Annotated in this window: 54 protein-coding genes (2 of these 54 only partly in view); 24 read left to right on the plus strand and 30 right to left on the minus strand. The window is 66.8% G+C overall.

Annotated features, from left to right (window positions below; translation table 11 throughout):
- The 6 genes in view from ILT43_RS03570 to ILT43_RS03595 are tightly spaced (at most 58 nt apart) and all read left to right on the plus strand, a layout consistent with a single transcriptional unit that may run on beyond the window.
- A protein-coding gene (locus tag ILT43_RS03570; RefSeq protein WP_204194766.1) for a hypothetical protein crosses the window boundary here: on the plus strand, nucleotides 1–788 show its 3' portion. The gene continues 265 nt to the left of window position 1, outside the view; only the last 788 of its 1,053 coding nucleotides appear in the window; the start codon falls outside the window, past its left edge; the stop codon is at nucleotides 786–788.
- Nucleotides 788–1,966 carry an acyltransferase family protein gene (locus ILT43_RS03575; protein WP_204194767.1) on the plus strand — a complete coding sequence of 393 codons (1,179 nt, stop codon included), beginning with the start codon at nucleotides 788–790 and terminating at the stop codon, nucleotides 1,964–1,966. The genes ILT43_RS03570 and ILT43_RS03575 overlap by 1 nt, the downstream gene beginning before the upstream one ends.
- Entirely contained in the window at nucleotides 1,956–2,360 is a 405-nt protein-coding gene (locus ILT43_RS03580) for a VOC family protein (RefSeq protein ID WP_204194768.1), read from the plus strand. Before ILT43_RS03575 ends, ILT43_RS03580 begins: the two co-directional genes overlap by 11 nt.
- Nucleotides 2,361–2,418: 58 nt before the next feature.
- Nucleotides 2,419–3,381 (plus strand): UDP-glucuronic acid decarboxylase family protein, encoded by a 963-nt coding sequence (locus ILT43_RS03585; protein ID WP_204194769.1) that lies wholly within the window; start codon nucleotides 2,419–2,421, stop codon nucleotides 3,379–3,381.
- Between the two features lie 37 nt (nucleotides 3,382–3,418).
- Nucleotides 3,419–4,276 (plus strand): glycosyltransferase, encoded by an 858-nt coding sequence (locus ILT43_RS03590; RefSeq protein ID WP_204194770.1) that lies wholly within the window; start codon nucleotides 3,419–3,421, stop codon nucleotides 4,274–4,276.
- Nucleotides 4,277–4,280: 4 nt separating this feature from the next.
- A complete protein-coding gene (locus ILT43_RS03595; RefSeq protein WP_204194771.1) occupies nucleotides 4,281–5,204 on the plus strand; it encodes a glycosyltransferase family 2 protein in 924 nt (307 codons plus the stop codon).
- Between the two features lie 868 nt (nucleotides 5,205–6,072).
- Here the strand turns inward: ILT43_RS03595 and ILT43_RS03600 are convergent.
- From ILT43_RS03600 to ILT43_RS03630, 7 genes are all read right to left on the minus strand, one after another.
- The gene (locus ILT43_RS03600; protein WP_204194772.1) at nucleotides 6,073–6,633 is read right to left on the minus strand and encodes an FxDxF family PEP-CTERM protein; all 561 of its coding nucleotides are present in this window, start codon (nucleotides 6,631–6,633) and stop codon (nucleotides 6,073–6,075) included.
- Nucleotides 6,634–6,812: 179 nt separating this feature from the next.
- A complete protein-coding gene (locus ILT43_RS03605; protein WP_204194773.1) occupies nucleotides 6,813–8,132 on the minus strand; it encodes an AAA family ATPase in 1,320 nt (439 codons plus the stop codon).
- 48 nt (nucleotides 8,133–8,180) lie between these two features.
- Nucleotides 8,181–8,417 carry an XrtV sorting system accessory protein gene (locus tag ILT43_RS03610; protein ID WP_204194774.1) on the minus strand — a complete coding sequence of 79 codons (237 nt, stop codon included), beginning with the start codon at nucleotides 8,415–8,417 and terminating at the stop codon, nucleotides 8,181–8,183.
- A 406-nt stretch (nucleotides 8,418–8,823) separates the two neighbouring features.
- Nucleotides 8,824–9,744 (minus strand): hypothetical protein, encoded by a 921-nt coding sequence (locus ILT43_RS03615; RefSeq protein ID WP_204194775.1) that lies wholly within the window; start codon nucleotides 9,742–9,744, stop codon nucleotides 8,824–8,826.
- A gap of 39 nt (nucleotides 9,745–9,783) precedes the next feature.
- Nucleotides 9,784–10,005, minus strand: coding sequence for a hypothetical protein (locus ILT43_RS03620; RefSeq protein WP_204194776.1), 222 nt, complete (start codon nucleotides 10,003–10,005; stop codon nucleotides 9,784–9,786).
- A 177-nt stretch (nucleotides 10,006–10,182) separates the two neighbouring features.
- Entirely contained in the window at nucleotides 10,183–10,482 is a 300-nt protein-coding gene (locus ILT43_RS03625) for a hypothetical protein (protein WP_204194777.1), read from the minus strand.
- A gap of 6 nt (nucleotides 10,483–10,488) precedes the next feature.
- Entirely contained in the window at nucleotides 10,489–10,797 is a 309-nt protein-coding gene (locus tag ILT43_RS03630; protein WP_204194778.1) for a hypothetical protein, read from the minus strand.
- Nucleotides 10,798–10,932: 135 nt separating this feature from the next.
- On the opposite strand from ILT43_RS03630, the gene ILT43_RS03635 reads away from it, so the two are divergent.
- Nucleotides 10,933–12,045: an acyltransferase family protein gene (locus tag ILT43_RS03635; protein ID WP_204194779.1), complete on the plus strand. Its 1,113-nt coding sequence runs from the start codon at nucleotides 10,933–10,935 to the stop codon at nucleotides 12,043–12,045.
- Between the two features lie 19 nt (nucleotides 12,046–12,064).
- Here ILT43_RS03635 and ILT43_RS03640 read toward each other — a convergent pair whose 3' ends face one another.
- From ILT43_RS03640 to ILT43_RS03655, 4 genes are all read right to left on the minus strand, one after another.
- Nucleotides 12,065–13,009 (minus strand): right-handed parallel beta-helix repeat-containing protein, encoded by a 945-nt coding sequence (locus ILT43_RS03640; protein WP_204194780.1) that lies wholly within the window; start codon nucleotides 13,007–13,009, stop codon nucleotides 12,065–12,067.
- On the minus strand, nucleotides 13,006–14,703 hold the full coding sequence (locus ILT43_RS03645; protein ID WP_204194781.1) for an O-antigen ligase family protein: 1,698 nt from the start codon (nucleotides 14,701–14,703) through the stop codon (nucleotides 13,006–13,008). The genes ILT43_RS03640 and ILT43_RS03645 overlap by 4 nt, the downstream gene beginning before the upstream one ends.
- Nucleotides 14,700–16,157, minus strand: a complete 1,458-nt coding sequence (locus ILT43_RS03650) for an oligosaccharide flippase family protein (RefSeq protein WP_204194782.1) — start codon at nucleotides 16,155–16,157, stop codon at nucleotides 14,700–14,702. The genes ILT43_RS03645 and ILT43_RS03650 overlap by 4 nt, the downstream gene beginning before the upstream one ends.
- A gap of 109 nt (nucleotides 16,158–16,266) precedes the next feature.
- Nucleotides 16,267–16,695, minus strand: coding sequence for an acyltransferase (locus ILT43_RS03655; protein WP_204194783.1), 429 nt, complete (start codon nucleotides 16,693–16,695; stop codon nucleotides 16,267–16,269).
- Nucleotides 16,696–16,733: 38 nt separating this feature from the next.
- Here ILT43_RS03655 and ILT43_RS19675 point away from each other — a divergent pair, with 38 nt between their 5' ends.
- Entirely contained in the window at nucleotides 16,734–17,231 is a 498-nt protein-coding gene (locus ILT43_RS19675; protein ID WP_318293453.1) for an acyltransferase, read from the plus strand.
- Between the two features lie 71 nt (nucleotides 17,232–17,302).
- Nucleotides 17,303–19,048: a type I secretion system permease/ATPase gene (locus ILT43_RS03665; RefSeq protein WP_204194784.1), complete on the plus strand. Its 1,746-nt coding sequence runs from the start codon at nucleotides 17,303–17,305 to the stop codon at nucleotides 19,046–19,048.
- 117 nt (nucleotides 19,049–19,165) lie between these two features.
- Here ILT43_RS03665 and ILT43_RS03670 read toward each other — a convergent pair whose 3' ends face one another.
- The 8 genes from ILT43_RS03670 to ILT43_RS03705 all read right to left on the minus strand — a co-directional run bounded on the left by ILT43_RS03670 (nucleotide 19,166) and on the right by ILT43_RS03705 (nucleotide 28,328).
- Nucleotides 19,166–21,223, minus strand: coding sequence for a right-handed parallel beta-helix repeat-containing protein (locus ILT43_RS03670; protein WP_204194785.1), 2,058 nt, complete (start codon nucleotides 21,221–21,223; stop codon nucleotides 19,166–19,168).
- A gap of 326 nt (nucleotides 21,224–21,549) precedes the next feature.
- Nucleotides 21,550–22,257 carry an exosortase-associated protein EpsI, V-type gene (gene epsI / locus ILT43_RS03675; RefSeq protein ID WP_204194811.1) on the minus strand — a complete coding sequence of 236 codons (708 nt, stop codon included), beginning with the start codon at nucleotides 22,255–22,257 and terminating at the stop codon, nucleotides 21,550–21,552.
- On the minus strand, nucleotides 22,254–23,144 hold the full coding sequence (xrtV, locus tag ILT43_RS03680; protein ID WP_204194845.1) for an exosortase V: 891 nt from the start codon (nucleotides 23,142–23,144) through the stop codon (nucleotides 22,254–22,256). The genes epsI and xrtV overlap by 4 nt, the downstream gene beginning before the upstream one ends.
- 34 nt (nucleotides 23,145–23,178) lie before the next feature.
- Entirely contained in the window at nucleotides 23,179–23,886 is a 708-nt protein-coding gene (locus tag ILT43_RS03685) for a CpsD/CapB family tyrosine-protein kinase (protein ID WP_204194859.1), read from the minus strand.
- Nucleotides 23,883–25,211: a Wzz/FepE/Etk N-terminal domain-containing protein gene (locus tag ILT43_RS03690; RefSeq protein WP_204194867.1), complete on the minus strand. Its 1,329-nt coding sequence runs from the start codon at nucleotides 25,209–25,211 to the stop codon at nucleotides 23,883–23,885. The genes ILT43_RS03685 and ILT43_RS03690 overlap by 4 nt, the downstream gene beginning before the upstream one ends.
- 45 nt (nucleotides 25,212–25,256) lie before the next feature.
- Nucleotides 25,257–26,120, minus strand: a complete 864-nt coding sequence (locus tag ILT43_RS03695) for an SLBB domain-containing protein (RefSeq protein ID WP_204194891.1) — start codon at nucleotides 26,118–26,120, stop codon at nucleotides 25,257–25,259.
- A 30-nt stretch (nucleotides 26,121–26,150) separates the two neighbouring features.
- Nucleotides 26,151–27,335 (minus strand): outer membrane beta-barrel protein, encoded by a 1,185-nt coding sequence (locus ILT43_RS03700; protein ID WP_204194898.1) that lies wholly within the window; start codon nucleotides 27,333–27,335, stop codon nucleotides 26,151–26,153.
- Nucleotides 27,336–27,467: 132 nt separating this feature from the next.
- Nucleotides 27,468–28,328, minus strand: coding sequence for a peptidyl-prolyl cis-trans isomerase (locus ILT43_RS03705; protein ID WP_204194906.1), 861 nt, complete (start codon nucleotides 28,326–28,328; stop codon nucleotides 27,468–27,470).
- A 291-nt stretch (nucleotides 28,329–28,619) separates the two neighbouring features.
- Between ILT43_RS03705 and ILT43_RS03710 the strand changes: the two genes are divergently transcribed.
- Complete coding sequence (locus ILT43_RS03710; protein ID WP_204194926.1) at nucleotides 28,620–30,347, plus strand: ATP-binding cassette domain-containing protein; 1,728 nt, start codon at nucleotides 28,620–28,622, stop codon at nucleotides 30,345–30,347.
- A gap of 6 nt (nucleotides 30,348–30,353) precedes the next feature.
- Entirely contained in the window at nucleotides 30,354–31,697 is a 1,344-nt protein-coding gene (locus ILT43_RS03715; RefSeq protein ID WP_204194987.1) for an HlyD family type I secretion periplasmic adaptor subunit, read from the plus strand.
- A gap of 789 nt (nucleotides 31,698–32,486) precedes the next feature.
- Here ILT43_RS03715 and ILT43_RS19435 read toward each other — a convergent pair.
- The 3 genes from ILT43_RS19435 to ILT43_RS03730 all read right to left on the minus strand — a co-directional run bounded on the left by ILT43_RS19435 (nucleotide 32,487) and on the right by ILT43_RS03730 (nucleotide 35,392).
- Entirely contained in the window at nucleotides 32,487–33,821 is a 1,335-nt protein-coding gene (locus tag ILT43_RS19435; RefSeq protein ID WP_239473867.1) for a sugar transferase, read from the minus strand.
- A 243-nt stretch (nucleotides 33,822–34,064) separates the two neighbouring features.
- Complete coding sequence (locus tag ILT43_RS03725; RefSeq protein WP_204194991.1) at nucleotides 34,065–34,301, minus strand: hypothetical protein; 237 nt, start codon at nucleotides 34,299–34,301, stop codon at nucleotides 34,065–34,067.
- A gap of 131 nt (nucleotides 34,302–34,432) precedes the next feature.
- Nucleotides 34,433–35,392, minus strand: a complete 960-nt coding sequence (locus tag ILT43_RS03730; RefSeq protein WP_204195000.1) for a PEPxxWA-CTERM sorting domain-containing protein — start codon at nucleotides 35,390–35,392, stop codon at nucleotides 34,433–34,435.
- Nucleotides 35,393–35,653: 261 nt separating this feature from the next.
- Between ILT43_RS03730 and ILT43_RS03735 the strand changes: the two genes are divergently transcribed.
- The 5 genes from ILT43_RS03735 to rfbA all read left to right on the plus strand — a co-directional run bounded on the left by ILT43_RS03735 (nucleotide 35,654) and on the right by rfbA (nucleotide 39,746).
- Nucleotides 35,654–36,280: a CAP domain-containing protein gene (locus ILT43_RS03735; protein ID WP_204195001.1), complete on the plus strand. Its 627-nt coding sequence runs from the start codon at nucleotides 35,654–35,656 to the stop codon at nucleotides 36,278–36,280.
- 71 nt (nucleotides 36,281–36,351) lie between these two features.
- Nucleotides 36,352–36,915: a dTDP-4-dehydrorhamnose 3,5-epimerase gene (gene rfbC, locus ILT43_RS03740; protein ID WP_204195002.1), complete on the plus strand. Its 564-nt coding sequence runs from the start codon at nucleotides 36,352–36,354 to the stop codon at nucleotides 36,913–36,915.
- A gap of 10 nt (nucleotides 36,916–36,925) precedes the next feature.
- Nucleotides 36,926–37,981: a dTDP-glucose 4,6-dehydratase gene (rfbB, locus tag ILT43_RS03745; RefSeq protein WP_204195003.1), complete on the plus strand. Its 1,056-nt coding sequence runs from the start codon at nucleotides 36,926–36,928 to the stop codon at nucleotides 37,979–37,981.
- On the plus strand, nucleotides 37,981–38,880 hold the full coding sequence (gene rfbD, locus ILT43_RS03750) for a dTDP-4-dehydrorhamnose reductase (RefSeq protein ID WP_204195004.1): 900 nt from the start codon (nucleotides 37,981–37,983) through the stop codon (nucleotides 38,878–38,880). Before rfbB ends, rfbD begins: the two co-directional genes overlap by 1 nt.
- On the plus strand, nucleotides 38,877–39,746 hold the full coding sequence (gene rfbA, locus ILT43_RS03755) for a glucose-1-phosphate thymidylyltransferase RfbA (RefSeq protein ID WP_204195005.1): 870 nt from the start codon (nucleotides 38,877–38,879) through the stop codon (nucleotides 39,744–39,746). The genes rfbD and rfbA overlap by 4 nt, the downstream gene beginning before the upstream one ends.
- A 105-nt stretch (nucleotides 39,747–39,851) precedes the next feature.
- On the opposite strand, the gene ILT43_RS03760 is transcribed toward rfbA, so the two are convergent.
- Complete coding sequence (locus ILT43_RS03760) at nucleotides 39,852–40,325, minus strand: MarR family winged helix-turn-helix transcriptional regulator (RefSeq protein ID WP_204195006.1); 474 nt, start codon at nucleotides 40,323–40,325, stop codon at nucleotides 39,852–39,854.
- Between the two features lie 78 nt (nucleotides 40,326–40,403).
- Between ILT43_RS03760 and hppD the strand changes: the two genes are divergently transcribed.
- From hppD to maiA, 3 genes are all read left to right on the plus strand, one after another.
- A complete protein-coding gene (gene hppD, locus ILT43_RS03765) occupies nucleotides 40,404–41,498 on the plus strand; it encodes a 4-hydroxyphenylpyruvate dioxygenase (RefSeq protein ID WP_204195007.1) in 1,095 nt (364 codons plus the stop codon).
- A gap of 270 nt (nucleotides 41,499–41,768) precedes the next feature.
- A complete protein-coding gene (hmgA, locus tag ILT43_RS03770; RefSeq protein WP_204195008.1) occupies nucleotides 41,769–43,046 on the plus strand; it encodes a homogentisate 1,2-dioxygenase in 1,278 nt (425 codons plus the stop codon).
- Nucleotides 43,043–43,675: a maleylacetoacetate isomerase gene (maiA, locus tag ILT43_RS03775; RefSeq protein WP_204195009.1), complete on the plus strand. Its 633-nt coding sequence runs from the start codon at nucleotides 43,043–43,045 to the stop codon at nucleotides 43,673–43,675. The genes hmgA and maiA overlap by 4 nt, the downstream gene beginning before the upstream one ends.
- A gap of 114 nt (nucleotides 43,676–43,789) precedes the next feature.
- On the opposite strand, the gene ILT43_RS03780 is transcribed toward maiA, so the two are convergent.
- From ILT43_RS03780 to ILT43_RS03795, 4 genes are all read right to left on the minus strand, one after another.
- On the minus strand, nucleotides 43,790–44,515 hold the full coding sequence (locus tag ILT43_RS03780; RefSeq protein ID WP_204195010.1) for a CPBP family intramembrane glutamic endopeptidase: 726 nt from the start codon (nucleotides 44,513–44,515) through the stop codon (nucleotides 43,790–43,792).
- Nucleotides 44,516–45,478, minus strand: a complete 963-nt coding sequence (gene glpX, locus ILT43_RS03785) for a class II fructose-bisphosphatase (protein ID WP_204195011.1) — start codon at nucleotides 45,476–45,478, stop codon at nucleotides 44,516–44,518. It abuts the gene before it with no gap.
- 211 nt (nucleotides 45,479–45,689) lie between these two features.
- Complete coding sequence (gene dapD, locus ILT43_RS03790) at nucleotides 45,690–46,514, minus strand: 2,3,4,5-tetrahydropyridine-2,6-dicarboxylate N-succinyltransferase (protein WP_204195012.1); 825 nt, start codon at nucleotides 46,512–46,514, stop codon at nucleotides 45,690–45,692.
- Complete coding sequence (locus ILT43_RS03795; protein ID WP_204195013.1) at nucleotides 46,511–47,176, minus strand: pyrimidine 5'-nucleotidase; 666 nt, start codon at nucleotides 47,174–47,176, stop codon at nucleotides 46,511–46,513. The genes dapD and ILT43_RS03795 overlap by 4 nt, the downstream gene beginning before the upstream one ends.
- Before the next feature lie 317 nt (nucleotides 47,177–47,493).
- Between ILT43_RS03795 and ILT43_RS03800 the strand changes: the two genes are divergently transcribed.
- Together ILT43_RS03800 and ILT43_RS03805 are read left to right on the plus strand one after the other, a co-directional pair.
- Nucleotides 47,494–49,785, plus strand: coding sequence for a S8 family peptidase (locus ILT43_RS03800; protein WP_204195014.1), 2,292 nt, complete (start codon nucleotides 47,494–47,496; stop codon nucleotides 49,783–49,785).
- Nucleotides 49,786–49,876: 91 nt separating this feature from the next.
- Complete coding sequence (locus ILT43_RS03805; protein WP_204195015.1) at nucleotides 49,877–50,875, plus strand: LLM class flavin-dependent oxidoreductase; 999 nt, start codon at nucleotides 49,877–49,879, stop codon at nucleotides 50,873–50,875.
- Between the two features lie 91 nt (nucleotides 50,876–50,966).
- On the opposite strand, the gene ILT43_RS03810 is transcribed toward ILT43_RS03805, so the two are convergent.
- From ILT43_RS03810 to ILT43_RS03820, 3 genes are all read right to left on the minus strand, one after another.
- Nucleotides 50,967–52,283, minus strand: a complete 1,317-nt coding sequence (locus ILT43_RS03810) for a sensor histidine kinase (RefSeq protein ID WP_239474041.1) — start codon at nucleotides 52,281–52,283, stop codon at nucleotides 50,967–50,969.
- Nucleotides 52,284–52,463: 180 nt separating this feature from the next.
- The gene (locus ILT43_RS03815) at nucleotides 52,464–53,129 is read right to left on the minus strand and encodes a response regulator transcription factor (RefSeq protein WP_055842478.1); all 666 of its coding nucleotides are present in this window, start codon (nucleotides 53,127–53,129) and stop codon (nucleotides 52,464–52,466) included.
- A gap of 279 nt (nucleotides 53,130–53,408) precedes the next feature.
- Nucleotides 53,409–53,738, minus strand: a complete 330-nt coding sequence (locus tag ILT43_RS03820) for a hypothetical protein (RefSeq protein WP_204195017.1) — start codon at nucleotides 53,736–53,738, stop codon at nucleotides 53,409–53,411.
- Between the two features lie 96 nt (nucleotides 53,739–53,834).
- On the opposite strand from ILT43_RS03820, the gene ILT43_RS03825 reads away from it, so the two are divergent.
- From ILT43_RS03825 to ILT43_RS03835, 3 genes are all read left to right on the plus strand, one after another.
- Entirely contained in the window at nucleotides 53,835–55,610 is a 1,776-nt protein-coding gene (locus ILT43_RS03825) for an ABC-F family ATP-binding cassette domain-containing protein (protein WP_204195018.1), read from the plus strand.
- A 241-nt stretch (nucleotides 55,611–55,851) separates the two neighbouring features.
- Nucleotides 55,852–56,334 carry a hypothetical protein gene (locus ILT43_RS03830; protein WP_204195019.1) on the plus strand — a complete coding sequence of 161 codons (483 nt, stop codon included), beginning with the start codon at nucleotides 55,852–55,854 and terminating at the stop codon, nucleotides 56,332–56,334.
- Nucleotides 56,331–57,048: the 5' portion of a TorF family putative porin gene (locus ILT43_RS03835; RefSeq protein ID WP_204195020.1), read on the plus strand. The gene runs 20 nt beyond the window's last position; only the first 718 of its 738 coding nucleotides appear in the window; it begins with the start codon at nucleotides 56,331–56,333; its stop codon lies beyond the right edge, outside the window. The genes ILT43_RS03830 and ILT43_RS03835 overlap by 4 nt, the downstream gene beginning before the upstream one ends.

Consider the following 57,048-nt stretch of genomic DNA (forward strand, 5'->3'; position numbering starts at 1 on the left):
GCCTGACGGGGTCCGACCTTCACGTCGCCAACCTGACGATGCCGCAGGAGGGGCGGAACGTGCACTACGCGATCGTCAAGCGACTGATCGCGGACCGGCCCGAGTTGAAGCTGATCGTCCTGTCGGTAATCGAACAGATGCCGCGCGAGGGTCATCCGGCGTTCCGCGATCTCGCCGATGCCGAGGATGTGCTCGGCGCTCCGCTGCTGCTCAACCGCGACTACGCCAATGACGTCGGCGTCCTGCCCTTCCGACAGATATCGCTGTTCGCTCAGTCGCTGTTCCCGCGCGCGTTCGGTGACGCGACGGCGCTCGACCCGGCGCGCTATCCCGGCACGGAATATGACTCGACCCAAACCTTCCGCTTGCCGGACGGCAAGATCGTCGACCGTGATGGTATACAGCTGGAGGGAACGCTGGCAGCGACCGCGGCGGCACGCGTTCGACAGATTACCCGACCCTTGCTGGGTGCGCGCGGCGCGGACTATGAATTCGCGGTCGAGCGCGACTATACGCGTCGCATCGCCGCGTTGGCGAAGGCCCACGGTGTGTCCATCATGTTCCTGTACCTGCCGATCTACAAGGATCACGAGCCGGTCAGCGATCAGGGTTTCTACGATGCGATCGGCCCTACCGTCAGTCCGCAGTTCATCGCAGACGATTATCGGCTCTATTCCGATTATGGCCATCTCAACGTCTACGGTTCGCGGCTCGTCGCGCCGTGGCTGGCCGATCGTATCGCCGATCTCGCGCACCAGCGCCGGATCAAGCCAGTATCGGATCAGTAATGCGTCCCAGCCCCCCACCCTTCCCGATGGAAATCCCGGCACTCACCTCACTGCGGTACTGCGCCGCAATCTGGGTCGTCTTCTATCATTTCTCCCATTTCACCAACGCTGTCGCGCTGCAGGAATTTCCGCTCGTCGCCTCCGGCTATCTGGGCGTCGACTTCTTCTTCATCCTGTCCGGTTTCGTGCTGACCCACGTGTACCAGCCGCAGATCGCCGCGGGTCATTTCGATTACTGGGCTTTCGTATCGAGGCGCTTCGCGCGCATCTATCCGATGCACGCGGTGACGCTGGCGGCGTTCCTGCTGATCGGCATGATGACGCGATCCGGAGGATTATACGTCAGCGAGTGGGTGTCGGGCGTCTCGTTCGCCGGCGTCGAAAATGCCGTACTTTTCCGCGCGCTCATTGCCAACCTAACGCTGATCCATGCATGGGGCTCGACTCCTCAGTTGTTTTTCAATCAGCCATCATGGTCAATCAGTGCGGAGTGGTTCGCGTACCTGATGTTCCCGGTGCTGATCCTGATCCGGCGGCTGCCGCCGCAGGCGGAGGGCGGCAAGCTAATCGCGGTCGCCGGCGTGTTTCTGCTATTCGCTGCCGGCATTGCGGTGGCTCTGAACATCGAACTCACGCGCCTGACTTGGAACGCTGGCATCCTACGCATCTTCCCCGAGTTCCTGATCGGCATGTCGCTGCATCGTTTCGGCGATACGCGGAGTGCCGGCCCACGCGGAGCCATTGCCGGATTGCTGCTGTCGGCGATTTGCGTGCTGATGGCGCTGCTCGCCGGAGCGGCGCTGCCCCGTCTTACAGTGCTGCTGGCCACCGTCGCGGTGCTCGGCCTCGCAGGTATCGTGTTCTTCGCTGCCGATGCCAACCGCCACGGTAAACTCTATACGCTCGGAGCGCAGCTGCCGGTGTATCTGGGTGAAATCAGCTATTCGGTGTACATGGTACATCTGGGGGTGGGCATCATGCTATACGATGCGCTGTTGCCGCGCTGGCGGCCAACGGACGTGCCGACCGCAGTGGCGACCGTCCTCGCCGGCCTCGTTGCAGCGACGATCGTGTCGATGCTGACCTATCGCTTCATCGAGGTGCCGGGCCGGCGCTGGCTCGTCGGCCGCGCTCGCACGTTGCAGGCGCCGGCTGTGGAGGCGCGCGATGACGCTTGATCCGCCACTCCACCATGTCGGCATCGTCCAGCCCGACGAGGAAACCGTCACCGCGCTGATGCAGGTCCTGAACCTGACCGAGGATTACCGCGGTTATGTCCCGCAGTTCCACGCGTTGTGCATCTTCACACGGACGACGAACGGTGGCTCGCCGATCGAGTTCGTCGTGCCCGACGGTGGCCCGCTGGTGAAGTTCAACAAGGGCGCCGGCGGCATCCACCATCTGGCATTCGCAGTGCCCGACATCGCCGCGACCCAGGCGGAATTTGCCGCGCAGGGCATCCGCATGATCGAACCGGAGGCCGTGAAGGGCGCCGGAAATTTCCTCTGCAACTTTCTCGCGCCGACCGCTACACGCGGGATCATCACCGAATATGTCCAGTTGCTGGACTGACGACGCGCGGCGGATCGCACCGCCATGCACTAAGAACGACCAATCCGGGACTGACTGAATGGCTCGCAATTACGACAGCAGGAAGCGCACGCTGGTCACCGGCGGAGCCGGCTTCGTCGGCTCCCACCTGATCGACCGTCTGCTGGAGCGCGGTAACGAGGTGCTGTGCGTGGATAATCTGTTCACCGGCGCGCGGCGCAACATCGCCCACCTGCACAATCATCCCCGGCTGGAATTTCTGCGCCACGACGTGACGTTCCCGCTCTATGTCGAGGTCGACGAGATCTACAATCTCGCCTGCCCCGCCTCGCCCATCCACTATCAGCATGATCCGGTGCAGACGACCAAGACCAGCGTCATCGGCGCGATCAACATGCTCGGCCTCGCCAAGCGGCTGAAGGTGCCGATCCTCCAAGCCTCCACCAGCGAAGTGTATGGGGACCCCGCAATCCATCCGCAGGAAGAGAGCTATTGGGGGAACGTCAACCCGATCGGCGTCCGCTCCTGCTACGACGAGGGCAAGCGCTGCGCCGAGACGCTGTTCTTCGACTATCACCGCCAGCATGGGCTGGAGGTGAAGGTCGCGCGCATCTTCAACACCTATGGCCCGCGCATGCATCCGAACGACGGCCGCGTCGTCTCCAACTTCGTCGTGCAGGCGCTCGCGGGGCAGCCGATCACCATTTACGGCAACGGTGCACAGACTCGCTCCTTCTGCTACGTGTCCGATCTGGTCGACGGCCTGATGAAGCTGATGGACAGCCCGGCGGAGGTGACCGGCCCGATCAACATCGGCAACCCCGTCGAGTTCACGATCCGCGAGCTGGCCGAAGAGGTCATCCGTCTGACCGGATCGTCGTCGGAGCTGATCGAGATGCCGCTGCCGCAGGACGATCCCAAGCAGCGCCAGCCTAACATCACGCAGGCGCGCGCGAAGCTCGGCTGGGAGCCTACCGTGCCGCTGGCGCAAGGCTTGCCGCCCACGATCGAGTACTTCGCCGGACTGACCGATCGTGGCTGAGCCGCAGCACCCGGCATCGGGAGGATCGGAGTTGCGCGTGACCGTGGTCGTGCCGCATTACAATGATCTCCCGGCGCTCGGGCGCTGCCTCAATGCCTTGCAGGCGCAGACCCTGTCCGCAGACGCGTTCGAGATCGTCGTCGCCGACAACGCGTCGCCGCAGGGCGAGGCGGCGGTGGCGGCCGTGATCGCGGGCCGTGCCCGTCTCCTGACCGTTTCCGAGCGCGGAGCCGGGCCCGCGCGCAATGCAGGCGTCGGTGCAGCGCAGGCGCCGATCATCGCGTTCACCGACTCGGACTGCGTACCGGAGCCCGGCTGGCTCAAAGCCGGCTTATCCGCGCTCGAACGATATGACATCGTCGGCGGCCAGATGGAGGTTCTGGTCGATCCCTCGCGTCCCAAGACGGGCGCGGAAGCGTTCGAGCAGGTCTTCGCGTTTCGCAATGATCGTTACATTCGCGACAAGGGGTTCTCCGTAAGCGCCAATCTGTTCTGTTCTCGCAAGGTATTTACCATCGTTGGCGGGTTTGGCGTGGGCCTGTCGGAGGATGTCGACTGGTGCCACCGCGCCACAAGCCTCGGTTTCATGATCGGTTTCGCCGAAGCCGCCGTGGTCGGACACCCCGCTCGCGTCGATTGGCCGGAGCTGCTGATCAAATGGCGGCGGATCAATTACGAAGGCTATCATCTTGCTCTAAAGGAGGGCCGGCGGCTCCGTTGGATGCTGTCTACGTACCTGCTTCCTGCATCGGTGTTGGCTCATCTGCCACACGTTATGGCATCTCGCTCGCTTGGTGGTCGGCGGGAACGCATGTCCGCGATCATGACGCTGACGCGATTACGCGCCTGGCGGCTGATCGACGCGCACCGCCTGTTCTTCGGCTTGCGACGCTGACACGATGACAGTCGCCGTTTGCATCGTCGGCTTCCGCAACGCCGAGGATATCGCCCACTGCCTTACGGCACTGGGGCGATCGACTTATGCCGATTACGAGGTCGTTATCTGTGAGAATGGCGGCACGGCCGCATTCTCCGAACTGGTCGACATCTTGCCGACCGCACTTCCCGGCGGCCAGCCGGTCCAGACGATCCTCGCCGCCGGCAATCTCGGCTTTGCCGGCGGCGTCAACGTCTGCATGAACGCCCGCCCGCTGGCTTCGGCATGGTGGATTCTCAACCCGGACGCCCAGCCGGATCCGGATGCGCTGTCGGAACTCGTCGCGCGATTGGCGGAAGGTGATGCGGATGCGGTCGCCGGCACGCTCTATCTGCCCGGCCAGATTGTTCAGGCGCATGGCGGGCACTGGCGACGCTGGTTGGGACGACCCGTGTCGATGGGCCGCAACGACCCCCTTGGCGAAGCACCGGCTCGCGACGCGATCGAGCCCCGGCTTACCTATCTGCTCGGCGCCTCGATGCTGATCGGTCCACGCTTCGTCGAGCGCGCGGGCCTCATGCGCGAAGATTACTTCTTGTATGGTGAGGAGATCGAGTGGTGCCTGCGCGCGCTCGCCCGCGGTGCCAGGCTCGGCTTCGCGCCCGCGGCGCGCGTGCTTCATACACAGGGCAGCACGACCGGTTCGGCCGATGGCATCCGCAATCGGCCGCGGTTGCCGATCTACCTCGACGAGCGCAACAAGCTCAACATCGTCCGCGACGTCGATCCGTGGCGACTCCCCGTCGCGATCCCGGCGACCTTGGTGCTGCTGACAGCCCGGTTCGCCCGACGCGGCGCCTGGCCGCAGTGGCGTTGGGCGCTGTCAGGCTGGTGGTCCGGCGTGCTTGGTCGTCGAGGTGTCCCGGCTTGGCTCTCACAGGAGTGAAGTGTCGGCCGAAGTATTCGCAGTCTTGCCAGTCTTCCACGCCGAAGCCGCTGCCGCGTCTATCCTGACAAACCGAGCAGCGCGCAATCGCTCGCGTGACGGACGGCCCCAGCGCATCGCGACTCAGAGCAATACGAGCATCCGAAGATCCTCGATCGCAGTGTCACTGATCTCATACTGACCGTACAACGCAACTTCCCGATGACGCCGAACAAAACCGTCAGAGATCGATATCACCGCCCCCGCTACTCAACTTCCGCGACACGGCGCCGAGTGGCCAGCACGTCGAAGAAATGACCATCCGTGCTGCCATCCGAACCAATGAATTCGGCCTACCCGGCAAACTGCGAAGCCTAACAAGGATATCCGCGGTAATCGACTGCCCACTGTATCGCTGTGACCGCCTTTGCAACGCGAAGGCTCGGTAACAGTATCAAAGCAACTTGCAGCGACTTTCCTTGCGCACGACTAGGCCACGCTGCCAGCGAATGATGTTTGTGATCGCCCCCGCCCCCCGTCCACCAGATAGATAACCTACGGGTTTGAAGCTTTTTGCCAGGCTTCCGAACGAACGACGGAAGCTGAGAACATACCTTCCGCCTCCGGTCGCGCCCTGACGACTGATGCGCTCGAGATTTGCAGCAGGGAGTTCGAAGCCCCACCATCCGCAGGCTCGCACAATAACAATGGCCTCTACCTTCCAGCGCAAAGTCCTTCTTACCATCACTTGCCGACACGGTCCCAACGGCATCCGCCACGAGCCCGCTCGTCGAACGTTCGCCGACACCTCTCCAAACGAAAACGGCCGCCTTCCGAAGAAGGCGGCCACTCTCATAACGAGCCCGGCGGACCGGGATCGTCAATCGCTTCAGGCGAAGCTGACGCTCACGCGCTTGCGACGGCGCAGGGCGCCACCGACGGCACCGACGCCAACCATCATCATAGCCCACGTGGCAGGCTCAGGAACCGCACCGATGTTGAAGTTGCCGGCATAGGTTGCCGGCGTGCCGAACGAACGGCCCGTCACGGTCAGCGTGTACGTGCCCGGCGTCACGTTCAGCGGCGTAACACCCCAGAGCTCGGTGAGCGCGAGCGGCTCGCCGACCAGCTTGGTGAAGCTGAACGTACCGCCATTGCCGGTCAGCGTTGCGCTGGTGAAGTCGATGTCGGTCAGCCCGTTGTTCGACGACGCTGCGTTGCTGAAGTCGGCTGCGAGAACGCCGCGCGAGGTGACGATGAACGTGAAGACGTTCGTGAACGTGCCGACGAGACCGCCGTTGTTACCGAACGTGCCCGAACCGGTCGCGCCGCTGAAGAAGTTGTAAGGCGTTCCCGGCCCAGTCGCAGCCTGAGCCTGCGCTGCCGTCGGAGCCACCATTGATACGGTAGCGGCGAGCGTCACCGCCGCCAGAGATGCAAACTTGGTCATGGATCTTTCCCTTTTACTGCGAACCGGGGTCGGGAACATCCCGAGGAACCTTCAAAACCCCACTAGGTCCGCAACGCGACAATACGCAAAACGGTTGCGCATCGCAACATGCTCAACGTGGAATTAATGCTTGTTAGGAATGGCGGATTTACGGGGGGTTGTTCAATTTTGAGACAGAATCAATTGATCGACAGTCTTCGTGCCGCCTGCGCCATCCACAGATAGGTGGGCACGCCTTCCTCGATAAACCGGAACTGACCCGCCGGGTCCGCCTCGATTCGCTCGATCAGATTCGCCTCGGCGGCGTGCTGCATGACAGCATCCTGCACCTGCGCGTCGGATTCCAATGGAGCCAGAACATCACCCCCGAAGCGGCCCCCACGCTGGAGCGCGGCGAGCGCCATCAGCGCCAGCGCATCCCAAGCCGCTTCGTTCTGCGCGATTGCGATACGGCTGCGTTCGGAGATGCGGTTGACGATCTCGTCGCACGACCGCCGGATCGCCAGCCGCGCGTCCTGCGGCTCGACGACCAAGCTGTCGCGGTCGATCGCGGCCAGCCCCGCGTGCTGGCCCAACAAGCCCGCCAGATAGGGCGACCCCGCCGCCAGCGACGTGATGATCTCCACCGCTTCGTCGGCATAGGTCAGCCCGCTCGCGCGCTCCCCGTTGCGGATCAGCGTACCGACCTCTTCGCGCGTCATGCTGGTCACCGGCAGACCGACGATGTTGCGGCGGATGGAGGGGATATGCTCCAGCAATTCGGTCAGGTTCGCGGCGACGCCCGCGATGACGAGTTGGACCCGCACCGACCGGTCCGACAGCGTCTTGATGAGCTCTGCGACCTGACGACGAAAGTCGCCCGCCGGGCTGCGATCGAACTCGTCGAGGATGATCAGCAGGCGCGTGCCCTGCAACCGCGCGAACTGATCGCTGACCTGCCGCGGCGTGACTTCTCCGGCTGGCAGCAGATCGGCAAGCGTCGCGCCTTTCTCGATCGCATCGGACGTCGGCTTGTAATCGGCATGAAACAGCAGCGGAACGTCCGCCGCGACCGACCGGAACAGGTCGCCGAAGCTCGTCTCCTCGCCGCACGACGCATACCGCACCAGATAGCGTGCCTCCGTCGCCTGACGCGCCAGGACGTGCAGCATCGATGTCTTGCCGATGCCGCGATCGCCATACAGCACGACGTGCAGCTTCTGATCCTCGATCGCGCGGATCAGCGTGGTCAGCAGCGCCGCGCGACCGGCGAACATGTGCGGGTCGACGACCGGCTGCGACGGGGTGAACGCATCGCGCAGCCGGACGCGAGCGCCGGAGGCACCCGATCCCCGGCGCGAGTCGAGCTGGTCGACCGCCGACGCGCGGAACCGCGGCAGCGCGCTGCCGGCCGGGTCCTCGCGCACGCCGGTCGCCTGCGGTGGACGCGGACGAACCGGACGCGGCACCGCCGCGGTCGTCCCGGCATCGCGCCCCGTCAATTTTTCCCACCAACTCACTTCATCACTCCTCGATGTCGGCCAGTATCCCGCCGGTCCGTCCGAGGATCAGCGCGCGAAGGGCTTCAGCACGAACCACGTGTAGACGGGCACCGCCGCGATCACGAGCACGGCCAGGATATGCTGATCGTGATTGCCCAGATAATTGCCCAGCGCGCATCCGATCGCCGGCGGCAGATACTCGATCATTCGATCGCTCGGCTCTTCGGCGGTGGACCGCTGCAGAAACAGCACGATCAAACCCGCAAACAGCGCGATCGTCACCCAGTCGTAGATCGTTTCCACGTACAACCCCTTAGTTTCCGCCCGCCCGCTACTTAGGGGCGCAGGCACGCACAGGCAATCGACGCCGGCGGTCCCATGCCCCGTCGCGGCATGCTTGATGCAGCCTTATTCCGGAGAGTTTACCAATTCCCCCATAGCGATCCATGCCGCCGCTGCCAGCAGCGACCGTAACCGCCACGACGGAACCAGCAGGGTCTGCGCGTTGGGAGGGTCCGAACTACCTCACAGGAGCCCGCCCAGCCCCCCGCTGGTGTCGAAATGCGGCGTCACCCCCGCGACCGGCGAGAACGGCACCCGCACCACCGGCAGTCCCACGGCATCGAACGACGTCCGCCGGTGCGCCGCCACGCTCCAGTCGATCGCCCCGGAAACAGCAGCAACGGCCCGAAACCACTCTTCAGCACGTTCAGTCCGTCGTCCAGTTGCTGCGGAGGCCGCGCCGCATGGAAGAGCGGCGACGTATCGGCGAAATGTAACTCGCCGCCCACGGCGCCCGAACCGGGAAAGGCGCCGAGCGCTTCGCGGTGTCGTTGAACCACACGCTCGCCGCGCCCGCCGCGAAGTCGAGCGAGAACAGGACCCAAGTCCACACTCCCGCCGTCAGGCCCTGCCCGGCCGCCGTCGACAGGTTCACGCCCAGTGTCGGACTGGCGGCGTTGCTGTTGCCTACGAACGACAGTCGCCCGTCATTCGCCACGCGCACTGCGAAGCTCGTCTGCCCGACGGGTCCCCTGGACAGGTTGATGAGGAACGGCACAGTCGCCAGCGAATCGATCCGCACCAGCATCGCCCCCGCGATCTGCTGCCCGTTGGGGAAGCCGTGGCTCTCGCGCCCGTACAGGCTCACCCCCCTTCCCCTAACCGTGAAGCGCGACGCCGCCACGCCCGCCGCCGTATCGACATACAGGCCCACCGTCGTCCGCAGCGTTCCGGCGGCGTTGCTCGGCCACGCATGCAAGGTCTGCATCCCCGATGTCAGCACACCCGTCCTCGTCCGCGTGATCGTACCGTCGGCGGCGATCGCCAGCGTCGCGAGCGGCACGAGCCCCACCTGGTCCATCGTCAGCGTCATGCTCGTCGCTACGCCCGTATGCGGCAGCCGACCGATCACGGCACCCGCCGCGACGTCCACCGTCGTCAGCAGTTCGTGGGGCGGGGCGAAGGGAGGGCCCGTTCCCTCGCTCGCCATCGTCGAATCGCCGACCATCCGCGCCATCAGCGCATAACCGCGGGCGGAGAAATGCTTGATGTCGACCGCCTGCCACGACCCGACGCCGACCGCGCCCAGCTTGCGATGCACGGTCAGCGCCGTGCTGTTCCATGCCACCTGCCCCCTCCGGCGACAGGTCGGACGGTGCACCCGCGATCACGATCGGTGCCGCGTCGCGGTAGACGGGATCGCGACCGGACCGCCTCCGCGCAGCGAAACCGGCACCGCCCCGTTGGTACCGCTCTGGATCGCGTCATAGCCCGTCGCCGCCGTCGGATCGGGATGATCGCGGGCATAGCGCTGGAAGTTCAGGATGTGGCGATCGTGCGAGGCCGTCATCGCGCGGCGATGATGGACGTGCGACGCCCCCTCGATCATGCCGTCGCTCCGGTTGTGCTCGGCGGGCGCGGGGATGTGGAACCAGTCGCGCCCGCCGCCGATCCGCGCCGCCGCCGCCCCCCAGTTCGACGCTCACCTGCGCCGGCCAGTTGCGCGACCATCCGGCCACGCCGCTATTGTAGTTGTTGAGCCCCCGCCGGAGAAGAACTGCGGCCCCTACATTTCCGCCGCGAACGCACCACCCGCCAGCATCGCCACACGGCCGGCGATGCTCGCCATGTTCTCGCCCGCCACGCCGCCGTTGCAGACGCCGGTTCGCGTCCTGTCGCTCGGTGCGCCCAGATGACAGGCGACGCCGGCCGGCGCACCTCCCCCCGCCGCCGCCATCGCGCGTAGCGCCTGCGAATAGCCCGACCTGCCCGGCGCACCGACACCGAAGGTCGTGCTATCGCCCCACAGGTTCCACGCCCGCCCCATCGCGAACGGCGGCCGCGTGACGGCTGGCGGCGCCAGCACCGTGCCTCAACCGCCGCCACGCGAGCGCAACGTCGCCCAGTCCAGCCCTAAACCGAACATCAGTACAGCGCCCAGATATCGGTCGCCGTCCGGCCCGTCGCCACGCGCACGCAGCGCAGCGGAGTATACCCCTGCTGCAACGGCACGCCGGCCCGCACGCCCCTCGGCATCGACCAGATTGGCGGTCCCCGCCACCCGGGCCAGCAGCGCCTTGCAGGTTCCGCCGGGCAGATCGACCTCTGCCTTAACCACCGGCACGAAGCGCACGGACGGCGCGGAGGGGTTGTTAACGAAACTGGCGAAAGAGTCGGGCATTAAAAGATTCCTCTTAGATTCCTGTTTTGTTCTCAGTATCTCTTTCCAGCAATGTAAGCCGGCATCATCGTCTGTGATAGCTTGGCAAGCCGACGACCTTCTGCGAACGAGGTTTTCGACTGTATCGGGGGTAAAGTGGCAGAAGCACGCGAATCTCTAGCCATTTCGACGATGCGTCATGTGCCGCAACTCGACGGGCTACGCGCCGTAGCCATCGTGATCGTCTTCATCGGTCACTTGAAACTCGTGAGCGCATTCCCTGCGGGGTTCGGCGTTACGATATTCTTTTTCCTGAGCGGTTTCCTGATCACGACGCTACTGCGTATCGAACAGACCAATACCGGCAAAATTAGTCTTAGAGGATTCTATTGGCGACGTATTCTGCGCATCAATCCGCCGCTGTGGATATCGATGGCATTCGTCGCAGCGTTGTGCTTGAGCGGGCTTATCGATCAGCCGTTAGATCCGTTCGTTGTGTTCGGGCAGGCTTTCTTCTTCGTGAACTACCTGCCCTCGATGGGCCAGGGCGACGGACTACCCATCCCGCTGTGGTCGCTCGCTGTCGAAGAACACTTCTACCTTTTGTTTCCGCTCTGCTTCGGATTGGCGATGCAATCCATGCCTGCACGGAAATTGGCGCTTTGGTGCGCAGCGGCATGTTGCGCAGTTTTGGCGATACGCTTGTTCAATATCTACGCAATCGGCGAAGTCGAACGTAATTACTATTGGACCCACACGCGCATCGACTCGATCTTGTACGGGTGTATTCTAGCTTTGTGGAACAACCCGCTGGTCGAGCGATCCGCATGGAAGCCGCGCCCGTGGCATGTCGCCGGGGCGATGCTTTTGGTCTTGCTAACTTTTGCAGTCCGTGCGCCGGGCTTTCGCGAAGGTCTAAGATACTCGCTGCAAGGAATGGCTTTGTTCGTCCTGTTCTCGTGGACAGTACAGCACAAAGGCTGGCTGTCGCGCATTCTGCTACTACAGGTCGTGCAGCGGGTGGGCCTCTACTCCTACACCCTGTATCTCGTGCATTACGGGATCATTCTCGCGGTCTACAAAAATTTGCCTGGTTTGCCCGTAATTGCACAGGTCGCTCTGGCGGCAGCCTTGTCGATGATAATCGGCGCGTTGATGTACCGGCTGGTCGAACGCCCACTTGGGCGTTGGCGGCGGCGTCTCAACAGGGCCGAGGCAACCGATCGGGCAGGCGAGCCGATCTTCACCGAAGAAACCCGAGCCTCCTAGCTATTCCCTGGTTCGCTGCTCATCTGCAACGCGTGGTCCCCTCACCCTTCGGCTCCGCCTGAACCGCGTTGCCGCATACGCGGTTCTGACCGCCGGTCACGCGCACCCAGGCCTTGATCGGAGGGTGCGGGAACGCACCCAACACCGATCCCTTCACGGTGTTGACTGTGTTGCCGCTGACGTCCGCCTGCTGCACGTTTTTCAGAACGATCCCATTGAACGCCGACAATGTCAGGATGTTATCCTTGACTGTCACGCGTTCGAACGGGCGCTGCTCGGGTCCGTTATGGGGATTTGCGATGAAGAAACCCTGCATGAAGCCGGAGGCGGTGTTACCGACGATGATCAGGTCGGATGTGACCGGATACCCTTGGGCTGACCACGCCTGAACACAGTCGGGATGATCGCCATCGCGGACGAGTTTGCCGTCGGCGGCATAGACGGCTTCGATCGGCCGGAAATCACGGCATTGATTGCGCTCGATGCGGACACGCTGCGACATGGCGACGTTGACCCCATCGGATCGCGTGCCCGCGAAGTCATTGCCGATCACGTCGATATCCTGGCTGCGGCTGATCGCGACGGCGATGCGCGCACCGCCGATGGCCATGTTTGACAGCCTGATACGTTGCGCGAAATCCACGATCACCGCAAAGTTCTGATCCGTTGGACTCCGGACGACCCCGCCTGTGATCTCGACGCCTTTTACGTTACGAAGTGTCAACCCTGTGAACCGCGCTCGTCGTGCGTCGATCTTCAGGCTTGGCGAAAAGGTTCGAGCCGGCATGGCGACGGTGCCATAATCCCCCTCGGCCAATGTGATCGTCTCGCCACCCTTGGCACTGGCCAACACAGGCACCAGGCTCGCTGGCGTCACCGGACGCCGGTCGATGGTGGCCGCAACGCCGATACCGGTAACCAGCGCGGAAAGCGTTAGGCCGAGCCCCATTCCCCGCACGATCACGCCGCGCCCAAAACTGGAGCGCGACCGGCCACGCCGGACATCTTGCCAATGCCCTTTCTAGCGGCGGTCGTCGTCGCGGGTGACAACGCCCGTTCGCGAAAGACCGCTGCGACGATCAAGCCGAGCATAATGAACATCAGGGGATGATTCTCGGTCTGGCTGAATACGGATTTGCTGATGAGGAAGTTGATCATGGCGATACAAGCCGCGCCCATGAATGCCAGTTCCGGATCACGCGTCATGATCGCCGTCTTGCCGGAATGCCAGATGCCCAACACCACCATCGCGTAATAGACGATGAACCCGACGACCCCGAACTCCAGCGCCACGGCGAGGTAATAGGTGTCGATTGTGAGCATGTCGGCCCCCGGAGCGATGTACCCCAGGGTCTGGGCGCCCTCGCCGATGCCGTGACCGATCGGGTTCTTCGCCACCATTCGCAGGCCTGCTTCATACTGGTACCGGCGCGCGTCGGTGCTGTTCTGCTGCGCGCCGCCACCCCACACCAGCACTTCCAGCCGGCGCCACGCGAACGACAGGACGATGAAGGCCATGAAAATCGCCGGATAGCCCAGCGTGATGAGCGGCCCGAACAGGCTGTCCTTCTGCCGATACCACCGCATCGACGCCCAGAAGAACAGGTAGATCAGGATCGACATGAAGAACCCGATCACCGCCAGCCGCGAATCGGTACGCAGCACGACGTAGAATATCATCGGCAACGTCGCGAACGCCGCCACGCGTACCCACAGCCGGCGTGCCGTGACCATGATGTGCAGGATGAAGGGGACCGACATGCCCAGAAACTCGCCCAGGCCCAGGCTGATGCCGAACTTGCTCTGCACGCGGTAGACGCCCGTCGCCGCGCGCGACACGCCGCTCAGGATGTAGAGGATTTGCGGATCCTCGATCTTCAGGAACGATGGGATGCGGCCGGCCCAGGGCAGCCGGCTGTACCGCGCCTCGTAAACGCCGATGACACTGACGTAGATCGCGATGAACCACAGATAATAGGCGAACCGCCTGATCCGCCCCGGCTGTACGAAGACATAGGCCGCGACGACGAACACCGCCGCCCACGAATATAGCGCCAGCACGTAACGATTGATCGAGAACACGATGTTGCTGGAAAGTGCGATCGACAATCCGGCGATGACCATGAACGCGACGAGCAGCTTCCACAGCCACGGGGTCGCGGAACAGATTTCGGCGATGCGTGCGCGAAATGCCGCCGAGCAGGATACGCAGACCAGCAAGATGATCGTCAGCGGCACCCCGGTCAGGCGGGTCATCGTCACCCACGGCAAGCCGGGCACCGCGAAGGCGATATAGTCTGGCCAGCACAGCAGGCCGAAGACGAACACCGTCAGCATCGGCGGCAGCCATCGCTCCGGCACCCGCGCCATGTCCGGCAAGACCCACAGGGTGATCCCGGTCAGGATGACCAGCGGCGCGGTAAGCTGCACCAGCAGATATCGCCCGAACAGCGCGAACGCGAAGCCATACAGGAGCGCGAAGACCGTCAGCGCCAGGAAGCACAGCCAGCGATAGCGGCGCAGGAAATGGCGGTGTGCGTAGCGGCCGATGGCGGGGGCCGGCCGCTCGTCCCGCGGCGTCGGCCGGAACCGGTCCGGCACGAACCGCGCCAGCCGTCCGATGCCCAGCCGGCTCGGCAGGGAGGTCAAGGTGTTCATGCGTGCGTCCCTCTTGCCCTCGACCGTGCCCCCGGCATCATCGCCATCAGCCTCGCTATCGTACCGCGTTCACGCCAGGCAATAGCACCCAGCAGGACGGCGGTGGCCGCCGCCGCCGGCAGAGCCGTCGCGGCCGTCATCCTGTCCACGCACCATGCGGTCGCCATGATCGCCGTGCACCCCAGCGTCAGCGCGGCGACCCGGCCTGCATCCAGCATCCGCGGCAGGCCGAGCGCACGATTGGTGATCGCCACGGCGATACCGACGCCGACCAGTTCTCCCGCGGCGAACCCCAGCGTCAGGCCGAACAATCCGCCGGCCAGCCACACGCCCGCCGCCGCGGCGGGAAAGGCGATCAGCCTTGCGAGATTGGCGGCGAGCACCGCGCCGCTCTTCCCGGCTGCCAGCGCCGCGGTGGTTGGCCAGATGCGGATGAATCGGCAGACCTGCAACGCGCCGATCGCGGCGATGACTATCACCGGCTGCGCGAAGACATGACCGAACAGCAGCGGCACGGCGATCGGCGCGACCACGGCGAACCCCGCCGCCATCGCCAGCGACAGCAGCAGCGCGGCACTCGCCATGTCGTCGATCGCCCGCATCAGGCCATCGCGCGTCGCGCCCGCCGCCGCGACCAGCGGCAATTGCATGGTATGGAAATAGCGCATCAGCATCATGCTGGGATAATAGATCAGCAGCAGCACCGCGGAATATTTGCCGAGGTCGCTGACCCCCAATCGCCGCCCGACCAGCAACCGGTCGCCCTGGCTCGTCAGGAACAGCAGCAGGCCATTCACCATCAGCGGTGCCGCGAAGGTCGCCAGACGCTTCGCATGTTCCGGGGCATAGCCGATCCGATAGGGACGCTCGGCGGTCAGTTGCGAAACGGCGACCATCGCCACCGCGCGCACCGTCAGCCCGACCAGCGCGGCGATGTAGCTCCGGGTGATCCAGGCGGCCAGGATCGTCGCGGCCAGGCTCGTCACCTCGGCGACCATCATCGCCAGCCCCTCGCGGCCGAAGTCGTTGTGCCGCTGGACACGCCGCAGATCGAAGTTGAAGAAGCCGGTGATGATCGGCGCGATCGCCAGCCCCATCAACCCTGCCGCCAGGATAGGCTCACGGTAGAACCCCGCGATCGGGCGGGCGAGCACCAGCAACAGCCCGGCGATGACGAACCCGCGCACCACCGACAGCAACTGCACCAGCGCCTGCGCGCGTGGCTCATCGCCCTGTCGGTCCTGGATCAGAAACCGGTCGCTGCCGCTCTCGCTGACCGAATCGAAAAACTGCGCCGTCAGGATCAGCGTCACGGACAGGCCCAACTGCTCCGGCCCGAGCAACCGGGCGAGCAGGGTATAGCGCGCCAGCGCACAGGCCTGCGCGACGCCGTTTCCCACCAGCAGCAGTCGCCCGCCCTTGCGCGGCGGCAGAACCGTCTCTTGTATCGACACACCGCCCCACTCAGGTCTTCGTGATCGCCTTATACGACGTAACCGCCTTGCGGAATGGTCAACGCGCGCGGCTCGTCGTCCATTCCGGGACGCCGGACACTTTGAGCGCTCAATCCCGCGGCTCGACCTTGGCCGGGTTGCCGCGCGCGACGCTACGATCGGGCATGTCGGTTCGGACCAATGCTCCCGGCTCGATCACACAGTCGGCCCCCACGGTGATGCCCGGAAGCACGATCGCGCGCGGCCCGACGATCGTCCGATCGCCGATATAGGTATCCAGATACAGTCCGCGTGTCCGATCGTGAGTCAGGATCACGGCCTCCTCGCCGATATGGCATTCCGCGCCGATATGGATCCCCGTCGGCCATGTGCGATCGATCAGCGCCGTCGGCGCGATCCGTGCGGACCGGTCGATCGTCATGCCCCATATCCGGGTTTGGACCACGCGCTGCCACCGCTCCCGCCAGCCGGCGCGCCCTTCCCGCTTCACCGACGCCGGTGCGTGATCGGAAACGTTGTCGGCGGGCGTGACCGTCATGTAAGGCTCTTGGCTTTCAGGCAGCTATCAGGTGGACGGTGGCAGTACGCTCGCTCAACAGACTTGCCAACCTGCGCCGCCGGCTGATCGCGGGCCGGCGCTGGTGGCTCAACCGCTTCCGCAATCTGGCGATCGACGATACGGCCAGCATCTCGCTGTCGAGCCGTATGCTGACCGGCATCCCGGGCGGGATCTCGATCGGCGCAGAAACGCTCGTCGCGTTCAAAACGTTGCTGTTCACCCGCGATCCCGTGGCCGGAACCGAACTCCCCATTCGCATCGGCCGCCGCTGCTTCATCGGCGGCGGCGCCACGATCCTGCCGGGCGTGACGATCGGGGATGAGTGTATCGTCGGGGCCGGTGCGGTCGTCATGGCGGACATGCCCTCGCACTCCGTGGTCGGTGGCAATCCAGCGCGGGTCCTGCGCACCGGCGTTGAGGTTCTCGCGCTCGGCCGGCTCGCGAGCGCGGAGGCCGCAGTGGCGGCGGGTCTGACGCTCACGCCCGATTTCTATGGCAACAGAAAGCCTCGATAGCACAGGGTTAGCGGCATCTTAACCACGGACGGCGACAAGGGCGACGCAAGTCACCCGAGGATGTCCCGCCCGTGCGCCTGTTCTTTCCCCCCGCCTCGCCACGTTCCGATCTGGCCTCCCTTCTCGGCCAGTCCCGCGCCGCCTTCGTCGGCATCGCGCTGCTGAGTGCGGTATTGAACGTCCTGCTGCTCGGCGGGTCGATCTACATGATGCTGGTCTACGATATGGTCCTGCCCGGCCGCAGCGTACCGACCCTGGCCGGCCTGTTCGCGATGGTGACCGCGGTCTACGTGTTTCAGGCGCTGCTCGACCACATCCGGTCGAAGCTGCTGCTGAACGTCTCCACCAGTGTCGACGTCAGCCTGTCGCGCCGCGTTCACCGGCTGATCGGCGAGATCGCCCGCACCCGCGGCGGCGACGCGCTCCAGCCGATGCGCGACCTCGACACGGTGCGCGGCTTCCTGTCGGGCGGCGGGCCGACCGCGATCATCGACCTGCCGTGGATGTTCTTCTTCATCGCCGTGCTGTTCATCCTGCACCCGCTGATCGGTGCGACGGTGCTGGTGGGCGGCCTCGTCCTCGTGACGCTGACCGTCCTGACAGACCGCCTGTCCGCCGCCCCGATGGAGCGGGTCACTGCCACCGCATCGCAGCGCCACCTCGCCGCAGAGGGATCGCGCCGTCACGCCGAAGTGCTGCGCGCGCTGGGCATGGAGGGCCGCGTCGGCGAGGGTTTCGCGCAGATCAGCCGTCAGCACCTCGCCGCCAACGACCGGCTCAGCAGCGTCGCGGGAACGCTGGGCGGCATCAGCAAGGTGTTCCGCCTGCTCCTGCAATCGACGGTGCTGACGGTCGGTGCGCTGCTCGTCATGGACGGCCGCGCCAGCGGCGGCGTGATCTTCGCCAGTTCGATCCTGTCGTCGCGCGCGCTCGCCCCGGTCGAGATGGCCATCGCCAACTGGCGCGGCTTCATCGCTGCACGGGGGAGCTGGCGCCGCCTCAAGGCGCTGATGAACGCCCTCCCGCGCGAAGCACCGCACCACACCCTCCCCGCGCCCGTCGCCTCCCTGTCGGTCGAGGGACTGTCGGTCTGTCCGCCGGGCACGGATCGCATGACGGTGCGCGACGTGAGCTTCCGGGCCGAAGCCGGCGAGGCGATCGCCGTGCTCGGACCCAGCGGCTGCGGCAAATCGACGCTCGTCCGCGCGCTCGTCGGCGTCACCCAGCCCGCGGCCGGCGCGGTGCGGCTGGACGGTGCGACGCTCGACCAATGGTGTGCCGACGATCTCGGTCGCCACATCGGCTATCTGCCGCAGAACGTCGAATTGCTGGGCGGCACCGTCGCCGCCAACATCTCCCGCTTCGAACCGGAGGCTTCGTCGGACGCGATCGTCACGGCCGCGACGCTCGCGGGAGTCCACCAGCTCGTGCTGCAACTGCCGGACGGGTATAACAGCCCGGTCGGTCAGGACGGCAGTGCGCTCTCCGCCGGCCAGCGTCAGCGCATCGCGCTGGCACGCGCGCTCTACGGCGACCCGTTCCTGATCGTGCTGGACGAACCCAACTCCAATCTGGACGAAGCGGGCGAGAAGGCGCTGGCCGACGCGGTACGTGCCGCCACCGCGCGCGGCGCGATCGTCGTGCTGGTCGCGCACCGCGCCTCGATCCTCGATGCCGTCCACAAGGTGCTGTTAATGCAGGACGGCGAAGTGCGTGCGTTCGGACCGAGGGAGGCGATCGTACCCGACCGTCGTCGTCCGCTGCGAATGCCCGAACGCATCGGCCAGACCGCGCCGGCGCTGGCGGTCGACGCCTGACACCACTCGCGCGAACGAAGAAGGGCCACCGTCCGATACTCCGGACGGTGGCCCACTTACGCTGTACAGTTACGCTGACTGGTACGCTTTACTGGGTACGCGGTACTGAACTGTGGATCAGAGAACGAAGTCGCCCGCGCTGAGCGAGGTCACGCCGACGACGTGGATCTTGACGTCGGCGACACCGTCGCCGTTGGTGTCGCCCAGGATATAGCTGTCCCGGCCGACTACTTCATAGCGGAGCTCGCCGGCGACACGGTGGAACTCGCTGGTGCCGATGAATTTGAAGGCGTCGTCCGCCGTGGTGCGGGTATTGGCGTCGACGGCACCCAGGTGAATCTTGTCCCTCTGCGCGGACGAGAAATTGAAGATGTGATCGACCGACTGGTTGACGCCGGCAGCGAAATCGGCCGAGCGATAGACGAATGTCTCCTGACCGTTGCCGGCATAGATCGTGTCCGATCCGGCGCCGCCTTCATAAGTATTGCTGCCTGTGCCGCCACGCAGGATGTCGTTCCCGGCGCCGCCATAGAGCAGGTCGTTACCGTCATCGCCCCAAAGGATGTCGTCGCCGGCGTCGCCGCGCAGCGTGTCGTTGCCCAGGCCGCCATGCAGCTCGTCGTGACCGCCGCCGCCCATCAGGATGTCGTTGCCACCCTCGCCGTACAGGACGTTGTCGCCGTCCGACCCGCTCATCGTGTTGGCCAGCTCGTTACCGTGCACGGTCAGTCCACTGGCGGCGAGCCGCACGTTCTCGACATTGGAGCCCATCGTATAGTCGATCGAAGTGACGACGGTGTCGGTACCGCCATTGGCACTCTCGACCACGACGTCGTTGACGGTCTTGACGACATAGGTGTCGTCGCCCGTACCGCCGATCATCGTCGTCTTGCCGGCGGCATTGCCGGTGAAGGTGTCGTTGCCCGCTCCCCCGGTGAGGCGATAATCGCCGATCGCGCCCGCCGTCATGCGATCCGCACCCGCCGTTCCGTTCATGACGGTTTCCGTGAAGATCAGGTTCGCGCGTCCATTGGTGCCCGGCACATCGACGTAGCCGCGCAGGCCGACCCGATCGAAGATCACATCGTCGAGCCGGTTGGCGAGGTTCGGCAAATTGGCATTCGTCTTCAACCACGCCGTCACCGAAGCCGCAGCGGCTGCCGTGGCGGTGTTCATGATGACGTTTCCGACCTTCGTCACCTGCGAATTGTTGTAGACGTAATCGGACGCGACGTTGTTCGTGACGCGCGCATTGGTCGTCGCGAGGACGCCGATCCAGCTCGGCTGCCCGTCGACCGCGACGACGGTGTTGTCCGAAATGGTGACATCCTTGCCGCCGTCGATGTAGATGCCGTTATACGCCGCGCCGATGACGGTGTTGCCGGAGATGGTGACGCGCTCGAACGGCAACGTGCCGTACGGGTCGCGCATGAAGATGCCCTGGACGATATCGCCGGTGCCCCGGTCGAAGACGTTGCCGGTGATCGTGACGTCCGTCGTCGTCGTCTTCGTGTTCGTCGTCCAGACCTGGATCGCATCCGGGTGAATGTCGCCTGTGTGATCGAAGTTGGTGAAGTAATTGTCCTTGATCGTCAGGTTCGACGTACCACCGCCCGCGATGCCGTTGTCGCGAATGCCCGTGAAGCTGTTGCCGGAAAACGTGACCCGGTTGCTGTCGATGTGGCTTAGCGCGTCCGACAGCTGCTCGAACTTCGAATTGGTAACGGTGACGTTGGTGCTGTTGCGCACCAGCAGCGCGCGAACATCATCCGCTGCGTTGTCGTTCAGCGTGCCGTGAACATACAGCTTGTCCAGCGTGATGTTGCTGGAATTCAGGACCTGATAGCCCATGTCGGCTTTCTTGACGCTGGCATCGAGTTCCACGCCCGACAGCGTCAGCCCCTTGCTGTTGTTGATCTTCAGGTCGGCGAACACGGCCGGCTTGTTGGCGTTCAGCGACGCGATCGTGACATTGCCGTTGATCTGGATGTTGTTCAGATTGACCGAAGCATAGACACCGGGCTGCAGATAGACGGTGTCGCCCGACTTGGCCGCCTTCAGGATATTGAGCAGGCCAGCGGTGTCCTTGACGATGTAGCTCGCGCCGGTCGTCAGGTCATCGGTCGAGAACCCTGCATCGAACTTCGAGAACGCACTGGTAGCACTGACAGCCATGTATCTAACTCCGGGTGGGATCGTGAACCGGAAGCGATCGAGGGAAATCGCCGCCTTCCTTGCACCGGTATTAGGCATTGAAACCTTTCACCGTCGCTGCCGCGTTCGGTTAAGCCCGGAGTCACCTTGAAATCACGGCAAAAAGCCTGGAAATCCGTGCCTCCCGGCTCAACTATGGTGAATGCTCCGGTAATCCGGGACCCCATGATCGTTACCGAGGCGGTAAGGTTCGATCCTCCGAAACCGACCGTTCGAGCCCGCAACGCAAAAACCCCGCCAGCGTCCAGCTGGCGGGGCTCCGACGACCCGAAGACTATCGCGCGCGGTCAGACGATCCGCGTCGCTCCCGCGAGCGCTTTCGCGCGCTCGGTGCCGACCAGCGCGACGCGGCCGTTGTTCGGCGTCCCCTTCATCATCGCCGCGACGAAGGCGTTCAGACGAGCCCAATCCGCCTGCTCACCCTCACGCACCATCGACACCCGGACGAGAACACCGTCCGCGACATAGCCGTCCATCGCCGCCGCCAGACGGTCGCGCCGCTGCTCGCCGGCGGTCGTCGGCAGATACTCGCCCAGCCGCGTCCAGTAGAGCATGTCCTCCACGCGCCCGCCGGCCCTTGCGGTCAGCTCGACGCTGGGGACGGTGATCCCCGGCGCCAGCGCCACCGGGTCGAAGCGATGTTCCGTGATCGCGAAACCGACGGCCTGATAACACACCTCCGGCCGATGCAACTGCAACAGGTCGCTCTGCGAGTCGCCGTGGGCGATCAGCAGCATGATCGGCGCTCCACCATCCGTATTGCGGTACGTCCGCGCGACGGTCTCGTTGTACAGCGTGTCGGCGAGGCTGCCCGGAACCTTGGGCAGGACGATGTCGCCACCGCCCTCTGCCGCCCAGCCCGCGAACTTTGTGGGCACCATCGTCGTGATCTTGCGACCACCCGCCAGCGACAGAAGCCGCCGCGGCCGCAGCGTCTCCGCTCCTGCCAGAGCGGCGACGCAGCCCAGCCCGAACACCACGTCCCGCCGCCTCATGCCACGACCTCCGCCCGCGCGACGCGTCGACGCGCGAGCAGCTTCTGAAGCGCAGCATCCAGCGCGAACACCAGCAGCAGCGCGAGCACGAACAGCATCATGCCCGCGGTCACGTGCAGGAACCCCTGCGCCACGGCGTCACCGTAATAATAGGTCAGCAGCACCAGCACCGTCACGCGCACCATGTTCACGACGATCGCGATCGGCAGGATGAACGCCACCAGCAACAGGGCGTAGCGCCACGATGCCCGGTGCATGAGGTAGATGTACAGGAGCGTGATCGCGGTCAGGCCGATGATCGAATTCATCCCCGAACAGGCATCCTCGACCAACAATTGATACTGCGCGACCGTCATCGTCACGCCCTCGCGGGAGATCGGATAGCCGAGCCCGTGCAGGGCGTTGGTGACGACGTACGAGATGAACATCCGCAGCGGCGACGTGATCTTGTCGATCAGCCAACCCGGCGGCGGAACAAGGAAGGCGAGGTAGAACAGCGGAAACCAGTTCGCCGCCATCGCCCGCCACCCGACCAGCAACAACGCCGCCGCCAGCAGCGCCGCATAGACCGCCAGCGTCTCCAGACTGATGAAGTCGTAGGCGCGGCCGAACACGTACAGCAACAACGCCGGCACCATGATCGCCGCCACCTGCCAGGTCGGGCCAGGACGGCTCAACGCGCCGATGTCCTGCCGCTGCGTCGCCAGCAGCCAGATGCCGGTGGCGAGCACGATCGGGCCGTGCGCCCCGATCTCCATCGTCCAGACCTGCTGGCCCAGCGTCACGATCGTCGGGATCGCCATGATGGCGAACCCGACGATCAACGGCCAGTGATCGAGCCAGCGACGATACCGGTCGCCGGAGAAAGGAAGCGCGGAGGTCGCCAAATCTTCGTGTCCTGTGTTGTGCCGGTCGAAGCCGTCAGGCCATCGTCAGCACGGAGCCGATGATGATCGAGCCATCGGCGGCCAGTTCTTCGGACAACACCTTCACATCGGACACGAACGACTTGTTCCGTCCGACGACCAGCAGCGAATACCCGACCACCGTGGCGATGCGCCGCGAATCCGCTGACGCGTTCGACGGCGGCGTGTCGACGATCGTCACGTCGAACTCGCGCAGACAGGTATCGATCAGCTCGTTGAACCGTGGCGAGGACAAGAGATCCTGCGGCCGGTCGGAGCGTCCGCCGGCATACATGACCGACAGGTTCGGCATCGCATCGAACTGGATCGCATCGCCGAACTTTACCGTTTCGCTCGCCAGGCACTGCGCCAGACCCGGCACTTCGCGAGACGGGCGGATCAGCGTATGGACGGCCGGACGGCGCAGATCGGCGTCGATCAGCAACGTCTTCAACCCGCCCTCGGCGAGGGCGACCGCCAGATTCGCCGCGAGCGACGTACACCCCACATCGGGCGTCGGGCTGCACAATGCCAGCGAACGGCGACCGACGGCCAGATGCTGCGCCATGACGTGCGTGCGCAACGCGCCGATGGATTCCGCCCGCTCGCTGCCCGGATCGTTGAGGACCACGAGGTCCTCTCCGGGCGTGAACGTCACCTCCGTGGAGGTGGCGGACTTCGCCAGCGTGTCGGCGGGCTTTTCAGTGGTGACTACGGTGCTCATGCCATCTCCGGAGAACGAAGGCGAAGGCGCTGCATCAGCGACGGCTTGGACGTCTTGTCCTGCTCGCCCTGACCGCCGACCACGATGATGACCGGCGCACCGGTCGCGGCGAGATCCTCGACACCGCGAACGCGGCGGCTCAGCATCTCGGTGATGATCGCCGACAGCACGCCGAGCGCCAGCCCGAACAGGAACGAACCCACCAGGATCAACGGCACGTTCGGGAAGCTCGGGCTTTCCGGCGTCACCGCGCTGCCCAGCAACGTCAGGCCGGAGTCATTCGACTCCGCCTGCTGACGCAGGTCGGCGGCGCGTGCTGCCGTCTTCACATACTGGTCTCGCAATACGGCGACATCGGCACCGAGACGACGAGCCTCCTCGACCTTGTTGCGCTGCCCGATCACCTTGCTCGTCTGTGCGGCGACCTGACCGGCGATCGACGGCCCCGTGTTGATCGTCGGCGCGGCCGTCCGCTCCTGCGCGACGGTTTGTGCCAGCGCGGTACGCTGACGCTTCATGTCCTGGATCGTCGGGTGGTTCGGCCCCAGGGCCTGCGACTCCGACACGATCCGTGCGTCAAGCTGCGCCAGCGCCGCAGCGTTGGCGGACGGCGGCGGTGCGGCGGCCGGGGTGACCAGCGGTACCGTACCCGCCGAGCTGGCCAGCGCCTTCAGACGATTGCTCTCGGTGTCGGTGTTGTCATCCTGGATGACGACGTTGTTCGCCTTCTCGAACGCGGTCTTGCGCGCCTCGGCGGTGGTCAACTGACCACGCAGCTTGACCAGCTGCGTGTCGAACCAGTTGGCGGTGCCGCCCGCGGACTCGCGCTTGAACGCGACGCTCTGGTCGACATAGGCGGCGCGGACCGCATCGGCGACCGCGGCGGCGCTCTGCGGATCGTTACCAGTGTAGGTGATCTCGAGGATATTGCTCCCCTCGACCGGGGTCACCTTCGTGTTGGTCGAGATGATCTGGCCCAGCCAGCGCCGGAAATCCATGCTCCGGTCCGGCACCGCCGCGTTGTAGCTGGCGAGCAGCTGCGGCGAGTTGGTCCAGCCCAGGCTGTCGACCACCGCGCCGGTGACGCGGTCGTCGCGGATCAGTTCGGCCTGCGTCGACATGTAGGTACGCGCGAAGTTGCTGGCGATCACCTGACCCGTAACCGGATCGGGCTTCAACAATTCCAGCATGACGCGCGACTTGGCTTCGTAGCGGGTCGGCAGCAGCTGGATCGTCAGCAGCGCGGCGAGGAAGCACCCCGCCGTCGCGGCAAGGATGATCCAGCGGCGCGCCCACAGGATGCGACAGAATTGCAGGAAACTCATGGACTGGAACTCCGATGCTTCGACGCCACCTGTGGGTGGAAGATATTAGAACAGACGCTCGCCGACCACGACGACATCGCCCGGGGTGATCGGGGCGTTCAGGTCGACCTTCTTCATCTCTTGCCCGTCGCGGAAGACCTTCACGCGCTTCTCAGAGCCCGACGGCGTCAGTCCGCCGCCACGCGCCAGCGCCTTGCGCAGGCTCATGTCGGTGTCGACCTTGTAGACGCCGGGTGCCGCCACCTGACCGTAGATGTAGAAGGTCTCGGCCGACGCCAGGAACAGCTTGTCGCCCGGATTGACGTAGGGATCTTCCTTCTCGCCGCCGGTCGCCAGCGCGACGATCGGCAGTTTCAGTTCTTCGCCGGTCGCGCGCCGCAGCGTCAGGTCGTCCGCCGCGCTGGGCTTGGCACCGCCGACGCGCGCCAGGATTTCCGAAACGCGATAGGCGCGATCGATTGGCACCAGTCCGGGACTGCCCACTTCGCCCAGCACCGTCACGTACCGGCTGGAATAGGACGCGATCTCGACGCTGATAACCGGCTTCTCGTAATAACCGCCCGCCTTCAACGCCTTCACGATGTCAGCGGAGAGTTGCAGCGTGGTCTTGCCGGTTGCGGTCAGCGACCCGATCAGCGGCAGTGCCACCGTACCGTCCGTCTGCACGCGAACGCGGGCCTTGTAATCCTCACGCCCGACGACATTGACTTCGATCACATCGCCCGTGCCGAGGATGTAGCCGGTGTCGCCGGTCGGCTTGGCCGCGGGCGCCGTCGCGGCGGTGGGCGGAGTCGACGCGGTCGGTCGGACCGGCGCGGACTGCGCCGTCGCGACTGCCGGCATCGAGAGCGCCAGGATGGCTGCGGTGCCGGCCGAGCCGGCCAACGTGTTCCAGAATTGCGTCAACATCGAACGCCCTGTTCCTCTTATGGAATAGTATCAAAAGGTCGTCGCGATCCCCGTCACGACCCGTGTGCTCTTGTAGTCGAAGACCGTTCCGTTCGCCTGCCGCGACTCGCGCGTCGCCGCCAGCGTCAGGTTGATCTTGCGCAACAGACGATATCGACCGCCGATCGTGACGCTACGGGTCTTGTCATTAACAAGCGATGGACCCAGCACCAGAAAGCCGCCGCGATAATTGCGGTCGCGGGCGAAGAGATTCAGGTTCAGGCCCGCCCGGTCGGACAGAGCGTAATCGGCATTGAAGGAATAGAATTCCTCGACCGAATAATTCGCGTCGACGCGGTTCGACGGTTGTACCGCGCGCGACAGATCGAACGTCCACAACAGGCTCGTCCCGACCTTCTGCATGATCTGGCCGCGATAGGTGATGCCGGAGAAGTCGTTGACGCTCCGCTGCGAGTCCGTGGACGTGTAGCTGACCTCGACCAGTCCCGACAGGCGCGATCCGATCGACCGTTCGAACCGGACGCCGCCACCCTTGCTCTTGAACCCGTCGCTACCCGCCAGACCGACCAGCGTCGAGCGGTTCGGGAAGGAGGTCGTCGAATAGCTGCCGAACAAGGTCAGCAGGCCGAAGGTCGGTCGCGAATAGGCGAGGCCCGCCTGCGCGGATGTGGAATTATAGTCGGAGATGCGACGGACGCCGGCGCTGTTGTCGACCCACGTCTGCTGAACGGACGCCGTCGGCTTGATCCCGATCGCGCCGCCGCACGAGGCGCTCAGCCCGATCGTTTTGATGTCTTCCTGATTGCGGACGCGCGAGGAGATGTTGCCACCCGGATCGGTGATGAAGAACAGGTCCCCCAGGTCGCTCTGGCGTCGTGCATAGTTGGCGGTGAAGGCGCCGTTGCAACGCGACAGCTGAAACCCCGCCGCCCCGTCCAGGCTGACCCGCTCGCTGTTGAGGCGCGTGTTGTTCTGGTAGAAGTCATATCCGACCAGACCGACCAGCGACAGCGACTGGCGGCCGAGCGGCAACAGCGCGTCGATCGTCAGCGAGGGTGTGTAGCGCATGTCATCCTTGGACAGGCCACGCCGTTCGCGCAGTTCGGCGCTGGTACGCGAAACGTTCGAATCGTACGTGGCCGTGGCGCGCACGCCGGCGGTGAAATGCCGCTCCGGCGCCGCCGTCTGCGCATGGGCCGCCGTAGCGCCCAACATGGCGCTCACGATAATGGTCGTCCGGCCCGTCTTCATCATTCGCCCGCCCCCGGCTGTCTGTCGTCGTCCGCCTCCGCCCTCCCGAGGCGAAGCGCGGGGCGCGGGCCCGTCGCCGGACCCGCACCATCTTCGTTACTTGGTGGCCGCCGGAGCCGCGCCGCCCTTGGGCGCTCCGGCTGTGCCGGGTGCACCGGCCGGCGGGCCGTAATCGGCGTTGTACTTGACCGTGGAAGCGCCCTGCGCCGCGATCTGCTGCATCTGGCTGCGGACCATCTCCGCCGTCTTGCGCTGGCGCAGCATCTGCTGCGCAACCGCGACGGCACGATCGCCGGTGAACGGATCAGTGCGCGCTTCGCGGACCTGATTGATCAGGACACCGCCCTGATTCGGAACGACGAAGACTTCGCCGGCCGGCAGGGCGGAGATCTTCTTCACCATCTCCGGATCGCTGGTCGCGCCGTCGATCGCGCCGACCGCGCGCTGATGCGGCACACCGCGCTGGGTCAGCAAATTCTCGACCTGATCGAGCGTCTTCAGCGGCTGCATCTCGCGCAACACCGCCTGCGGAACGCCCGGCGCGACGACCTGATCGACAACGAACAGCTTGCGCTGGGCGAAGCTGTCCGGGTGATCGGACACGTAACGCTCGGCTTCCTGCTTGCTCGGCTGCGGCACCGCGGCGGCCAGCTTGCGCTCCAGTGCGGAGATCGCGACCAGCTCGTCGGCCTTGGCCTTCTGCATCGCGAATTCGGGCGCCTGATCCAGCTTCTGGTCGGCCGCCGCCTTCGCGAGGAGCTTGCGATTGACGATCGACTGAAGCGCGCGCCGCTCCAGTTCCTTCTGCGCTCCGGGATTGGGAGCCTTCGCGCCGCCCAGTTCCATGCGCAGCTCGTTGGCCGTGATCTCCTGACCGTCGACGGTCGCGACCACCTGGCCGGTCGGCGTTCCGCCGCCACCGCCGCATGCCGACAGCATCGCGGCCAAACCGGCCACGGCGATCAACCCTCCAGAACGCATGCTTTGTCCCTCCACCCCAATATCGATCGCCGCGACTAGCGCAGATAGCCGCACAAGAGAAGCGGGCGGGCGCCATTAACGCTCTTTGTCCTGTCGGGCGTGGCGCAGCGGCCACGACTGTCCCGTATTCGCACGATAATCGTCGCTTGCGTCACGTCGTGCCTATCGGCGGAGCGACATCGTGTCGAACGAACCGCTGGTTATCAGCTTCTTAAACATGGTTGCGTAGGGATTTCGGCAACGCCCTCCCCCTCGCGAGCCAACCCGATGAACCCTTCCGCCGCCCCCGGCTCCAGCCTTCGCGCGATGCTCGGCCGGTCGCGCCGCGCCGGTGCCGCCGTCGCCGCGCTGACGTTCGGCCTCACCCTGCTCCCGGTCGCCGCCGCCTTGTACCTGATGATGCTGTTCGACGTCGCGCTCGCCAGCCGCAGCGGTGCGACGATCGGCGGCATAGTCGCGATGATGCTGGGCGGGATCGGCCTGGCGGTCGGTATGGCGCGACTGCGGACCCGGCTGCTCGCCCGCATCGGCGCGAACCTCTTCGTCCGGGCCGAGGAGCAGCTGGCGCGCGCGATGACCCAGGCCGCGGACCCCCGCACCGCCCGCCGCGCGATCACCGCACTGAACCAGCTCCAGACCATCCGGGCCTTCATCGCCGGTCGGGGTGTCGTCGCCTTCCTCGATCTCGCCGTCCTGCCCGTCGCGCTGCCGGTGCTGCTGTGCCTCGGCGTCTGGCTGGCGGTCGCGTGGCTGATCGCGGCGAGCGTCATGACGGCGCTGCTCGTCCGCGCCACGACCGCAGCGCGGACCGCGCACGCCGCGCGCGAGGACGCTGCGACCGAATCGGTGCTCGACGTCGGCGACCCCGTCCTGCTGCGCGCGCTCGGCATGCACGATCATGCCGCCGCCGCCCGCCGCCGCGCCGGTCAGCGTACCGCCGCACTCGCCCAGCGCGTCGACCTCGCCGCAGGCCGTCGTCACATCACGGGTGCGATGCTCGCGCTGCTCGGCTGGGTCGTCGCGATCGCAGTCGGCAGCGTCATGGCGATCTACGATGCGGCCAGCGTCGGGGCGATCGCCGCCGCCGCGTTCGTCACGCAACGCTCGCTCGTCGCCCTCGCCGGGGCGATGACGACGGTCGATTCACTTGCCGAGACGCGTGCCACATGGCGCCACGTCGATTCGCTGCTGGCTGCCCTGCCGCATCCCGCAGCCCGCCTGCCGCTCCCCGCGCCGACCCGGTCGCTGACGGTCGACACGCTGTCGCTCGTCGTACAGGAGACGCGCCGGGTGATCCTGCGCGAGATCGGCTTCGACCTGTCCGCCGGCGACGTGCTCGTCGTCGCCGGACCGATGGCGGCCGGCAAGTCGGCGTTGCTGCGGGCGCTGGTCGGCGGCTGGACGCCCACAGTCGGCAAGATCCGCCTCGACGGCGGCACGCTCGACCAATGGGAGGCCAGCGCCCTCGCCCACCACATCGGCTACCTCCCGCAATCGGCCGAGCTGTACGAGGGCACCGTCGCGCAGAACATCGCCGCATTCGATCCCGCCGCCGACCCCGCCGCCGTGCTCGCCGCCGCCCGCGCCGCCGGCATCCACGACATGATCGTCCGTCTGCCGCGCGGCTACGACACAATCGTCGGCCCGTTCGACGGCGACCTCTCCGCCGGCGAGCGTCAGCGGATCGCACTCGCCCGCGCCCTGCACGGCGATCCGTTCGTCGTCGTCCTGGACGATCCCGCTGCCCACGCGGATGCGGAAAGCCACGCCGCCCTCGCCGCCGCAATCCGCGGCGTCCGTGCGCGCGGCGGTATCGTCGTCGCGGTCGGCCATGCCGCCGCTATGATCGACGAGGCCAATCTGCTGCTGCTGCTGCGCGCCGGCCGGATGCAGGATTTTGGCCCCAAGGACGAGGTGCGCCGCCGCCTTGCCGAGGCCCGCGCCGCCAATCGTCAGCGTCAGCAGACCCCCGAACTCGCCACGGCGAAGGAGTAAACGCCCGTGTCCTATCAATACCCAGTCCCTTTCGTCGCCGAGCGCGAACTGTCGCTGTTCGACGATCCGCAGGCCGATGTCGGCCGCACCGTGCGCTTCGGCATGGCGGCGGTGGGCGTCCTCGCCGCCGGCCTCGTCGCCGCGGCTGCCTTCGTGCCGATCACCGGCGCCGTGATGGGCTATGGCGAAGTCTCCGTCGCGTCGAAGGTCAAGAAGATCGCGCATCCGACCGGCGGCGTCATCGCGCAGGTGTTCGTCCACGACGGCGACCGGGTGAAGCGCGGCCAGCCATTGATGCGCCTCGACACGACCGTTGCCGGCGTCAGCGCCAGCACTTCGGCGCAGACCTATGACCAGTTGCTCGCCGCCCGTGCGCGGCTGACCGCGGAGCGCGACGGCCTGTCGTCGATCGTCTATCCCGCCGAACTCACCGCCAGCACCGCGGCCGACGCGCAAGCGGCGATGGTCGAGGAAACCCGCCTCTTCCGCCTCCGCCAACAGGCGCGCGCCGGTCAGCAGGCGCAATTTGTGGAGCGCGTGCGTCAGGCGAACGAACAGATCGCCGGGCTGCAGGCGCAGGTCGCTGCCTCCCACCGCCAGTCGGCGCTGATCGAGCCGGAGCGCGAGGGCGTCCGCGCCCTGTACGCCAAGAACCTCGTGACCGTCGCGCGTATGAACCAGCTCGAGCGTACCGCGGTCGAACTCGACGGCGGCGCCGCCTCGCTCCGCGCCCAGATCGCCCAGATCAGGGCGCACATCGCCGAACTGCGTCAGGCGTCGATCCAGCTCAGCCAGGACGCCCGCAGTCAGGCCGCGACCGAGCTGGCCGATGTCGTCACCAAGCTGGGCGACCAGCAGGTGCGCCACGTGTCCGCCAGCGATACGTTCGATCGTTCGATCCTGCGCGCGCCGAGCGACGGCGTGGTCAGCGACCTCGGCTACAGCACGATCGGCGGCGTCGTTCCGGCGGCGCAGACGATCGTCTCGATCGTCCCCGACGCCGACCGCATGGTCATCGAGGCGAAGGTCAGCCCCGCGGACATCGACCAGCTCCATATCGGCCAGCACGCGACGCTGCGTTTCACCGCGTTCAACCAGCAGACGACGCCGCAACTCGACGGCGTGCTACGCCGCGTCGCCGCCGAGCGCACCACCGACGAACGCACCGGCAGCGCCTTCTACAAGGTCGAACTCGCGATCGCGCCGGGCCAGTTGCAGCGCCTCGGCAGCCTCAAGCTCGTCCCCGGCATGCCCGTCGACGCGTTCGTCCAGACCGGCGACCGCTCACTCCTGTCCTACATCACCAAACCCCTTCGCGATCAGCTCAGCCGCGCCTTCCGCGAGAACTGATCCGCTTCGACCGGACCCGCGACGGCCGTCGGACCCCGGTTCGGCGGCCGTTTGCGCGACGTATGTTCGCCGGGACTCAAACACCGTTGAACGATACGCTCCAGACCCCGGAACAAGTCGGTGCCGCCCCCTTCCGACATGGAGCGATCACGTGTCCCTGCGAAAGCGAGGACCCAGTCCTGGGCTCCCGCCTTCGCGGGAGCACATGGAATGCCGGGAAAGCCCCGCCCCAAACGAACGCGATCGGTATCGAACAGTCAGGGGTGAGATGCGGTGAGATGAAGTCTGCCAAAAAACCCCACGACCCAGGTGCCGGCGCAACAAGACGGGCGTTGCCCCGTTCGGACCCCGCTCTGCCGACATTCGACACCATGACGCCGGACGCAAACCGCGACACCGCTCCGGCCGGCTTCGGCAAGCCTAGGCCGAGCGGCAGGGGTGGATGACCATCAAGCCAGATGCCCCAGCCCCCTGCCCAAGCGGATGCGCATCCCCGTGCTACACGCAGAGATCATGTGTCCCCGCGAAGGCGGGGACCCAGTACTGGGCTCCCGCCTCCGCGGGAGCACACAGGATGCCGGGCAAGCCCCGGCCCCAATCGAACGCGATCAGTATCGAACAGGTCAGGCGCGAGAACTGGTGAGATGAAGCCTGCGGGGAAAACCCGACGAGTCAGAATTCCAGCACGGCAGGAGGGGTATCACCCACTTGGAACCGCACGAAACACGCAGCAGCGATCACCGCAAGGATCGAGCACGCCGGATAACGGGATCGACCATCCCCTTCCGCTCAGAACGCGTTCCGATGCACCACGACCTTGGCCGTCGACAACAGGATGCCAATGTCCCGCCAGAGCGTCCAGCGCTCGAAGTATTCGAGGTCCGACTGCAACCGGTTGATCAGGTCGTCCCGCTTCAACGTCGCACCGCGGTGGCCCCGCACCTGCGCCAGTCCGGTGATGCCGGGCTTCAGCGCATGCCGGTGCCAGTACCGCTGATCGACATCCCAGAATAATTCCAGCCCGGCGAGCGAGCCCAATGCGTGCGGGCGCGGTCCGACCAGGCTCATGTCGCTGCGCAGGACGTTGATCAACTGCGGCAGTTCGTCGAGGCTGGTCGCGCGGATGATCCTGCCGACCCGCGTGATCCGCGCGTCGTTGCGCGCCGTCGACGCATCGCCATTCGCGTCGCACGTCTCGGTGCGCATCGACCGAAATTTGTACAGCTCGAACAGACGGTTGCCACGCCCCAGCCGTTGCTGCTTGAAAAGCACCGGCCCGGAACTGTCGAGCTTGATCGCCAGGGCGATCGCCAGCAGCACCGGCGTCAGCACGACGATCGCCGGCACCGTCAGCACCAGATCCATCGTCCGCTTCATGAAACGGTCGCGCAGGTTCATCACGCCGGTCGACACCTGCATCGTCGGATGACCGTGGAACCGTCCGAGCCGCGTCGCACCCATCTGATCGAATTCCGGCGCCATCACGTGCGCCGGTACATCCGTGCCCTTCAGCAGATGCGCCCACTGGGCGCGATCTTCGAGGCGGCAGCAGACGAAGACATAATCCGCGCCGCGGACGATCGAGCCCAGCCGGTTCAGCATCATCGGATCGCGCGGGTCCGGCCGCAGTCCGAACGCATCGGCATCGATCACATGCGCGCCGGGGATCGGATCGATCTCGCAACGGTCGAGGATCACCAGCTCGCTGCGCATCGTCGCAAGCCTGCTCCGCACGCGTCGGTGCAGCAGCCACCGCCCGCCGATCAGGAACATCAGGCTCAGCGCGGATCCGCTGCCGAACACCAGCCGCGACACGACCGAACTCGTCTGAAGGAAAAACGCCACGAACAGGACGAGCGCCAGCGCCTCGAACAGGGCCATGATTGCACGCTGCAACCCGGTGCGCCAGTCGATCAGTGCCTGATTGCCGTACGAACCGTTGTTGAACGCAAAGAACAGGAAGATCGGCGCGGTCATCGTCGCCAGCAGAAAACCGTTGGTGTAGGGGGTCGTGGCGCGGAGCATGCCGCCGATCTCGAAGCCGAGGAAAATTGACATGATATCGGATACCGCCAGCGCTGCATAATAGCGGTAGCGGCGTGCCTGGCGCGACATCATCGACATCGGCGTTTCCGCACTGTCGATGGGCGTCCCTTCTATAGCACGCGACGCGGCGTTCATCGTCTACATACCCCTGCCCACGGCCCACATGGCGAGTCCGGGATGTCCCTGTACGCTCATCCGGGCCTGTCATCGCGGCTCGAATTGGTCATAGCATTAGCAGATCGTGCCAAAGCTGAACAGCGCACACCCCTGCTTATTTTGCAGCGCAGCACGACGCTGCCCCGGCTCGTCGTTGTTATGCGGTCATGCCAGATAGAACCAGGCGGCCGCCGCAGCGATGTATCCGGCCCCGAGTGCCAGATACCCGCCGGCAACCGACAAACGCTGGATCGCTGCCTCGACCCGGTCCGCCCCGGTGTCGGGCGACGGCAGACGGAGGTCGGCCCGCATGCGCCGTTCGATCTCCGCCTGAAGGTCGGCGATCTGTCCGCCGGCATCATATTCGACCGGAACGGCATCGGCCGGTCCCGTGGCGGGCATTGCTCGCGGATCGGGCGCTTGACGCGGTGCCATCATCATCGGTGCCTTCGTAAGGGAAGGCCACGATGACGTGTCAGGGTTGAGCAATCGTTAAGCCGGTACCGTTCCCGCCCTAGGGCAGCGAGAGGACGTCAACCGGCGGCCGGTTCCTGAGGCGTGATCGCCGCAACGAACGGCGCCGGTCCCTCGACCGGTGCGGGCGATTCGACGCAAAGGTTGCGGATCGGCCGGACACCCGCGGGGCTCGTCGCCGTGTGGACGGCGTTGCGAACCGGGGGCACCGTCATCACCGTCCCTGCGGTCAGCACGGCCGGGCAGACGCACAGCATCAGCTTGCCCGCCAGACCGGTGCCAGCCGATTGGGCCGCCGCTTGCGTCGCCAGCGTCGCCGCCATGTCGCCCGCCGCGATCGGCGTGGCGCCGGCCCACAATGCACCGGCGGCGACGACCTGCGGGGCAAGTCCCCGCGCGGTGATGCGCCCGTTGCGCCGATGCCGCAGCCCGGCTCCGAGCAGGCCGAAGCCCAGGATCAGCATCAGCCATACCGACGGTTCCGGCACGGTGCCGACCGGGGGCGTCCCCGGCGGACCGACGGTCGGTTCCGGCGTTGGCGCGACGGTGGGTTCGGGAGTCGGCGCGTCCGTCGGTCCCGGCGTTGGTGCAACGGTCGGCGTCGCGGTCGGGGCCATGGTCGGCTCCGGGGTCGGCACCGCGGTGGGCTCCGGCGTCGGCGTGGGTGTCGGCGGGACGATCACGCCACCACCGCCCCCGCCGGGAGCACCGATCGGGGTGAAGCCGGCCGGCACGATCGGAGTCGCGGTCGCGCCACCCGGCGACCCCAGTCCGACGATCGGCTCATCCGGAATGGGCGACGCGAAGCTCACCAGCGGTACGATCGGCGCGCTGATGATGCCGTTGCCGGGCCCGATAATCGGATCGCAAATGAATTCCCGCGGCGGCATCGATGCACGCACCAGACGTGGCTGTTCGACCGCCCGCTTGGCCGGGCGCGCCACGGCCTTGGGCTTGGGCGCCGTCGCGTGATGGACCGCCCGCTTGGCGGCAGGCACGGTCGCGACCGCCGTCGCCATCAGGGCGGGCGGGCATACGCACAAAGCAGCCTTGGACAAAAGCGACAGGGCCAACCCACATCCTCCCAAACTCGACCATGCGCCGAGCCCTAATATATGTCAAAATCATTCGCTTCACGTTGCAACGCGCCATGGTGCAAAACGACGCAGGAAACTGGTTAGAATCCCGTTCACCAGCCCTGTTCGCAACGTTTTCAACGGTCCGGTTCCATTCGGGATGCGACGGGAAGCCATTCCGTCGGTCGCAACCACGGAACCGCCATGCCGCTGCTGCCGCTCATCGTCGCCCTGCATGCATCCTTCACGTCCGTCCTGCCGCTGGAGCAGCGGATGGCGATCGACGTGCTCGCCGAGCTCAACCGCGCCCGGACCGATCCGGTCCGCTATGCCGAGTCGCTGCGGGCGTATCGCGGCTACTATCGCGACCGGGTGATCGTCAGCCCCGCCACCGCCAACCGCTATCTCACGGTCGAGGGGGTCGCCCCCGTCGATGAGGCTATCGAGTTCGTCGTCCGCCACAACCGCCGCGCGCCGCTCTCCCCCGCCGTCGCGCTCGCTGCCGCCGCCAACGATCACCAGGTCGAACAGCAACGCGACGGCGCCGTGGGGCATGACGGTCCGGACGGCAGCACACCCGGCGACCGCGTCCGGCGGCGCGGCGGCGGCCAGTATGTCGGCGAGGTCATCGCCTACGGCTCCGAAGACGCCGCCGATGTGGTGCGACAACTGGTCGTCGACGACGGCGTAGCCGATCGCGGGCACCGCACGCTGATCTTCGACGGCAGCATCCGCTACGCCGGCGTCTCGTGCGGCGCGCACCCCGTGTACCGCTACATGTGCGTCATTACCGTCGCGCGAACGAAAGACGGCCGCCCCCTATCCGGCTGAGGACGTTTCCCCGGAGCGCCGGATAGTCTAAGCGGCGCGCGAACGCAGCCATCCGGGGGTATGCCGCACCGATGACCGATCCCGTCCAGTTGATCCGCCCGCGTCGCCACGGCGATGCGCGGGGTTGGTTCATGGAAGTGTACAACGAGCGCACCTTCGCGGAAGCCGGCATCGCCTGTCGCTTCGTGCAGGACAACCACTCGCTGTCGGTGCCCGCGTTCACGCTTCGGGGCCTGCACTTCCAGACCCCGCCGCATGCGCAGGACAAGCTGGTGCGCTGCCTGCGCGGGCGCATCTTCGACGTCGCGGTGGACCTGCGCGCAGGCTCGCCGACCTATGGCCGGTGGGTGGGGGCCGAGCTGTCGGCGGAGAACGGCCACCAGCTGTTCGTGCCCGTCGGCTTCGCGCACGGCTTCGTGACGCTGGAGCCCGATACCGAGGTCGCGTATAAATGCTCCGACCTGTACGCGCCCGAGTGCGACGGCGGCATTGCGTGGGACAGCTGCGGCATCGACTGGCCGCTGCCCGCCGGCACGACGCCGGAGCTGTCGGCCAAGGACGCGGCCCAGCCCGCGCTCGCCGCCTTCGACAGCCCCTTTTTCTATGACGGCCGCCCGCTGGCGCCGCTTTCCTGAGGTCACTTCCATGCGCGTACTCGTCACCGGCGGGGCCGGCTTCATCGGCTCGGCGCTCGTCCGGCACCTCATCGCGGACAGCGAGCACGAGGTGCTGAACTTCGACAAGCTCACCTATGCCGGCACGCTGACGACCGTCGAGGCGGTGTCCGACAGCCCGCGCTACCGCTTCGTGCAGGGCGATATCGGCGATGCCGAACTGGTCGCGAAGACACTCGCCGGGTTCCGCCCCGACGTCATCACGCATCTGGCCGCCGAGAGCCATGTCGACCGCTCGATCGACGGGCCGGGCGCGTTCATCCAGACCAACATCGTCGGCACCTTCACGCTGCTCGACGCCGCGCGCACCTACTGGTCGGGCCTGGACGAGGACGCGCGCGCACGTTTCCGCTTCCACCACATCTCCACCGACGAGGTCTACGGATCGCTAGGTGACGAGGGGCTGTTCACCGAGGACACGCCCTACGACCCGCGCTCGCCCTATTCGGCGTCGAAGGCAGGCTCCGACCATCTCGTCAGCGCCTGGGGCCACACCTACGGCCTGCCGGTGGTGGTGACCAACTGCTCGAACAATTACGGGCCGTATCACTTCCCCGAGAAGCTCATCCCGCTGATGATCGTCAAGGCGCTCGCGGGCGAGACGCTGCCCGTCTACGGCCGCGGCGCGAACGTGCGCGACTGGCTCTACGTCGAGGATCACGTCCGCGCGCTGCGCGCCGTGTTCGAGCGCGGCGCACCGGGGCGCAGCTACAATGTCGGCGGCAACAACGAGAAGACGAACCTGTCGGTGGTCGAGACGATCTGCACCATCCTCGACGATCTTCGCCCGCGCGCCGACGGCGAGAGCTACACCAAGCAGATCGGCTTCGTCGCCGACCGTCCCGGCCACGACGCGCGCTATGCGATCGACGCATCCCGCATCCGCCACGAACTCGGCTGGGAGCCTGCCGAGACGTTCGAGACCGGCATCGCCAAGACGGTGCGCTGGTACCTCGACAACGAGGCGTGGTGGCGCGCCATCGTCGACGAGCGGCAGGCCGACCAGCGTCGCGGCCTCGCCGCCTGATGCGCTATATCCTCGTCACCGGGGGCGGCGGCCAGCTCGGCACCGCGCTCGCCAAACATGTCTGGCCCGACGGCTACCATGTCGTCACCAGCGATGCGGCCGATCTCGACCTGACCGACACCGCCGCCATCGTCGCAAGGGTCGCGGCCGGCCATGATGGCCAGCCCTTCGCCGCGGTGATCAACGGCGCCGCCTACACCGCGGTCGACAAGGCGGAGGACGACCTCGTCACCGCCTGGGCGGTCAACGCGCTGGCGCCCGCCGCTTTCGCTGCGGCGTGCAGGGCGGCGGATATCCCGCTGGTGCAGGTGTCGACCGACTATGTCTTTCCCGGCGACAAGGACGGCGCTTGGGAGGTCAACGATGCGGTCGCACCCCTCAACGTCTACGGGGCCTCCAAGCTGGGCGGCGAGCTGGCGGTCCGCACCGGCACCCCGCGCCACGTCATCGTCCGCACCGCGTGGGTCGTCAGCGCGACCGGGCATAACTTCATCAAGACGATGCTGCGCGTCGGGGCGGACCGCCCCACCCTGTCGGTCGTCGCCGACCAGCATGGCAGCCCGACCTCGGCGACCGATCTCGCCGCGGCACTCGCGACGATCGCGGTGCGGTTGGTCGAGCGCACGGACGCGCCCGTCGGCACCTTCCACTTCTCCAACGCCGGCGCGACCAGCTGGGCGGGCTTCGCCGAGGAGATCTTCCGGCAGGCGGCCCTGCGCGGTGGCCCCGCCCCCGCCGTCCAGCCGATCGCGACCGCGGACTATCCGACGCCTGCGCGCCGGCCGATGAATTCGCTGCTCGGCCACAGCGCCATCGAGCGCGCCTACGGCATCCGCCCGCGCGACTGGCAGGCGGCGCTCTCCGACATCCTCGACGAACTCCTGGGAGTACCCGCATGAAGGGCATCATCCTCGCCGGCGGCTCCGGCACCCGGCTCCACCCGGCGACGCTGGCGATCAACAAGCAGCTGCTGCCGGTCTACGACAAGCCGATGATCTACTATCCGCTGTCGGTGCTGATGCTCGCCGGCATCCGCGACGTGCTGATCATCTCCAGCCCCGAATTCCTGCCCAACTACCGCCAGCTGTTCGGCGACGGCTCGCTACTCGGCCTGACCATCCAGTATGCCGAGCAACCCCGGCCCGAGGGGCTCGCGCAGGCCTTCACGATCGGTGCGGACTTCATCGGCGACGACAACGTCGCGCTGGTGCTGGGCGACAACATCTTCTTCGGCGCGCACCTCACCGACCTGCTCGCCAGCGCCGTCGCACGCAAGGACGGCGCGACCGTCTTCGCCTACCGCGTCGACGATCCGGAGCGCTACGGCGTCGTCGAACTCGAAGGTGGCCGCGCGATCAGCCTCGAGGAGAAGCCCGCCGCGCCCAAGTCGAACTACGCGGTCACCGGCCTGTATTTCTACGACAACCGCGTCGTACAGTTCGCCCGCGACCTCAAGCCCTCAGCCCGCGGCGAGCTCGAGATCACCGACCTCAACCGCCTGTACATGCAGGCCGGCGACCTGTTCGTCGAACAGATGGGCCGCGGCTATGCCTGGCTCGACACCGGCACCCACGACTCGCTCCTCGAAGCCTCCGAATTCGTCCGCACCATCCAGCACCGCCAGGGCATCCAGGTCGCCTGCCTCGAGGAAATCGCCTTCCAGCAAGGCTTCATCTCCGCCGATCAGGCACGGGCCAGAGGCGAAGTGTTCAAAAAGACCGCATACGGCAAAGCCATCATCAACGCCGTGAACGAGGGCCGCTGACCCCTCACCGGCTCATCGCCCGAATTAATCATCACGTCCGTCATCCCAGCGGAAGCTGGGAGGACGGGTTGAGGTGGTCGCCAGCCATCGCGAAAGCGCGCCCACCTACTCTCCCAAGCCCATTGGCAACCCCGCCCCCATCCCCGCCACCACCGCGTCGATCCGCCGCAACGTCGCCCGAAACGCCTCCAGTTCCCCTGCCCCGAACGCCGCGAAGATCGATCGCTCCACCTCCAGCGCCTTGGGCGCGACATCGGCATAGAGCGCGCGTCCCGCCGCCGACAGCACCAGCAGATGCGACCGTTTGTCGTCCGGATTCGCCGCCCGCTCCAGCAGACCCCGCCCGGTCAGCGCGATCGCCGCGCGGCTGACGGTGACTTTGTCCATACGCGTCCGCGCACCGATCGCCTGCTGGCTGATCCCGTCATGCTCGGCGACCACCGCGATGATCCGCCACTCCGGAATGCGCAGGTCGAACAGCGCGATATAGATCTGCGCCACCGTCTCGCTGACGAGGTTCGACGTATAGGACAGCCGGAACGGCAGGAATTCGTCGAGGCGCAGCGTCGGTTGGTCCATTGCCGAGATCGTAGCATTTGACACCGGTTCCGCAATCCGGCAGCTTGGTATCAATTGATACCGGATTTGGAGCGGACGATGGCGACCTTGGCACCCGAGAACACTTCCCACGAGACCACCGCGACGGATAACCCGCTGGGTCTCGACGGTTTCGAGTTCTGCGAATTCACTTCGCCTGACCCCGACGCACTCGCCGCTCAGTTCGAGGCGATGGGCTTCGTCGCCGCGCACCGGCATCCGTCCAAGGACGTGGTCCGCTACAAGCAGGGCCGGATCAACTTGCTGCTCAACCGCGAATCGGCCGGCCAGTCCGCCGACTTCCGCGCCGCGCACGGCCCGTCCGCCAGCGGCATGGCGTTCCGCGTCGCGGACCCTCAATCGGCCTATGCCCACGCGATCGAGGAAGGCGCGCAGGCCGTCGACGCCGCGCGCGGTACGCTGGGCGACGAGGCCTGCGTGATCGAGGGCATCGGCGGATCGTATCTGTACCTCGTCAAGGCCGGCGCGGACCTCTACGCGAACTGGACGCCGGTCGAGGGTGCCGCCGAAGCGGAGGCCGCGAACAACGTCGGTCTCGACATGCTCGACCACCTGACCCACAATGTCCGTCGCGGCGAAATGCGGACATGGTCCAGCTTCTACGGCCGCCTCTTCGGCTTTCAGGAGCAGAAGTATTTCGACATCAAGGGCAAGGCGACCGGCCTGTTCTCTCAGGCGATGATCGCCCCGGACGGAGCGATCCGCATCCCGCTCAACGAGTCGCAGGACGACAATAGCCAGATCGAGGAGTTCCTCCGCGAATATCAGGGTGAGGGCATCCAGCACCTCGCGCTGACGACCGAGAACATCTTCGACACCGTCGAAAAGCTCCGCGCCCGCGGCGTGCGGTTGCAGGATACGATCGAGACCTATTACGAACTGGTCGACAAGCGCGTCCCCGGCCACGGCGAGGACCTCGACCGCCTGAAGCGCAACCGCATCCTGATCGACGGCAATGTCGGCGACGAGGGCATCCTGCTCCAGATCTTCACCGAGAACATGGTCGGCCCGATTTTCTTCGAGATCATCCAGCGCAAGGGCAATCAGGGTTTCGGCAACGGCAATTTTCAGGCGCTGTTCGAAAGCATCGAACTGGATCAGATCAGGCGCGGCGTCATCACGGTGGATGCATAGCATCCACCGATGCGCGCACGCAGGTGCGCGAGCGCGCCCGGCCAGCGCAGCGGAGCCGGCGCACAAGGCGCGGCTTCGCCGCGACTGACGCGCCGGCGGGTAGTGGGGAGTGCGCCGCCCAGACCCTCACCCCGCGCTCGCTCACGCGAGCTAACCCCTCTCCCAAGGGGAGAGGGGAAGAAAGTCTTTCCCTCTCCCCTTGGGAGAGGGAGGGAGGAGCGAAGCGACGGAAGGGTGAGGACGACACTCCCCCATCGGAGGAACCAAAAGATGCCAGACTACATCCCCGGCTTCGCCAACCACATCTCCACCGAGGCCATCCCCGGCGCGCTCCCGATCGGCCGCAACTCGCCCCAGCGCCCGGCCTTCGGCCTCTACGCCGAACAGCTCAGCGGCACGGCCTTCACCGCACCCCGCCACGAAAACCGGCGGAGTTGGCTGTACCGCCTCCGCCCCACCGCCGAGCATCCGGCCTACACCCCCTACCGGGGCGCACCGCGCCTCGCCCCCGGCACGACCGCAGCACCGCTCGCGCCGAACCGCCTGCGCTGGGACCCGATCGTCGATGCGGCCCCCGGCACCGACCTGATCGACGGCATGACCACGATGCTCGCCAACCGCGATCCCGCCGATCTGGAGGGGGTCGCGCTCCACCTCTATGCCGCAGACCGCGACATGACCGACCGCGTGTTCATGAACGCAGACGGGGAGATGCTGTTCGTGCCGCAGCAGGGCCGCCTCGACCTCCTCACCGAATTGGGCCGGATCGAGATCGCGCCAGGCCAGATCGCGCTGATCCCGCGCGGCGTCCGGTTCCGCGCGCTGCTGCCGGACGGGGCAGCCCGCGGTTATGTTTGCGAGAACCACGGCGCGCTGTTCCGCCTCCCCGACCTCGGCCCGATCGGCGCCAACGGCCTCGCCAACCCGCGTGATTTCGAGACGCCGGTCGCGTGGTTCGAGGATCGCGGCGAACCCGTCGAGGTGATCCAGAAGTTCATGGGCTCGCTGTGGACGACGACGCTCGACCACAGCCCGCTCGATGTCGTCGCTTGGCACGGCAACCTCGCACCGTGGCGCTACGACCTGTCGCGCTTCAACACGATCAACACCGTGTCGTTCGACCACCCGGATCCGTCGATCTTCACCGTCCTGACCAGCCCCAGCGACGTACCCGGCCGCGCGAACGCCGACTTCGTCGTCTTCCCGCCGCGCTGGATGGTCGCGGAGGACACGTTCCGCCCGCCCTGGTTCCACCGCAACGTCATGTCGGAGGCGATGGGCCTCATCACCGGCGCGTACGATGCCAAGGCGGAAGGGTTCCAGCCCGGCGGCCTGTCGCTTCACAACCTGATGGCCGGCCACGGTCCCGATCTCGCCAGTTGGCAGGGCGCATCCGCCGCCGACCTCAAGCCGCACAAGATCGACGGCACGATGGCGTTCATGCTGGAGAGTTGCTGGCCCTACAAACCCACGACCTTCGCGCTGGAGCATTCGCAGCTCGACTATGACGCGGTCTGGTCCGACTTCCCAAAGGCGAAGCTGCCGTGATCTTGCACGGCTACTGGCGATCCAGCGCCGCCTACCGCGTGCGAATCGCGCTCGCCCTGAAGGGGCTCGCCTACGAACAGGTTAACCACGACCTGCGCACCGGCGCCCAAAGCGCGCCGGACTACGCCGCGCTCAACCCGCAGCATCTGGTGCCCGCACTGGACGTCGACGGCCTGATCCTGACGCAGAGCCTCGCGATCATCGAGTGGCTGGACGAACGTCACCCAACGCCCGCGCTGCTGCCCCCCGATCCGGACGGCCGCGCGATTGTGCGGGCGATGGCGACGACGATCGGCGCGGACATCCACCCCCTCCACAACCTCCGCGTCCTCAAGCGCCTGCGGTCCGACTTCGCGGCGGACGAAGCCGCCGTGAGTGCGTGGATCGCCGAGTGGATGACCGCCGGTTTCGCCGCGCTGGAACCGAAGATCACGCGTCACAGCCGCGGCTACGCCTATGGCGACACGCCGACGATCGCGGACTGCTTCCTCGTCCCCCAACTCTACGCCGCTGCCCGGTTCGGCGTGGACACGACGCGCTACCCCGCATTGTCCGCCGCCGGAGCCAAAGCTGCCGCTCTCCCGCCGTTCGCAGAAGCACATCCCTACGCCCAGCCCGACGCCGACTGACCAATCCCTCTCCCAGCGGGAGAGGGAGGGAGGAGCGAAGCGACGGAAGGGTAAGGACGATCCCGCCATCGGCATCCCGCACCGACGCTCGCCTCTATCCCGAGCGCAGAAGCATCACTCCCGCGCCCGAAACAGCATCGGCCGCAGCACCAGCGCGTTCAGGTCGATGACGACATGCACCAGCATCGCCAACCATAAATGCCCGATCGCCAGATACAGCATCGTCAGGAACGCCCCGACCAACCCGGTCGCGAGCATGCCGGCCCAACCCTGATGGCGATGCGACGCGCCGAACGCGACCAGCCCGACCGCGAATCCCGCCAGCCCCGATCCCGTCACGATCGCCACTAGCAGCGGCAGCGTCAGCCGAAAGAACAGCTCCTCGCCGATACCCGCCGCCAGAGACAGTGCCACCGCCCCCGGCCATTCGCTTGGCCCGCGCATCGCCGCCGGCGAGCGATAGCGAATACCCGCCGGCGTGCGTCCTATCCTCCGCAGGACCAGCAGCGCGACAAGCCCCAGCAGCAACCCGCCGCACAGGCACGACAACAGCCATTCCACATCGCCCGGAGCAGCCTCCCCCGGCAGGCCCAACCGCCACGCCGCCACCTGCAACTCGAACGGCATCGTCACGATCGCATCGCCGTGCCCCATCAGCAGCAACGCCATGACGCTGGTCCAGCCGAAATAGATCGCCGTCCCCGCCGCCCAACCGAACACCGCCCGCTTCCGCGACGTACGCCCGATCAGGTCCGCCAGTTTCGCCGAGAAACCGCGTCCATTCCAGATATTCCAGACGACAAGCCCCAGTATCGCCGCCAGCAGGACCGCCGCCGGCATTTAGCCGAGCCGGTGCTCGCCCTTGACCCAGCGCACCGTGCCGGACGACGCGCGCATCACGACGCTCTCGGTCGTCATCTTGCCCGGCCGCCGCTTCACGCCCGCCAGCAGCGACCCGTCCGTCACGCCCGTCGCCGCGAAGATGCAGTCGCCGCGCGCCAGCTCGGTCAGGTCGTATTGCTTGTCGAGGTCGGTGACGCCCCACTTCGCCGCGCGCGCCCGCTCGTCGTCGTTGCGGAACAGCAGCCGCCCCTTGAACTGCCCGCCGACGCAGCGCAGCGCCGCGCACGCCAGCACGCCCTCCGGCGCGCCGCCCGATCCCATATACACGTCGATCGTCGTCTCCGGGTCGCTCGTCGCGATCACCCCCGCCACGTCGCCGTCGCCGATCAGCATCACGCCACATCCGACCGCGCGCAGTTCCGCGATCATGTCAGCGTGGCGCGGGCGATCGAGCACGCACACGATGATCTCGCGCGGCGACACGCCCTTCGCCTTCGCGACCGCGGTGACGTTCTCGGTCGGCGAACGATCAAGGTCGATGATCCCCGCCGGATAGCCCGGCCCCACTGCGATCTTGTCCATGTACACGTCGGGCGCATTGAGCAGCCCGCCCTTCTCGGCAATCGCCAGCACCGCAAGGCTGTTCGGCCCCGCGGTCGCGCAGATCGTCGTTCCCTCCAGCGGGTCGAGCGCGATGTCGATGGCGGGGCCGGTGCCGGTGCCGACCTTCTCGCCGATGAACAGCATCGGCGCCTCGTCGCGCTCGCCCTCGCCGATCACGACGGTGCCGTCCATGTCGAGTTCGTTGAGCGCGGCGCGCATCGCCTCCACCGCCGCAGCATCCGCCGCCTTCTCGTCGCCGCGCCCGGTCAGCGTCGACGCCGCCACCGCCGCCGCCTCCGTCACGCGCACCATTTCCAGCACGAGGACTCGATCGAGGACGTTGCTGCTATCGGTCATGACGGTCTCCGGAGGCGCGTTGAACACGTTAAACGCGGAATACGCCTTAGCCGGTCCGGGAGCAACAGCACATATTCCGCCCCTCCCTCTTAGGGAGGGGCTGGGGGTGGGTAGAGGCCAGGCCTACGGCTCCCTCAAAGCCAGGTCCGACCCTATCACGCGGACAACACCCACCCCCGACCCCTCCCTAAGAGGGAGAGGAGAAGCAACCTCAATCCCGCAGCAGCTCGTTGATGCTCGTCTTCGACCGCGTCTGCGCATCCACCCGCTTGACGATCACCGCACAGTACAGCCCCGGCTTCCCGTCGCCGCCGCCCAGCGTCCCCGGCACCACCACCGCATAGGGGGGCACCGCGCCCTTCATCACTTCGCCCGTCTCGCGATCGACGATCTTGGTCGACGCGCCGAGATACACGCCCATCGACAGCACCGCCCCTTCGCCGACGCGCACGCCCTCCGCCACTTCCGCGCGCGCACCGATGAACGCGCCATCGCCGATGATGACCGGATCGGCCTGCAACGGCTCCAGCACGCCGCCGATGCCGGCACCGCCCGACAGGTGCACGTTCTTCCCGATCTGCGCACAGCTACCGACCGTCGCCCAGGTGTCGACCATCGTGCCCTCGCCGACATGCGCGCCGATGTTGACGAAGCTCGGCATCAAAATCGCACCCTTGCCGACGAACGCGCCACGCCGCACCACGCTGCCCGGCACCGCGCGGAACCCGGCGGCGCGGAACGCGTCCTCGCCCCAGCCGGCGAACTTCGACGGCACCTTGTCGAACCCCGGCAACTCGCCCGCGCCGTCGCCCATCACGACATTGTCGTTCAGCCGGAACGACAGCAGCACCGCCTTCTTCAGCCACTGGTTGACGCGCCAGCCGCCCTGCCCGTCCGGCTCCGCCACGCGCGCCTCGCCCCGGTCGAGCAGCGCCAGCGCCGTCTCCACGGCATCCCGCACCTCACCCTTCGTGTCGAAACCCAACGAGGCGCGGTCGTCCCAGGCGGCGTCGATCGTCTGCGAAAGGTCGGTCATGCGGTCTCCAGAATGGATTCGAGCCACGGCGCCAGCTCGTGGATGTGATAGTCGATATAGCTGCGGTCGATGTCCGGATGCTGTTCCGATCCGTTGTCGACCCACACCGTCGTCATCCCGATCGCCTTGGCGGGCTTCAGGTTGCGCGCCATGTCTTCGACGAACAGCGACCCATGCGGGTCGAGGCCGAACGTGTCGCACAGCCCGGCATAGGCGGCGGGGTTCGGCTTCGGCACCAGCCCCATCGCGCGGATGTCGTGCACCGCCTCGAAACTGTCCCCCAAGCCCAGCCGCTCCAGCACCCTCAGCGCATAGGGCGTGTCGCCGTTGGTGAAGACCAGCTTTCTTCCCGGCAGCCGCGCGATCGCCGCCGCCAGCGGCGCATCATGCTCCAGCACGTCCATCTCGATGTCGTGGACATGATCCAGGAACGCGTGCGGATCGACGTCATGCTCCGCCATCAGCCCGGCCAGCGTCGTGCCGTGATCGATGAAATACTGCTTCTGCACCCGCCGCGCCGCGACCGGGTCCAGCCCCAACAGGTCGCCGACGAACTGCGTCATCCGCACGTCGATCTTTGCGAACAGATCGCACCGCGCCGGGTACAGCGTGTTATCGAGATCGAAGATCCAGTTGCGGATCGAAGAGAGCGGCCCACCCATCGCCGCCGCCTCTACGGTCGCCCGCGCCGGGCGGCAATGGGGAGCGCCGAACCTTCCACTCCGTCATGCCGGGCTCGTCCCGACATCGACGGCTCCACGAGCCAGTATTCGGATGGCTCGACCACCGGTGGATGCCCGGACAAGCCCGGCATGACCGACGTTCGACGGCCAGCCCCGCGCCCATCATTCGCGGCGTCAAAACAACCACTCCCGCCGCCGTCACATTTGGTTAACGCCTGCATGGCATTCCGGCCGCCAGCGTTTTACGAAGGACGAGTATGCGTAGCGGCAAGCCCACCCTCCTGACGGCGGCCGCCATGACGGTGCCCCTGTGGCTCGCCGCCTGTGGCGGAGGCGGAGGCGGTGTCGCCAGCACCCCCACGCCGCCGATCGCCACGCCAGCGCCGACGCCCGCTCCAACTCCAGCGCCGACTCCGGCTCCTACCCCGGCACCCACGCCCGCTCCGTCTCCTGCACCGACGCCGCCCACCAACCCGGATGGTACCGAATATCGCGCCACCGTCGGCGCGGTGTCGATGAACGCGCTCGCCGCCTATCAGCGTGCGGCGACGGGGGCCGGTATCGGCATCGCCGTCATCGACACCGGCATCGACCTGCAAAGCGCGGAGTTCGGCGACCGCCTGTCGCCGGCATCGACCGACGTCGCCGGCAACGCCTCTCTCGACGATGTCGACGGCCACGGCACCGCCGTTGCCTTCACGGCCGCCGGTCGGCGCAACGGCACCGGCACCCACGGCGTCGCCTTCGATGCGACCGTCATCGCCCTTCGCGCCGATCGCCCGGGTTCCTGCACCGGCACCACCGACGCCAACGGCGACGACCCCTGCCGCTTCGATTCGGACGCGCTCGCCCGCGGCATCGACACCGCGCGCACGGCCGGCGCCCGCGTCATCAACATCTCGCTCGGCAGTTCGGCGATGCCGCAGACCGTGCAGCAGGCGCTGGCGCGCGCGACCCAGGCGGGCATCGTCGTCGTGCTGTCCGCGGGCAACGACGGTGCCGCCGATCCCGACGGCTTCGCCGCCATCGCCGACACGGCATCCGTATCCCGCAATCAGGTCATCATCGCCGGCTGGGTCGATGCCGCCGACCGGATCGACGACGACAGCAACCGCGCCGGCGCCAACCCGACGCATTATCTGGCGGCTGTCGGTACCCGCGTCCAGGCACCGGACCAGAACGGCACCGTCCAGCTCTGGTCGGGCAGTTCCTTCGCCGCACCGCAGATCGCCGGCGCGGTGGCGTTGCTGGCGCAGGCATTCCCCAACCTCACCGGCGCGCAAATCGTCGACCTGCTGCTCACCACCGCGCGCGATGCCGGCGCGGCGGGCACCGACTCCACCTATGGCCGCGGCGTCCTCGACCTGACCCGCGCGTTCCAGCCGGTCGGCACGACCTCGATCGCCGGAACACGGCTCGCGACCGGCGGTACCGCTTCACTGTCCGCGCCGATGGGCGACGCCGCGATCACGCCGATGGGCGCGGTGATCCTCGACGGCTATGGCCGGGCCTTCGCCGCCGAACTCGCGCAGACGATCCAGCGCACCGGGCCGCTGCGCCCGCTCGGCGGCTCGCTGCTGTCGTCCGGTCGCCACGTCGCCTTCGCCACGGGCCAGACCGCGGTGTCGCTGACGCTCAGCCCGACCCGAAACGGCGGCGTCGCGACCGATCGACTCGCCCTGTCGCAGGGCGATGCCACCACCGCCCGCGCCATCGCCGGCACCGTCACGCAGCGGCTCGGCAAGGACCTGTCGTTCGGCATCGGTCTGTCGCAAGGATCGGCGGGCCTGTCCGCGCAACTCGCCGGCAGCGCGGAGCCCGCCTTCATGATCGCCTCCGCCGACGGGCTGGGGTTCGAGGGTGGAGCACGCTCCGCCACCGCCGTGCGCCAGCGGTTGGGCGGGTTCGGCGTGACGGCGGCGATCGAGAACGGCCGCGTCCTGTCCCGCCGGGACGCGCTTCTCCCCGCGCTCAGTGGCTGGCAGCGTTCGGGCTTCGACCGCGCGTCGCTCGCTCTCGACCGGACGCTTGGGCCGGTGACGGCGCGCCTGACCGGCTCCCGCCTGACCGAGGACGCGACGATCCTCGGCGCGCGGTTCGACCCCAGCTTCGGCGGCGCGACCGCGACCAGCTGGTTCCTCGATGCCGGCGCGCGCCTGAACGCCGGCGACTGGACGCTCGGCGGCAGCCTGCGTCGCGGCTGGACCTGCGCGGCGCTGCACGGCGGCCTCGGCGGCGGCGGCGTTCTGCGTACCAGCGCCTTCGCCGCGGATATCGGCAAGACCGGCCTGTTCGGCGGCGACAGCGTCGGCCTGCGCATCGCCCAGCCGCTCCGCGTCGCGTCCGGCGGCATCGACCTCGCCCTGCCGACCTTCTACGATTACGCGACCAGCGCCGTCACCGCCTGGACCATGCAGCGCATGACACTCGCTCCCTCGGGCCGCGAAGTCGATATCGAGGCGCGCTACTCCCGCGCCTTCGCGGGTGGCGACCTACAGGCGAACCTCTACTGGCGTCGCGACCCCGGTAACATCGCGGCGCTTCCCGACGACCGGGGCGTCGCACTCCGCTACGCGCTGGGCTTCTGATCCCGAAGCCGCTCTCGACGCACCCGATCTAAACCCGCGCAAACCAAAACCTCACTGGCGCGTGTCGGCTCCCGCCCCCATCTCCAACATCATGACCCAGTTATCCTTTCTCGATCTCGTTCCCGTCGTCGAAGGCGGCACCGTATCGGATGCGCTCGCCCGCGCCGCCGATCTGGCCGCGCATGCGGAGGCGACCGGCTTCACGCGCTACTGGGTCGCGGAGCATCACGGCATGACCGGCATCGCGTCGGCCGCGACCTCGGTCGTGATCGCGCATGTCGCCGCCGCCACAAAATCTATCCGCGTCGGCGCGGGCGGCATCATGCTCCCCAACCACTCGCCGCTCGTGATCGCGGAGCAGTTCGGCACCCTCGACGCGCTCTATCCGGGTCGCGTCGATCTCGGCCTCGGCCGCGCGCCCGGCAGCGACCAGCGCGTCGCCCGCGCGATCCGCCGCTCCCTCGACAGCGATCCCAACGCGTTCCCGCAGGATGTGCTGGAGCTACAAAGCTATTTCGCGAATGACGGCCAGACCGGCATCGTCGCGACGCCCGGCGCGGGCGCCGATGTGAAATTGTGGATCCTCGGCTCCAGCCTCTACGGCGCGCAGGTCGCCGCCGCACTCGGCCTGCCTTACGCCTTCGCCTCGCACTTCGCGCCCGACGCGCTGGATCAGGCGCTCGCCGTCTACCGCCGCGACTTCCGCCCCTCCGCGCATCTTGCCAAGCCCTATGCGATGGCCGGCTTCAACATCTTCGCCGCCGATACGGAGGAGGAGGCGCAACTGATCGCGACTTCGCAACAGCAATCCTTCGTCCGCCTGCGCACCGGCAACCCCGGCCAGCTTCCGCCCCCCGTCGCCGGCTATCGCGGCAGCCTGGGTCCGCAGGGTGCGGCGATGCTCGACAACGTGCTCAGCTGCTCGGCGATCGGCACCCCCGCCACCGTCGCCCGCGGCCTCGCCGCCTTCGTCGAGCGGACCGGCGTCGACGAAGTGATGGTCACCAGCGCCATCTACGACCAGACCGCCCGCAAGCGCAGCCTGACCCTCACCGCCGAAGCCGCGCGCGAAGTAAGACTGGCGGCCTGACCTTCTAAGCCCCCTCCCCTGCAAGGGGAGGGTTGGGGTGGGATATAACCTTGGCGATGCCTCTGGCAGCGCACCTGCCGAAGCGGAACCCTCAGCCTACCGTACCTGCCGCCGGCAAGCGCAACCGCACCATCAACCCGCCAAGGTCCTCGCTCTCCTCCAGCGACACCGTGCCCTCATAGATCTCCGCGACATCGCGAACGATCGCCATGCCCAGCCCGGTACCCGGCTTGCCGGTATCCAGCCGCACGCCGCGATCGAAGATGCGAACCCGCTCCTCCTCCGGGATACCCCGGCCGTCGTCCTCGATCAGGAACTCGACGAACCCCGCCTGCGCCCCGACCGTCACGAACACGCTCCCCCCGCCATATTTCGCGGCGTTCTCGATCAGGTTGCCCAGCATCTCGTCCAGATCCTGCCGTTCGACATGCACTGACAAGTCGCGCGGGCCGGTCACGTCGATGCGGACGTGCCGGTACAGCCGCGCCACCGCCCGCTCCACGGATTCGAGGCTGGGCCAGACATCCGCCCGGCTGTGCGCCGACCCGCGCCGCCCCACCGCCCGCGCCCGCGCCAGATGATGATCCACCTGCCGCCGCATCGTCCGCGCCTCGCGCACCACCGTCTCCGCCAGATCGTCGGCATTGGCGGTCGCGGCGTTCATGATGACGGTCAGCGGCGTCTTGAGCGCATGCGCGAGGTTCCCCGCATGCCGCCGCGCCTCCTCCGCCTGCTTCTCGTTATGCTCGACGAGCGCGTTCAGCTCCTCGACCATCGGCGCGACCTCGATCGGCATCTCGCCCTCGACGCGGCTGGCGTGACCACCCCGCATCCGCGCGATCTCCAGCCGCACGCGCCGCAGCGGCAGCAGCCCGTAGAAGGTCTGGAGTGCCGCCAGCACCAGCAGCCCGAGCGCCAGCAACGCAAACGACCGCACCAGCGTCCGCCGCAGTGTCGTGATCTGCGCATCCAGCCCGTCGCGCGCCTGCGCCACCTGAAACCGCCAGCGCACCGGCGATCCCGGCAGTTGCACGTCGCGCTCGACCACGCGCAGCCGCTCCGTCCCGAACTGCCGGCTGTCATAGGAATGCACGCTGCGATCGGTATGCGCCGAGCCGTACGCCAGCCTTCGGTCCCACAGCGATCGTGACGGGAACGACTCGCGCCCCTTCGCCGACACCTGCCAGTACAGCCCCGATCCCGGCTCCAGGAACCGCTGGTCCGCCGCCTCGCGGGTGAAGCTGACCTCGCCGGCATCGTCGATCTCGGCCGACACGATCATCGCCGTCATCACATATTCGAGCTGGTCATCGAAATTGCGCGTCACCGCCGACACCAGCACCCGGTCGAGCGCGAAGCCCCCGCCCGCCAGCAGCAGCGTGATCCACGCCGCCGCGATCAGGATCATCCGCCGCGACAGCGACCCGGTGCCCTTGGACACGGCGGATGATGGTTCGGTCGTCACGCCGCGTCACTCCACCCCGGCGCGCGCCGGGGTCCGGTCGCACCGGTCACGACGCGACGCGGCTCCGCCCCGCCAGCCGTGCTGCGCCGGGTCGGGGAGCAAGAAAGCGGCACCGCGCCGACATCACGCGTCGGGATCTTCCAGACTATAGCCCAGCCCACGGATCGTGGTGATGACGTCCTGGCCCAGCTTCTTGCGGATACGCGTCACGAACACTTCGATCGTGTTCGAATCACGGTCGAAATCCTGATCGTAGATATGCTCGATCAACTCGGTCCGGCTGACGACCTTGCCCTTGTGATGGAGCAGGTAGCTCAGCAGCTTGTATTCCTGCGCGGTCAGCTTCACCGGCTCGCCGGCGCGCGTGACCTTGCCCGACCGCGTGTCGAGCCGCACGTCGCCCGCCGTCAGTTCGGAAGAGGCATTGCCCGATGCGCGCCGGATCAGCGCCCGCAACCGCGCGATCAGTTCCTCGGTCTGGAACGGCTTGGCGACGTAATCGTCCGCGCCCGCGTCCAGTCCCGCCACCTTGTCGGACCAGCTGTCACGCGCGGTCAGCACCAGCACGGGCGTCGTCCTGCCCTCCTTGCGCCAGCGATCGAGCACGGTCAGCCCGTCGATCTCCGGCAGCCCCAGGTCGAGCACGATCGCATCGTAACTCTCGGTCTGCCCCAGGAACAGCCCCTCCTCGCCATCGACCGCCAGGTCGATCGCATAGCCCGCGCCCTCCAGCGTGTTCTTCAGCTGCTGGCCGAGATTGGGTTCGTCCTCGACGATCAGAACGCGCATCGTGTGTCAGCTCCCCTAAACGGATATGACCTGCGCTAGCACGGGTGCCGGACGCGGGCAAAAGCGCTTAGGCAACCCCCGCTGTCCCAAGGGTGAACGGACCCCCCATCTTCTCCCCTCCCTGTAAGGGAGGGGTCGGGGGTGGGTGGAGGCCGGGCGAGACGGTCGCGCCACCACGCGCCCTAATAAGTCGGGAACGTAGGTCCACACCCCAACAAAGCGCCCAGCGGGTGTCGACCCACCCCACCCCTCCCTGCAAGGGAGGGGAGCAGCAGCCCCCTACTTCCCCGTCCGGCCGATCACCTGACCCGAACGCCCATCGACATCCACCCAGATCACCCGCCCGTCGCGCAGGAACTTCAGGGTGTACACGCTGCTGCCACCGTCGAACTCGAATCCCAGATACTGTGCACCCGGCATCGTCGGCACCACGCGCCGCTCGATCTCGCGCAGCGGCATCAGCTTGCCCGTGCGGCGGCCGTCGAACGCCTTCATCTGGTCGCCGCGCTGACCCCCCGGCACGGCGGCGGGGGCCAGCGCAGGAACGGGCGAAGCCGCCGCAAGAGGCGCCGCCAACACGAGAATCATCAGGGCGACGGGCATCTTCATGTGGCAACCCCTATTCGCCCCGCATTGAACACGTTGTGAATGGCAGGACAAGCTTCGGGTTGCGTACCCCCGCCCCGACCCCCTAGTCGGCGGCGCATGGCCGCACCCATCCTCTCCTTCGAAGACCTCGGCATCGTTCAGGGCTCCGGCTGGCTCTTCCGCCACCTCGACATCCATATCGGCCAGCGCGACCGGCTCGCGCTGATCGGCCGCAACGGCGCGGGCAAGTCGACGCTGCTGCGCCTGATCGCCGGTAGCATCGACGCCGACGAGGGGCGGCGCACGGTCGTCCCCGGCACCCGCGTGGTGATGCTGGAACAGGACCCCGACGTGTCCCGCTTCGCTACCCTGCGCGATTACGTCTCGGCCGGCGACGATGCGCCGCTGGGGCATGAGGCGGAGGCGATCGCAGACCAGCTCGGCATCGATCTCGACCGGGAGGCGAAGTCCGCATCGGGCGGCGAGCGTCGCCGCGCCGCCATCGTCCGAGCGCTGGCGCTGGAACCCGACGTGCTGCTGCTCGACGAGCCAACCAACCATCTCGACGTCGCCGCGATCGAATGGCTCGAACAATGGCTCGGCCGCTACACCGGCGCGTTCGTCGTCATCAGCCACGACCGCACCTTCCTGACCCGCCTGACGCGCCAGACGCTGTGGCTGGAACGCGGCAGCGTCCGCCGTGCGGAGATCGGCTTCGGCGGGTTCGAGGCGTGGACCGAGCAGGTCTTCGCGGAGGAACAGCGCAACGCCGAGCGCCTCGATGCCAAGCTCAAGATCGAGGAGCATTGGCTCTTGCGCGGCGTCACCGGCCGCCGCCGCCGCAATCAGGGCCGCCTGGCGAAGCTCAAGGAGATGCGCGCCACCCGCGCCGCGATGATCGGGCCGCAGGGGACCGCCGCGCTCGCGGTCGGCACCGACGACGTGAAGACGAAGGTTGTGATCGACGTCAGCCACGTCTCGAAATCGTTCGGCGACCGCGTCATCATCCGTGACCTCAACCTGCGCGTTACCCGCGGCGACCGCATCGGCATCGTCGGCGCCAACGGCGCGGGCAAGTCGACGTTGCTCAAGCTCCTGACCGGCGAGATCGAGCCCGACAGCGGCAGCGTGAAGCTGGCAAAGACCCTCGACGGCATCGTCATCGATCAGCAGCGGTCGCTGATGGCCCCGGAAAAGACCGTTCGCGACGTGCTGGCGGACGGTGGCGAGTGGATCGACGTGCTCGGCGTGCGCAAGCACGTCCACGGCTATCTCAAGGAATTCCTGTTCGATCCCAGCCTGATCGACGCGAAGGTGGGCACGCTGTCGGGCGGCGAACGCTCGCGGCTCCTGTTGGCCCGCGAATTCGCGCGGCCGTCGAACCTTTTGGTGCTCGACGAACCGACCAACGACCTCGATCTCGAAACCCTCGACCTGTTGCAGGAGGTGATCGGCGATTACGACGGCACCGTCCTGATCGTCAGCCACGACCGCGACTTCCTTGACCGCACCGTCACCGTCACGCTCGGGCTGGACGGCAGCGGCACCGTCGATGTCGTCGCCGGCGGCTACGAGGATTGGGAAAAGCGACGCCGCCCCCGCGCCGATGCGAAGAAGCCCAAGGCCGCCGCCGCTCCCCCGCCACCGTCCGCACCGTCGAAGAAACTCACCTACAAGGACCAGCGCGACTACGATCTGCTCCCCACCCGCATCGAGGAGCTCGACCGCCAGATCTCCCGCGACGAGGCGCTGCTCGCCGATCCCGATATGTATACCAGGAACCACGCCCGCTTCGCCGCCTTGACCGCCGCCGTCGACAAGGCCCGCGCGGAGAAGGACGCGGCCGAAATGCGCTGGCTGGAACTGGCCGAAATGGTCGAGGGCCTGGGCTGATCCTGATCGACGGGAGAGCTTGGCTAATCCTGCTCCCCTCCCCTCGGGGAGGGGTTGGGGGAGGGCGTCTCCCCGCGCGCGACATCATCCGCAGAATCCCGCTGACGCCCCGGCCCGACCCAGCCCCGGATCGTCGCAACGACCCTCGCCGGGCCCCGAAAAACGTGCATTTCCAGCAACAATTCGGCCGGTCGGTCATTGGATAGTTACGGCCGCACCGGTCGCAACGTCACCGACCAGCATGGGTCGGGACACCGTGCAGGAGATGATGATGACCTACCTTTTGGGGACCGGGTTGATGCTCGGCCTCGCCTCCGCAACGATACCCGCAGCAACCATCGACCACTCGATCACGATCGATCATCGCACCGGACCGATCGACGCCCGCTATCGCGGCACCGTCGCGGTCGAACATAAGCAGGTGGGCTCGATCGCGCCTCCCGGTCGCGCCTCGACGCTGCGCTGCATGTGGTCCGCCAACATGATCGTCGACCGGCACGCGACCGCCGCCACCGGCACCACGATGATGCGCAACATCGTCCGCGACAACGTCGTCTCCGGCAGCCGGCCGGGCTGGTGCGATAAGCACCGTGGCAGCATCGCGAAGGAAGTTGCTGCAAAGGTGAAGGATATGGACTCCCATGTCGTCGCCGTCGCGCAGGAAGATCACGATGTTCTGCGCGCCGAACTCGACCGGGCGCATGGCGAGACCCGCACCGGATGAAGCCCCATTCCTTGATCGCCGGTGCCGCCCTCGCGGCGGCATCGGCCCTGCCCGCCCATGCGCAGACCGGCCTGTCCGCCGGCGTCGAAGCCGCCACGGACGAAGCCCGTCGCGGCCTGAGCTGGAGCGAAAATCGCGGCGTCCTTTCCGCCGATGCCGCCGCCAGCCTGGGCCCGGTCGACGCGTCCGCCCGTGTCGTGACGACGCGCGGTTCGTCCCGCCACGGCGATGCCGATGCGGTCGCCGACATCGGCCTCGGCACGGGCTGGAACCTCGGCGCGATCCGCGTTCGCGCCGGCGGTACCGCCCACCTGTTTGCCGGCGCACGCGGCAAGATGGATTACGGGGAGGTCGGCGCCTCCGCCAGCTTCACCTTCGGTCCGCTGCAACTCACCGGCGGGGCCGACTACGCCCCCTCGCAGGACGCGATCGGCGGCGACAATCTGTTCGTCTACGCCGCGGCCAACGCCGGCATCCCGGCCACGCCGTTTACGCTGGTCGCCGTTATCGGCCATTCGACCGGCGACGTGAACGATCCCGTCCGCGCCCAGCGGCTCCGCCCCGGCGGCGATTACAGCAACTGGCGGCTCGGGGTCGAACACCGCACCGGACCGCTGACACTGGCGCTCGATTACGTCGGCACCGACGTGAACAGGCGTGACGCTTTCGGCCCGTTCGCGGACGCGCGCCACGCCGGCGACCGCATCGTCGGCC

This window comes from Sphingomonas longa, from assembly GCF_016892685.1.
In the GTDB taxonomy this organism is placed as follows: domain Bacteria; phylum Pseudomonadota; class Alphaproteobacteria; order Sphingomonadales; family Sphingomonadaceae; genus Sphingomonas; species Sphingomonas longa.

Coding starts and splice junctions, on each gene's coding strand:
- ILT43_RS03620 (WP_204194776.1), bottom strand. CDS start 10,005: ATGATCGAGGGGGCGTCGCACGTCCATCATCGCCGCGCGATGACGGCC.
- ILT43_RS03795 (WP_204195013.1), bottom strand. CDS start 47,176: ATGGGTGGGCCGCTCTCTTCGATCCGCAACTGGATCTTCGATCTCGAT.
- ILT43_RS03830 (WP_204195019.1), top strand. CDS start 55,852: ATGGGTCGGGACACCGTGCAGGAGATGATGATGACCTACCTTTTGGGG.
- ILT43_RS03730 (WP_204195000.1), bottom strand. CDS start 35,392: ATGGCGACGGCGGTCGCGACCGTGCCTGCCGCCAAGCGGGCGGTCCAT.
- ILT43_RS03575 (WP_204194767.1), top strand. CDS start 788: ATGCGTCCCAGCCCCCCACCCTTCCCGATGGAAATCCCGGCACTCACC.
- ILT43_RS03805 (WP_204195015.1), top strand. CDS start 49,877: ATGACCCAGTTATCCTTTCTCGATCTCGTTCCCGTCGTCGAAGGCGGC.
- hppD (WP_204195007.1), top strand. CDS start 40,404: ATGGCGACCTTGGCACCCGAGAACACTTCCCACGAGACCACCGCGACG.
- ILT43_RS03645 (WP_204194781.1), bottom strand. CDS start 14,703: ATGAACACCTTGACCTCCCTGCCGAGCCGGCTGGGCATCGGACGGCTG.
- ILT43_RS03700 (WP_204194898.1), bottom strand. CDS start 27,335: ATGTTGGGCGCTACGGCGGCCCATGCGCAGACGGCGGCGCCGGAGCGG.
- ILT43_RS03760 (WP_204195006.1), bottom strand. CDS start 40,325: ATGGACCAACCGACGCTGCGCCTCGACGAATTCCTGCCGTTCCGGCTG.
- ILT43_RS03735 (WP_204195001.1), top strand. CDS start 35,654: ATGCCGCTGCTGCCGCTCATCGTCGCCCTGCATGCATCCTTCACGTCC.
- ILT43_RS03690 (WP_204194867.1), bottom strand. CDS start 25,211: ATGAGTTTCCTGCAATTCTGTCGCATCCTGTGGGCGCGCCGCTGGATC.
- rfbC (WP_204195002.1), top strand. CDS start 36,352: ATGACCGATCCCGTCCAGTTGATCCGCCCGCGTCGCCACGGCGATGCG.
- ILT43_RS03630 (WP_204194778.1), bottom strand. CDS start 10,797: ATGCCCGACTCTTTCGCCAGTTTCGTTAACAACCCCTCCGCGCCGTCC.
- ILT43_RS03695 (WP_204194891.1), bottom strand. CDS start 26,120: ATGTTGACGCAATTCTGGAACACGTTGGCCGGCTCGGCCGGCACCGCA.
- ILT43_RS03810 (WP_239474041.1), bottom strand. CDS start 52,283: ATGATCCTGATCGCGGCGGCGTGGATCACGCTGCTGCTGGCGGGCGGG.
- ILT43_RS03595 (WP_204194771.1), top strand. CDS start 4,281: ATGACAGTCGCCGTTTGCATCGTCGGCTTCCGCAACGCCGAGGATATC.
- ILT43_RS03600 (WP_204194772.1), bottom strand. CDS start 6,633: ATGACCAAGTTTGCATCTCTGGCGGCGGTGACGCTCGCCGCTACCGTA.
- ILT43_RS03820 (WP_204195017.1), bottom strand. CDS start 53,738: ATGAAGATGCCCGTCGCCCTGATGATTCTCGTGTTGGCGGCGCCTCTT.
- ILT43_RS03685 (WP_204194859.1), bottom strand. CDS start 23,886: ATGAGCACCGTAGTCACCACTGAAAAGCCCGCCGACACGCTGGCGAAG.
- ILT43_RS03585 (WP_204194769.1), top strand. CDS start 2,419: ATGGCTCGCAATTACGACAGCAGGAAGCGCACGCTGGTCACCGGCGGA.
- glpX (WP_204195011.1), bottom strand. CDS start 45,478: ATGACCGATAGCAGCAACGTCCTCGATCGAGTCCTCGTGCTGGAAATG.
- ILT43_RS03580 (WP_204194768.1), top strand. CDS start 1,956: ATGACGCTTGATCCGCCACTCCACCATGTCGGCATCGTCCAGCCCGAC.
- ILT43_RS19435 (WP_239473867.1), bottom strand. CDS start 33,821: ATGTCGATGATGTCGCGCCAGGCACGCCGCTACCGCTATTATGCAGCG.
- epsI (WP_204194811.1), bottom strand. CDS start 22,257: ATGAGGCGGCGGGACGTGGTGTTCGGGCTGGGCTGCGTCGCCGCTCTG.
- hmgA (WP_204195008.1), top strand. CDS start 41,769: ATGCCAGACTACATCCCCGGCTTCGCCAACCACATCTCCACCGAGGCC.
- ILT43_RS03825 (WP_204195018.1), top strand. CDS start 53,835: ATGGCCGCACCCATCCTCTCCTTCGAAGACCTCGGCATCGTTCAGGGC.
- dapD (WP_204195012.1), bottom strand. CDS start 46,514: ATGACCGACCTTTCGCAGACGATCGACGCCGCCTGGGACGACCGCGCC.
- rfbB (WP_204195003.1), top strand. CDS start 36,926: ATGCGCGTACTCGTCACCGGCGGGGCCGGCTTCATCGGCTCGGCGCTC.
- ILT43_RS03670 (WP_204194785.1), bottom strand. CDS start 21,223: ATGGCTGTCAGTGCTACCAGTGCGTTCTCGAAGTTCGATGCAGGGTTC.
- ILT43_RS03655 (WP_204194783.1), bottom strand. CDS start 16,695: ATGACGGTCACGCCCGCCGACAACGTTTCCGATCACGCACCGGCGTCG.
- ILT43_RS03800 (WP_204195014.1), top strand. CDS start 47,494: ATGACGGTGCCCCTGTGGCTCGCCGCCTGTGGCGGAGGCGGAGGCGGT.
- ILT43_RS03725 (WP_204194991.1), bottom strand. CDS start 34,301: ATGCCCGCCACGGGACCGGCCGATGCCGTTCCGGTCGAATATGATGCC.
- ILT43_RS03815 (WP_055842478.1), bottom strand. CDS start 53,129: ATGCGCGTTCTGATCGTCGAGGACGAACCCAATCTCGGCCAGCAGCTG.
- rfbA (WP_204195005.1), top strand. CDS start 38,877: ATGAAGGGCATCATCCTCGCCGGCGGCTCCGGCACCCGGCTCCACCCG.
- ILT43_RS03780 (WP_204195010.1), bottom strand. CDS start 44,515: ATGCCGGCGGCGGTCCTGCTGGCGGCGATACTGGGGCTTGTCGTCTGG.
- rfbD (WP_204195004.1), top strand. CDS start 37,981: ATGCGCTATATCCTCGTCACCGGGGGCGGCGGCCAGCTCGGCACCGCG.
- ILT43_RS03710 (WP_204194926.1), top strand. CDS start 28,620: ATGAACCCTTCCGCCGCCCCCGGCTCCAGCCTTCGCGCGATGCTCGGC.